34 protein-coding genes and 2 tRNA genes are annotated in these 43,713 nt (G+C 69.7%); 19 read left to right on the forward strand and 17 right to left on the reverse strand.

The genetic code is table 11. From position 1 onward, the window contains the following. Positions 1-41 precede the first annotated feature (41 nt). From JK364_RS50720 to JK364_RS50740, 5 genes are all read right to left on the reverse strand, one after another. Positions 42-722, reverse strand: coding sequence for a response regulator transcription factor (locus JK364_RS50720; RefSeq protein ID WP_201858272.1), 681 nt, complete (start codon positions 720-722; stop codon positions 42-44). Beyond that, positions 719-2,056, reverse strand: a complete 1,338-nt coding sequence (locus JK364_RS50725; RefSeq protein ID WP_201858273.1) for a sensor histidine kinase — start codon at positions 2,054-2,056, stop codon at positions 719-721. The genes JK364_RS50720 and JK364_RS50725 overlap by 4 nt, the downstream gene beginning before the upstream one ends. Before the next feature lie 236 nt (positions 2,057-2,292). Continuing rightward, complete coding sequence (locus JK364_RS50730; protein ID WP_201858274.1) at positions 2,293-4,551, reverse strand: MMPL family transporter; 2,259 nt, start codon at positions 4,549-4,551, stop codon at positions 2,293-2,295. A 379-nt stretch (positions 4,552-4,930) separates the two neighbouring features. Next, positions 4,931-5,533 carry a hypothetical protein gene (locus tag JK364_RS50735; RefSeq protein WP_201858275.1) on the reverse strand — a complete coding sequence of 201 codons (603 nt, stop codon included), beginning with the start codon at positions 5,531-5,533 and terminating at the stop codon, positions 4,931-4,933. A 150-nt stretch (positions 5,534-5,683) separates the two neighbouring features. Beyond that, positions 5,684-6,526 carry an SDR family oxidoreductase gene (locus JK364_RS50740; protein ID WP_307841672.1) on the reverse strand — a complete coding sequence of 281 codons (843 nt, stop codon included), beginning with the start codon at positions 6,524-6,526 and terminating at the stop codon, positions 5,684-5,686. A 127-nt stretch (positions 6,527-6,653) separates the two neighbouring features. Between JK364_RS50740 and JK364_RS50745 the strand changes: the two genes are divergently transcribed. The 5 genes from JK364_RS50745 to JK364_RS50765 all read left to right on the forward strand — a co-directional run bounded on the left by JK364_RS50745 (position 6,654) and on the right by JK364_RS50765 (position 13,576). Further along, positions 6,654-7,223, forward strand: a complete 570-nt coding sequence (locus JK364_RS50745) for a TetR/AcrR family transcriptional regulator (RefSeq protein ID WP_307841673.1) — start codon at positions 6,654-6,656, stop codon at positions 7,221-7,223. Between the two features lie 156 nt (positions 7,224-7,379). Continuing rightward, positions 7,380-8,831, forward strand: a complete 1,452-nt coding sequence (locus JK364_RS50750) for an amidase (RefSeq protein ID WP_201858278.1) — start codon at positions 7,380-7,382, stop codon at positions 8,829-8,831. Positions 8,832-9,001: 170 nt separating this feature from the next. Further along, positions 9,002-9,586: a hypothetical protein gene (locus JK364_RS50755; RefSeq protein WP_201858279.1), complete on the forward strand. Its 585-nt coding sequence runs from the start codon at positions 9,002-9,004 to the stop codon at positions 9,584-9,586. A 296-nt stretch (positions 9,587-9,882) separates the two neighbouring features. Further along, positions 9,883-10,989 (forward strand): class I SAM-dependent methyltransferase, encoded by a 1,107-nt coding sequence (locus JK364_RS57865; protein WP_201858280.1) that lies wholly within the window; start codon positions 9,883-9,885, stop codon positions 10,987-10,989. Positions 10,990-11,290: 301 nt separating this feature from the next. Continuing rightward, positions 11,291-13,576, forward strand: a complete 2,286-nt coding sequence (locus JK364_RS50765; RefSeq protein WP_201858281.1) for a CocE/NonD family hydrolase — start codon at positions 11,291-11,293, stop codon at positions 13,574-13,576. 173 nt (positions 13,577-13,749) lie between these two features. Here JK364_RS50765 and JK364_RS50770 read toward each other — a convergent pair. Together JK364_RS50770 and JK364_RS50775 are read right to left on the reverse strand one after the other, a co-directional pair. After that, positions 13,750-13,822: transfer RNA gene (locus JK364_RS50770), tRNA-Arg, on the reverse strand. Between the two features lie 764 nt (positions 13,823-14,586). Beyond that, the gene (locus tag JK364_RS50775) at positions 14,587-15,177 is read right to left on the reverse strand and encodes a hypothetical protein (RefSeq protein WP_201858282.1); all 591 of its coding nucleotides are present in this window, start codon (positions 15,175-15,177) and stop codon (positions 14,587-14,589) included. A 446-nt stretch (positions 15,178-15,623) separates the two neighbouring features. On the opposite strand from JK364_RS50775, the gene JK364_RS50780 reads away from it, so the two are divergent. Both JK364_RS50780 and JK364_RS50785 read left to right on the forward strand, forming a co-directional pair. Then, positions 15,624-16,442, forward strand: coding sequence for an NsdA family TPR-like regulatory protein (locus JK364_RS50780; protein ID WP_201858283.1), 819 nt, complete (start codon positions 15,624-15,626; stop codon positions 16,440-16,442). 15 nt (positions 16,443-16,457) lie between these two features. Beyond that, positions 16,458-16,772 (forward strand): 4a-hydroxytetrahydrobiopterin dehydratase, encoded by a 315-nt coding sequence (locus tag JK364_RS50785; protein WP_201858284.1) that lies wholly within the window; start codon positions 16,458-16,460, stop codon positions 16,770-16,772. Between the two features lie 440 nt (positions 16,773-17,212). Here the strand turns inward: JK364_RS50785 and JK364_RS50790 are convergent, their stop codons facing one another. Then, on the reverse strand, positions 17,213-18,766 hold the full coding sequence (locus JK364_RS50790; RefSeq protein ID WP_307841674.1) for a DnaB-like helicase N-terminal domain-containing protein: 1,554 nt from the start codon (positions 18,764-18,766) through the stop codon (positions 17,213-17,215). Positions 18,767-19,200: 434 nt separating this feature from the next. Further along, positions 19,201-19,434, reverse strand: a complete 234-nt coding sequence (locus tag JK364_RS50795) for a helix-turn-helix transcriptional regulator (RefSeq protein ID WP_201858286.1) — start codon at positions 19,432-19,434, stop codon at positions 19,201-19,203. A 91-nt stretch (positions 19,435-19,525) separates the two neighbouring features. On the opposite strand from JK364_RS50795, the gene JK364_RS50800 reads away from it, so the two are divergent. After that, on the forward strand, positions 19,526-20,344 hold the full coding sequence (locus JK364_RS50800) for a helix-turn-helix domain-containing protein (protein ID WP_201858287.1): 819 nt from the start codon (positions 19,526-19,528) through the stop codon (positions 20,342-20,344). Continuing rightward, positions 20,341-21,858 carry a tyrosine-type recombinase/integrase gene (locus JK364_RS50805; protein WP_201858288.1) on the forward strand — a complete coding sequence of 506 codons (1,518 nt, stop codon included), beginning with the start codon at positions 20,341-20,343 and terminating at the stop codon, positions 21,856-21,858. The genes JK364_RS50800 and JK364_RS50805 overlap by 4 nt, the downstream gene beginning before the upstream one ends. A 56-nt stretch (positions 21,859-21,914) precedes the next feature. Here the strand turns inward: JK364_RS50805 and JK364_RS50810 are convergent. Further along, a tRNA-Ser gene (locus JK364_RS50810) sits at positions 21,915-22,005 on the reverse strand. A gap of 288 nt (positions 22,006-22,293) precedes the next feature. Here JK364_RS50810 and JK364_RS50815 point away from each other — a divergent pair. Both JK364_RS50815 and JK364_RS50820 read left to right on the forward strand, forming a co-directional pair. Further along, complete coding sequence (locus tag JK364_RS50815; protein ID WP_201858289.1) at positions 22,294-22,743, forward strand: SSI family serine proteinase inhibitor; 450 nt, start codon at positions 22,294-22,296, stop codon at positions 22,741-22,743. Between the two features lie 213 nt (positions 22,744-22,956). Beyond that, the gene (locus JK364_RS50820) at positions 22,957-27,603 is read left to right on the forward strand and encodes a PAS domain-containing protein (RefSeq protein ID WP_201858290.1); all 4,647 of its coding nucleotides are present in this window, start codon (positions 22,957-22,959) and stop codon (positions 27,601-27,603) included. Between the two features lie 227 nt (positions 27,604-27,830). Here the strand turns inward: JK364_RS50820 and JK364_RS50825 are convergent, their stop codons facing one another. The 6 genes from JK364_RS50825 to JK364_RS50850 all read right to left on the reverse strand — a co-directional run bounded on the left by JK364_RS50825 (position 27,831) and on the right by JK364_RS50850 (position 34,034). Beyond that, complete coding sequence (locus JK364_RS50825) at positions 27,831-29,486, reverse strand: long-chain fatty acid--CoA ligase (protein ID WP_201858291.1); 1,656 nt, start codon at positions 29,484-29,486, stop codon at positions 27,831-27,833. 175 nt (positions 29,487-29,661) lie between these two features. Beyond that, positions 29,662-30,192, reverse strand: a complete 531-nt coding sequence (locus tag JK364_RS50830) for a SigE family RNA polymerase sigma factor (protein ID WP_201858292.1) — start codon at positions 30,190-30,192, stop codon at positions 29,662-29,664. Positions 30,193-30,413: 221 nt separating this feature from the next. Next, positions 30,414-31,265 carry a DUF1906 domain-containing protein gene (locus tag JK364_RS50835; RefSeq protein ID WP_201858293.1) on the reverse strand — a complete coding sequence of 284 codons (852 nt, stop codon included), beginning with the start codon at positions 31,263-31,265 and terminating at the stop codon, positions 30,414-30,416. A gap of 53 nt (positions 31,266-31,318) precedes the next feature. Next, positions 31,319-32,485 (reverse strand): lipid-transfer protein, encoded by a 1,167-nt coding sequence (locus JK364_RS50840; protein WP_201858294.1) that lies wholly within the window; start codon positions 32,483-32,485, stop codon positions 31,319-31,321. Then, complete coding sequence (locus JK364_RS50845; protein ID WP_201858295.1) at positions 32,482-32,952, reverse strand: MaoC family dehydratase; 471 nt, start codon at positions 32,950-32,952, stop codon at positions 32,482-32,484. Before JK364_RS50845 ends, JK364_RS50840 begins: the two co-directional genes overlap by 4 nt. A 65-nt stretch (positions 32,953-33,017) precedes the next feature. Next, positions 33,018-34,034: a bifunctional MaoC family dehydratase N-terminal/OB-fold nucleic acid binding domain-containing protein gene (locus JK364_RS50850; protein WP_201858296.1), complete on the reverse strand. Its 1,017-nt coding sequence runs from the start codon at positions 34,032-34,034 to the stop codon at positions 33,018-33,020. 723 nt (positions 34,035-34,757) lie between these two features. On the opposite strand from JK364_RS50850, the gene JK364_RS50855 reads away from it, so the two are divergent. Beyond that, on the forward strand, positions 34,758-35,819 hold the full coding sequence (locus JK364_RS50855) for a bifunctional DNA primase/polymerase (RefSeq protein ID WP_201858297.1): 1,062 nt from the start codon (positions 34,758-34,760) through the stop codon (positions 35,817-35,819). Positions 35,820-36,306: 487 nt separating this feature from the next. After that, the gene (locus JK364_RS50860) at positions 36,307-37,104 is read left to right on the forward strand and encodes a hypothetical protein (protein WP_201858298.1); all 798 of its coding nucleotides are present in this window, start codon (positions 36,307-36,309) and stop codon (positions 37,102-37,104) included. A 112-nt stretch (positions 37,105-37,216) separates the two neighbouring features. Here the strand turns inward: JK364_RS50860 and JK364_RS50865 are convergent, their stop codons facing one another. Next, complete coding sequence (locus tag JK364_RS50865) at positions 37,217-37,543, reverse strand: helix-turn-helix domain-containing protein (RefSeq protein WP_201858299.1); 327 nt, start codon at positions 37,541-37,543, stop codon at positions 37,217-37,219. 402 nt (positions 37,544-37,945) lie between these two features. Here JK364_RS50865 and JK364_RS50870 point away from each other — a divergent pair, with 402 nt between their 5' ends. From JK364_RS50870 to JK364_RS50895, 6 genes are all read left to right on the forward strand, one after another. Further along, a complete protein-coding gene (locus JK364_RS50870; protein ID WP_201858300.1) occupies positions 37,946-39,475 on the forward strand; it encodes an MFS transporter in 1,530 nt (509 codons plus the stop codon). 85 nt (positions 39,476-39,560) lie between these two features. After that, positions 39,561-39,851: a hypothetical protein gene (locus tag JK364_RS50875; RefSeq protein ID WP_201858301.1), complete on the forward strand. Its 291-nt coding sequence runs from the start codon at positions 39,561-39,563 to the stop codon at positions 39,849-39,851. Positions 39,852-39,991: 140 nt separating this feature from the next. Further along, positions 39,992-40,456 carry a VOC family protein gene (locus JK364_RS50880; RefSeq protein WP_201858302.1) on the forward strand — a complete coding sequence of 155 codons (465 nt, stop codon included), beginning with the start codon at positions 39,992-39,994 and terminating at the stop codon, positions 40,454-40,456. A 52-nt stretch (positions 40,457-40,508) separates the two neighbouring features. Beyond that, complete coding sequence (locus JK364_RS50885; protein WP_201858303.1) at positions 40,509-40,670, forward strand: hypothetical protein; 162 nt, start codon at positions 40,509-40,511, stop codon at positions 40,668-40,670. A gap of 753 nt (positions 40,671-41,423) precedes the next feature. Beyond that, positions 41,424-41,891, forward strand: a complete 468-nt coding sequence (locus JK364_RS50890) for a winged helix DNA-binding protein (RefSeq protein WP_201858304.1) — start codon at positions 41,424-41,426, stop codon at positions 41,889-41,891. A 1,188-nt stretch (positions 41,892-43,079) separates the two neighbouring features. Then, positions 43,080-43,490 (forward strand): hypothetical protein, encoded by a 411-nt coding sequence (locus tag JK364_RS50895; protein WP_201858305.1) that lies wholly within the window; start codon positions 43,080-43,082, stop codon positions 43,488-43,490. Positions 43,491-43,713 lie beyond the last annotated feature (223 nt).

Here is a 43,713-nt window from a genome sequence, read left to right on the forward strand (position 1 = left end):
TGAGCTCCTGCCGTGACGCCGGTCGGCGGCCACGGTCGCGGTCACGGTGCGGGCGGAGTCGCCCGTACCAGGCCCGTCTGGTAGGCGATGACCACCAGTTGGGCGCGGTCGCGGGCGCCCAGCTTCGTCATCGCGCGGTGGATGTGGGTACGCACGGTCAGCGGGCTGAGCGTGAGAACCTCGGCGATCTCGGTGTTGGACCGGCCCTCGGCGGCCAGGCCCATCACCTCGCGCTCGCGGACGGTGAGCTCCGACAGGCGCTGCGGGGGCGCGAGGTGGGCGTCGGGGGCCGGGGACATGAGGAAGTTCGTGATGAGGGTGCGGGTCGCGGCGGGTGACAGCAGCGCCTCGCCGGAGGCCACCGTGCGCAGACCGGCCAGCAGGGTGTCGGCGGTGACGTCCTTACCGAGGAAGCCACTGGCGCCGGCGCGCAGCGCCTGGGCGACGTAGTCCTCGGTCTCGAACGTCGTCAGGATGAGGACGCGGGTGGCGGCCAGCTCCGGGGCGGCGCAGATCGCGGAGGTGGCGGCGAGACCGTCCGTACCCGGCATCCGGATGTCCATGAGGACGATGTCGGGTTGGTGGGCGCGGGTCAGCTCCAGCGCCTCCGCACCGTCCGATGCCTCACCGACCACCGTCATGTCCTCGCAGGAGTCGATCAGGATCCGGAAGGTGGCCCGCAGCAAGGTCTGGTCGTCGGCGAGCAGCACCCTGATGGTCATGACTCTTCTCCTCCGGCTGGGGCGTCTGTGGCGCCTACGGCCGCTTCGGGTGCTTCGGGCACTTCGGCCGCTTCGGGCGCTTCCCGTACATCGGCTGCCGAGGGCTGGAGCGGCAGCGCGGTGGTGACCTCGAAGCCGCCCTCCGGACGGGGCCCCGCACAGAGTTCGCCGCCGATGGTGCGGGCGCGTTCACGCATGCCCATGACGCCGAAGCCCCGGCCCGGCACGGCCTTGGCGGAATCGGCGGAATCGGTGGTGCCGGTGGTGTCGGCGGCGTCCGGGCCGTCGTTGCTGACCGTGATCAGCAGGCGTGATCCGGAGTAGGCCAGACGTACCTGTGCGGAGTCCACGTCGGCGTGCTTGGAGACGTTGGTGAGCGCCTCCTGCACGATCCGGAACGCGGTCAGGTCCACCCCGGGGGAGAGCGGGCGGGGCTCCCCTGTCGTGCTGACCGTGACGGCGAGCCCCGCGGACGCGCACGCCGAGACCAGTTCGGGCAGTCGGGCGAGGCCTGGAGACGGCTCCAGCGACGCGGAGGCCGGGTCGTCGGTCTGGCGCAGGAGTCCCAGCGTGGCCTTCAGCTCGCGCAGCGCGGAGGACGTGGTGCCGGTCAGATCGGTGAGGATCTGCTTTGTCTGCTGCGGACTGGTGAGCGCGAGGTGGGCGGCCGTACCGGCCTGCGCGTTGGCCAGAGCCATGTGGTGGGCCACGACATCGTGCAGCTCGCGGGCGATGCGCATGCGCTCCTCGGTGACGCGCAGCCGTGCCTCCTCCTCCCGGGTGCGCTCGGCGTGTTCGGCACGGGCCTGCACCGATGCCAGGTAGGCGCGGCGCAGCCGGGTCATGTTGCCGGCGGCGAGCGGCAGCAGCAGCCAGAAGAAGGGGCCGATCGTCCGCAGCACCAGGGACAGACTGTCCATGGAGTCGGAGACCGCTGACGCGACCATCAGCGCCGCCATGACGGCGACACCGAAGACGCGTGTGGTCTTGCGGTCGGTGAGCGTGGCCAGCCAGTAGAGCGCCGCCATGACGGGTCCCAGCAGCAGCGGGGTCAGCAGATACCCCAGCGAGATCGCGATCACGGTGCAGACCGCGGTCACGACGACCGCGGTGCGCGGATGGCTGCGGTACTTCAGCAGGGCGAGGCAGGACACACCCATGAGGGCGGTGGCGGTCCTGTCCTGGTCGGGTGGCTCGGCGCCGGGCATGGTGAGGTTGCTGCCGAGGGCCGCACAGCCCATCAGCGACAGGACCAGCACCACGTCGATGACGTGGGGGTAGCGGTCGGAGTACTGCTCGAAACGGTCCGTGTAACGCTCAAGGCTGGTGCTCATCGGCTGGGCTCTCCGCTCGGTGCTGTGGGCCATCGTGACCGATTCGGCGCCCTGTGGGCCACCGTGCCGGATTCGGTGCCCCGTGGGCCACCATGACGGATTCGGTACTCCGTAAGCCACCGTGACCGTTTCGGTGCTCCGTGGGCCACCGTGACCGTTCCCCGCGCGGACGGCCGCCGGGGCCGCCCATGTCGTATGCCACGGGCGGCCCCGGTGGGGGCGGGTCGGGCCGTCGATCAGCTGCGGGCCACTTCCAGGCCGGTCGTCCCGGCCGGTTCCGGGTCGGATCCCGGTCCCGACCCGGGTCCCGGTCCCGGTCCCGAATCCGGTCCCGATTCGGGCCGGCGGCCGAGCGCCTCGCCCTCCACGTCGACCTTGGGCAGCAGCCGGTCCAGCCACTTCGGCAGCCACCAGGCCCTGTCGCCGAGCAGGGCGAGCACGGCGGGCACGATCGCCATCCGTACGACGAAGGCGTCGAACAGGACGGCGGAGGCGAGCCCGAACCCGATCATCTTGACCATGGAGTCGCTCTCGCCGACGAACCCGGCGAACACCGCGATCATGATCAGCGCGGCGGCCACCACCACACGCGCGCTGTGCCGGAAGCCGGATGTGATCGCCTGGCCGGGCCGCTCGCCGTGGACGTACGCCTCCCGCATCCGTGAGACGAGGAACACCTCGTAGTCCATGGCCAGGCCGAAGATGATGCCCACCAGGAAGATCGGCATCAGGCTCATGATCGGGCCGGTCTGCTCCACGCCCAGGAGTCCGGCGCCGTGGCCCTGCTGGAAGACGAGGACGACCACGCCGAGGGAGGCCAGCACCGACAGCAGGAAGCCGAGGGCCGCCTTCAGCGGGACGAACAGGGACCGGAAGACCACCAGCAGAAGCACGATCGCGAGGCCCACCACGACGACCAGGTAGGGGATCAGCGCGGACTGCACCTTGTCCGAGATGTCGATGTTCAGCGCGGTACTGCCGGTGACCTCGAAGGTCGCCCCGGTCTCGGACTCGACCCCGGGCCGCTCGCCCCGAATGGTCGTGACCAGGTCCTTGGTCCTTTCGTCGGTCGGCGCCGTGGACGGTACGACCTGGAAGACGGCCGTGTCACCGGCCGCGTTGAAACGGGCCGGGGAGACGGAGACGACACCCTCGGTGCCGCCGATCTCCTTCGCGACCGTGTCGGCGGCGCCCTTCGGGTCGGTGCCCCCCTTCGCGTCCACGACGACGGTCAGTGGCCCGTTGAAGCCCGGCCCGAAGCCCTCGGCGAGCGCGTCGTAGGCCCTGCGTTCGGTGGTGGAGGTCGACTTGGCCTCGTCCCCGGGCATGCCGAGCTGCAGGTCCGTCATCGGCACCGCGAGGGCCCCGAGGCCCACCACGCCGAGCAGCAGCACGGGCAGCGGACGCCGCAGCACGAACCGCGCCCACCGGGTGCCGCCGTTGTTCTCGCTGTTCTCCTCGATACGGCCGCTCTTGCGGGCGCGCCGCCGGAGCACGGCGTTCGGCCAGAAGCCGAGGAACGCCGGGACCAGCGTCAGCGCGACCAGTACGGCGACGACGACCGCGCCCGCCGCGGCCAGGCCCATCTTGGTGAGCATCGGGATGCCGACCACCGCGAGTCCGGCCAGCGCGATGACGACCGTAAGGCCGGCGAACACGACCGCGGAACCGGCCGTGCCGACCGCCAGACCGACCGCCTCTCGCGGCACCCGGCCCTTGGCCCGCTCCTCGCGGTAGCGGGAGACGACGAACAGGGCGTAGTCGATGCCGACGGCGAGACCCAGCATCATCGCCAGGGTGCCGGTCGTCGTGGACAGTCCCAGCGCCTCGGACAGGGTCAGGATGGTGGCCATGCTCACGCCGACACCGATGATGGCGGTCAGCAGCGGCAGTCCGGCGGCGGCCAGCGAACCGAAGGTGACCAGCAGCACGACGGCGGCTATCGCGACACCGATCACCTCGGCCGCACCGCCGGGCCCGCCACCGCCGTCCATCGCGCTTCCACCGGCCTCGACGGTCAGCCCGGAGCCCTGGGCCGTGTGGATGGCCCGCTCCAGCTGGTTCTTGCTGGCGTCGGTGAGGTCGTTGGCGCCGACCTTGTAGGTGACCGTCGCGTACGCCGTCGTGCCGTCCTTGCTGACGGCCTTCGCCTGGAACGGATCGACGGCGCTCGCGACCTGGGCCCCGTCGCCCAGATTGGCCACGGTCTCCTCGACGGCCCGCCGGTTCTCGGTGGCGGTGACCTTCTCGCCGCTCGGCGCGACGAAGACGACCCGGGCGGTCGCGCCGTCGGCGGAGGCTCCGGGGAAGCGCTGCTCCATCAGGTCGAACGCCTTCTGGGACTCGATGCCCGGCATCGAGAACTCCTCGTCGGAAGCGCCCGAAGCCTTGAGCGCGCCCAGCCCGACGGCGGCCAGGACGGCCGCCCAGACCAGGGCGACGTACCAGCGCCGCCGGAAGGCCAGACGGCCCACTTGGTAAAGGAATGTAGCCACGACAGGAGGTCTCCGCATCTGGTGCCGACTGTCCGCCCAGACTCTCCGGGAGCGGGCCGCCCTGTCGTCGTGCGCCTGCCGACATTTCGCGCTACTGAGAACGCAGTACACACCGGCCCATCGGGTCCGCCGCTGGTACGACGTACCCGCCCGGGACCTCGCTGAATTCCGTTTCCCGCGGCCCCTCCAGGGGAATGAGCAACGGCCGCGCCGCCGAGAACCGATACGGCATTTCCAGCGTGCGTGATTTCCAACGTTTTCCAACGTGGGTGATTTCCAGCGTGCGTGATCGCGCACGCCCGCACGTCCGCACGCCCGCACGCCCGCACACCCGGCGGGCGAAGGGCCCACCGGGCGCGGGAGCGCGGAGTTCCGTGGCTTACGGGTGGTACTTTTCCTCGACCGTCTCGGCAGCGCCGGACTTGGCGTTCATGGTGACGCGGACGGTCACGCTGTTGGTCTTCGCGGCCTTCTCCAGCTCCTCCACGGTGCACTTGGAGGTGCCGTAACCGTCGTCGCCGATGGACACGGTGCCGCCGTCGTCGGAGCAGATCGCGGCCGCGCCGAGGATCTGTGTGGCGTTGGAGATCAGGAACGCCTGCTCCATGCCGCCGCTCTCGGGCTTGATGGTCATCTTGCCGGGCGCGAGGTACTTCAGCGTGCCGACGTACATGCGGTGGTTCCCCGCGTTGGCGACGCCGCCCCCGGGGGAGGCGGACCCACCACCGTTGCCGCCACCCTTACCGCCACCGTTGCCGTTGCCGTCGCCCTTGCCGCCGCCCTGGCCCTGCGAACCGGAGTTGTCCGAGGAGGAGCCGCTGGTGGGCTGCGCCGAGGCCGAGGAGCCGGAGGAGTCGGCCTTGGAGTCGTCCGGCCCACAGGCCGTGGCCCCCAGGCTCAGCGCCGCGGCCGCGACAAGGGCGGCGGCGATACGGCGGCCGGCGCGGCCGCGGAAGCGGTTGGTGGTGGTGGCGGTGTTCATCGTGACCTCGCGTTGCTGTGTGCTGTCGTCTCGCTCCCGGACGACAATCAGCTTCGAAGATCGCGTTGGCGTTCCGCTAACGGACAACTAATACGGTTCGGCGGCAGCGCGACCCGTGGCCCCAAGGCCGGGTCCCGCCGAACCGGGGTCTCACACCGCGGCTGTCTTCGGGTAGTGCGGACGCAGGCTGGACATGAGGATGCGGTCGAGCAGCCGGTCGGGCAGCACCCGCGACAGGCGGGTGATCAGGGCCGCGTCACGGCCGACGGTGTAGCGGGTGCGAGGCCTCCCGGCGGTCACGGCCTTCGCGATCACCCGGGCCGCGTCGTCGGCGGGCCTGCCACGTTGTATGTGGGTGGCGGAATGCGTGTTGGCCGCCTGGATCAGCCGTCCGTAGCGGTCCCGCTGCTCCGGCGGCATGGCGGCGGCCAGCCGGTTCGCGGTGGCGACGACCCGGTCCGACATCTCCGTACGGACCGCGCCGGGCTGGACGACCACCACCCGCACGCCCAGCGGCGCCAGTTCCCGGCGCAGCGAGTCGCTGACCGCCTCGAGGGCGAACTTCGTGCCCGCGTAGGGGCCGTACGTGGCCATGGCGACCCGCCCGCCGACCGAGCTGATGTTGACCACCCGGCCCGAGTGGCGCAGCAGCGCGGGCAGCAGCGCCTGGGTGACGGCGATATGGCCGAAGAGGTTGACCTCGAACTGCCGGCGCCACTCGCTCAACGGCAGCGCCTCGACAGGGGCGTTGATCTGGATGGCGGCATTGTTCACCAGCGCCCGCAGCGCACCCGCCCGCGAGTCATCGTCGAGGCGCGAGGCCAGCCGCGCGATGTGGTCCGGCTGGGTGATGTCGAGGATGACCGGCTCGATGCCGTCCGCGCGCAGCGCGTCGGCGTCACTGTCGCGGCGGACTCCGGCGATGACGTGGAACCCACGGCGGGCCAGTTCGCGTGCGGACGCCGCGCCGATCCCGGTCGAGGCTCCCGTCACGACGACGCGTTCCCGAGGCTCCCGGGGCTCCCGAGGTTCCCGACCTTCAGATGACATTGTCACCTGAACGACGGTAGCCACGTCAGGTGACACTGTCAACAGTAAGATGGTCGGCATGATCTGTCGCGTGGAATCAGCAGCCGCGACCCGCCGCGCTCTGCTGGACGCGGCCGCTGAGCTGCTGGACATCGGTGGTCCGGACGCCGTGACGCTGCGCGCGGTCGGGGCGCGCGCGGGGGTCAGCCGCGGAGCGCCGTACCGGCACTTCGCCAACAAGGACAGCCTGCTGACCGCCGTCGCCGCCGAGGCATGGGACCGGCTCGGGGATCAGCTGCGGATCCTGCGCGCCGACCCCCAGTTGCCCCCGGCCGAGAAGCTGCGCCACGCGCTCGCCGCGCTGATGACGGTCGGCCGTCGTCAGCCGCACCTGTACCGCATGATGTTCAGCTCACCGGCCGGCGACCCGGCCGCGATCCACGCGGCGGAACGCACCCAGGACGAGTTCCTCGCCATCGTCGGTGACCTGGTCGGCGAAAAGCACGCCCGGCGATTCGCGGCGCTGCTGCTGACCAGCACGCACGGCATGACGGGCATGGAGGCCAGCGGGCACCTCCCCGCGGAGAAGTGGCACGTTTCGGCCGAGGAACTCGTCTCGACCCTGGTGTCCATGATCGGCAATCAGACCCGAAGCGAATAGCGGCGCATGAGAGCCGCCGGCTGACCGAAGGCGGCCAAGGGTCGGCCGAATTGTCTGTGGCGCGACGGAACTTAATGAGCTGAGCGTTGAGGCATCCCCCCCATTGTGCGAAGCGACATTTTATGGCCCCTTCCAGAGGCCGATACGGTCGGATTCATGGAGTGGAATTTTCTGACAGCCGAAAAACTCGCGGCCGCCTTGCGTGCCGGTGAAGTGACCTCGGCGGAACTGACCGACGAGGCGATCGCCCGTATTGAGCGGGACGACAAGGCGATCAACGCGATCTGTGTACCGGACTTCGACCGTGCGCGGGCCGCCGCGCGCGATGCCGACCAGGCGCGCGCCCGCGGTGAGGACCGGCCGCTGCTCGGCATTCCGGTGACGGTCAAGGAGTCCTACAACATCGCCGGGCTGCCCACGACCTGGGGCATGCCGCCACACCGGAACTACCTGCCGGCCGAGGACGCGGTGCAGGTCTCGCGCCTCAGGGCCGCGGGCGCGGTGGTGCTCGGTAAGACCAACGTGCCCATGGGGCTGCAAGACATACAGAGCTTCAACGAGATCCACGGCACCACCAACAACCCGTGGGATCACGGTCGTACGCCGGGTGGATCCTCCGGCGGATCAGCGGCGGCCCTGGCGTCCGGCTTCGGCGCGCTGTCCATCGGCTCCGACATCGCCGGTTCATTGCGCACCCCCGCGCATTTCTGCGGCATCTACGCACACAAGCCGACACTCGGGCTGGTGGCGAACCGCGGCATGGTCCCGCCGACCGCACCGGCCTTGCCGACCGAACTCGACCTCGCCGTCGTCGGCCCGATGGCGCGCACCGCCCGCGACCTCACGCTCCTGCTCGACGTCATGGCCGGACCTGACCCGCTGACCCTCGGCGTGGCGCACGACGTGACGCTGCCGCCCGCACGCCACGAGCGACTCCGCGACTTCCGGGTCCTGGTCCTCGACGATCACCCGCTCATCCCGACCGGCTCCGCTGTGCGGGCGGGCGTACACCGCGTGGCCGACGCGCTCGCCGACGGCGGCGCCCGCGTCGAACGCCACAGCCCGCTCCTGCCGGACCTGAGCGAAGCCGCGGTGCTCTACACGCAGTTGCTGTTTTCGGGCTTCAGCGGGAGTTTTCCCCTCGAAGCGTACGAGCGGCTGCGGACCCTCGCCGCCGGACTGGGCGCGGACGACCGGAGTCTCGACGCCGCGCTGCTGCGCGGCATGGCGTTCAGCCACCGCGACTGGATCGAGGCGGACAGCCGTCGCCAGCTCCACCGCCACGGCTGGCGGCGGCTCTTCGCCGAGTTCGACGCCGTGGTGTGTCCCATCACGCCCACTCCCGCGTTCCCGCACGACCACAACCCCGATCTGAGGGAACGCCGGATCGACATCGACGGCGTCGAGTACCCGTACCTCGACCAGCTCGTCTGGGCCGGCCTGGCCACCATGCCCGGCCTGCCCGCCACCGCCGTACCAGCGGGCCGGTCCCCCGCGGGCCTGCCGGTGGGAGTGCAGCTCATCGGCCCGATGTACGAGGACCGCACCCCGCTGCGACTGGCCGAACTGCTCGAGCAGAAGATCGGCGGCTTCCAGGCACCGAAGTAGAGCCGACCATGCCCAACCGTAGGCGGCCGGCGGCCGGTGGGGCAGTTGTCCGGTCCGACCGGGTGACGCCGCGCGCGAACGGGTGATTCAGGTGCTTTTCCTGTTTCCAGATGGAAAGGAAAAGGTGGCATTCATGCGCGAAGAGAACGCATGAACACCTGGGAGGAAATATGCCGATACAAGCGAGCGCGCTCGTGCGCGGCAGCTCGGTGCTGGTAACCGCCGCGGCGACCGTCGCCATGCTGGCTACCCCTGCCGAAACCACCGAAGCCGAAGCCCACGGCGGGCGGCCGAGCAACGGGCAGAGCGACGGGCGGGCGGCCGAGACCAGGCAGATCGCGTCCTCGGTCCTGGACGCGGACCAGAACGTCAAGTTCACCCTGACCGCGATCCGGTCCACCGTCGACCCGCTGAGGGCCTCCGTCCGCCTGAAGGCATTCGTCCGGCAGCACGGCCGGCTCCTGCTGTCGGATGAGGTACGGGTCGGTGAGGTGGACAGCTGGTTCTGGTTCCCGGTCACCGGCCGGGGCGCGATCTGCGAGTTCTCGACGGCGAGCACCAACCCCGCGCCCGTCACCACGAGCCTGCTGATCACCCCGGCGATCGGCTGCTCGCCACCCCAAAGCTTCGAGCTGCGGAACGGGAAGTTCAAGGCTGACGGCCACAGCACGCGGACCCCGCACGGCGGAGTGAGCACTGGCGGCGGCGGCATGGCCGAACGGACCGCCATCCGGGAAACGCCGACCGGCACGTAGGCCGTCACCCCCGTCGCCCCGTCACCCCCCGTCACCCCCCGTCACCCCGCGCGGCCTGCCGGTCGCCTTCGTAGTGACCGGAGCCAAGCCCGTTGAACCGAGGCATCCCATCGCATACGCCAGAGGCCCCTTCCGCTGACCGGAAGGGGCCTCTGAGCTGACGCGCGCTCGACAGGATCCGAACCCGCGACCTGTGCCGTCGTTGCCGTCATTGCCGTCGTTGCCGTCAATCTTCCCCCGCCATCTTTAGCAAGAGACAGGGTCCAGGGGTACCGCGCTGCCTAGTCTTCATGGTCATGCCCGACGAACCGTTTCTCGCCGCGACCAAAGCCTCTTATGACGTCATGGCCGCGGAGTACGCCGACATGGTGAGTTCCGACTTGGACGCCAAGCCTCTCGACCGGGCGTTGCTCGCCGCCTTCACGGAGTTGGTAAAGGCAGGCGGAAACGGTCCCGTTGCCGATGTAGGTTGTGGCCCCGGCCAGGCAACGGCGGTACTACGCCGACTGGGCGTGGATGCGTTCGGCATCGACCTTTCGCCCGGGATGATCGACCTGGCCCGCCGCACCTACCCGGATCTGCGGTTTGAGGTGGGATCGATGCTGGCCCTGGGCCTGCCGGAGGGCTCCATGGGCGGTTTGCTCGCCTACTACTCGATCATCCACGTCCCATGGGAGCGGCGGTCGGAAGTGTTCTCCGAGTTTCACCGGGTGCTCGCACCGGGTGGGCAGGTGATGCTTGTCTTCCAGGTCGGCGATGACCGGGGTCATCGCTCCGAGGCATTCGGCAAAGCCATCTGCCTCGACTGGTACCGGCAGCAACCGGACGAAATCGCCAACCTGCTGCGTCGCGCTGGATTCGAGGTCTGGGCCACAGTCACGCGGCAGCCCGACGCTGCCGAGAAGACACCGCAAGGCTACGTCTTGGCACGCAAGCCCCTATCCGAGCCAGTGGAGCTTGACGAAGCGAGAGGGCTTGCGGACGAAGGGCTATACGTACGCTTCCAAAGCACAGTCCGAAACGAGCGCGGATACTTCACCGGCGTGTTCGGACTGGTCAATGGACTGGCACGGAACGGGAAGCTGACCGCTGAGCAGGAGCGCCTCAGACGGGCCCACAATGACTGGTACAACGCGGCCTATCCTGACCCCTCCTCTGCCGATCCGACGGTCTACGACCGCGAGCTTCACCCCGGGGCGGCGGCCTGGTTCAAGTCCACGTCGCGGGACCTGATCAAGCGAGTAGACGGCTACTTGGAGATCCTTGCCGCTCACGAGATCGGGTGGCGCATGATGCGATCGTCGGATCCAGGGAGGATCGTCTACGAGGACGAATACCAAATCGTCGTCGTTCCACATGAGGCCGGACCGGGCCCGTCGGCCATACGCGACAGGGATGGGTAGCGAGAGCAATCGCCCCGAGAGCTGATGCCGGCGCATACGCCAGAGGTCCCTTCCGCTGACCGGAAGGGACCTCTGAGCTGCTGCGCGCTCGGCAGGACTGGGCAAGGTCTGTTCGAAGACGGACCCTGGCGTAAGGATCTTTATTGCCCACCCGGTCGGCCGTGTGCCATTGAGATCTGCCTCGTGTCTCGTGTGCCACGCTGGCCCTCGTCTCCAGCATCTTGCCCGCCGACGCAGTCACAGCTGCCGTGGACAGCGGCTCGGCGGCAGTCGACATCCTTCCGCCGAGAGGGACACATCCATGGCGAGCTCGATCAACCGGCGGGACTTCCTCGGTGCCGCCACCGGCGCGGCCCTCGTACCGCCCTGCCTCATGAGCCGGTTCTGGCTGCCACCGCGGTCGGTGCCGTCCGGAGGCGGCCAACCTTCCGACGGGTGCGACCAGCGTGTGGAGTACTTGCCGGTGACCCTGGACGAGGTTCCCTTTCCCAGGGACATCGCGTTCACCGTGCGCTACCCGAGCAGCCGACCGATCACCCTGCGCGCCCACTACTGGTACCCGGCGGACGCTCTGCGAAGCGGCCGGGCATGCCCGGCCATCGTCGAGTTCAACCCGTATCGACGGCGGGACGGGACGCTGTACGCCGACAGCATGATGTATCCCTGGTTCGCCCGGAATGGCTATCTCTGCTTCCGTGTCGACCTGCAGGGCAGCGGCGACTCGGAGGGAACCCTCACCGACGAGTACTCCGAGGAGGAACTCTCGTACTGCGTCCAGGTCATCGAGCAGATCGCCCGACTCCCCTTCTGTGACGGCAACGTAGGCATGATGGGCAAGTCCTGGAGTGCCATCAACTCCTTGATGGTCGCCGCCCGCGAGGACTGCCCCTCCGCGCTCAAAGCGATCGTCGTGTGCTGCGGCACCGACGACCGCTACAACGACGACGTCCACTACATGGGCGGAGCCATGATGCAGGACAACGTCGGCTGGCCATCGAGTATCTGGGGCTGGCTCCCGGCCCCGCCCGATCCGCGGACCGTCGGCCGGCAGTGGAAGGAGATTTGGCGGGAGCGCATCCGCGACATGAGCTTCTGGTTCGAGCAGTGGGGCAGCCACCAGACGCGCGACTCCTACTGGAGCGCGACCAGTGTGCGCGACCACTACGACAGGGTCCGCGTCCCGGTCTTCATCCTCTCCGGCTGGCAGGACGGCTACAAGAATCCCGTAGAGCGCGCGGTACGGGCTCTCGGCGAACTCGGTCGTCCCGTGAGCGGGCTGTTGGGCCCCTGGGGGCACAAGTACCCCTTCAACGGCTACCCGGGCCCCCGCATCGACTGGCTCCGCTACGTCGTCACACATTGGTGGGACCGCTGGCTCAAGGGCGAACACCCCGATCCGGACACCAGCTGGCCGCAGCTCACAGTGTGGCTCGGCGAATCCCGCGAGCCGGATCGGCTGCCCGACTATACGGAGAAGGGAAAGTGGGTAGCCGAGGACCACTGCTGGGCCGATCGCGTACGGGAACAGGCGTTCTTCCTCACGACGAACCAGCTCATGTCACCGCACCCCGCCTCCGTCAGCCATGCCTACATCAGCGCTTCGGATCTCACGCTGGGGACCACGCTCCTGGAAACCAGTTCCTTCGGCGAGTGCTCCAACGACGACCTGCCCGGCGACCAGAACCGGGACGACCACCGCTCGATTTTCTTCGACAGCGCGCCGCTCGACCGCGATCTGGAGTGCTTCGGCTATCCGCTGACAAGGCTCAACCTGGAGTGCGACAGACCGCTTGCGTCCGTCGCCATCCGCCTCTCGGAGATCAGCCCCCAAACCGGGGCGTCCCATCTGGTGACGTACAGGTTCTTCAACCTCTGCTACAACGACAACGACATGGCCCACCCCAGACCCGTCCCCTCGGGAGTCTTCTCGGTGGAAGTCCCCCTCAACATCATGGGCCATGTCTTCAAACGCGGCTGGAAAATCCGGTTGTCGGTCTCGCCCTCCTTCTTCCCCACCATGTGGCAGAGCCCCGAGATTCCGACGGTCAAGCTGCACACCGGGCCTGTGGACGATCTGCCGCCGAGCGCACTCGTCCTCCCCGTCCGCGCGCCGCGACCGCAGGACGCCCGTATTCAGGCATTGCTTGTGGGATCCCAGACCGCCTATGTGAACCCCGAGCTGTACGTGCCCACGCTGAAGACGATTCGGGAGGCATCGGACCAGCGGTCCGTGGAGCGGGTGGTCGTCCAAGGAAAGCCCGGAGTCCTCGTGCACAAGGTCTTCGACAGCGGGAGCGCGGTGTACGGCGGGGTGCTGGACGACCTGTTGGTCGACCAGACCGCCGAGGAGAATTTCCAGATCCTCGATTGCGATCCCCTGTCGGCCACCGGCTTCACCCGGTCCACCACCCAGCTGCAACGCGCCGACTGGAAAGTCCGAGTGGTCACCCACACCCGTGTGCACAGCGAGAAAACCGCGTCGGGCCGGTTCGTCTTTCGCTACGAAGCCGATCTGCACACCTTCATCGCGGACGAGCCCTTCGAGGAAAAACACATTCGAGGAACGATCCCACGTCGCTGGGTGTGAGCGGCCCCCGAGCCGACGAGCGCCGTCCGCCACCGCCGGCGCGATGGGACCGTGGCCGGCGTTCCCCTGCTCCCTGCGGCCATCGGCGCTGGGTGGACCGGTGATCCCACAGCCCCCGGCCCCACCGACCAGAGGCCCCTTCCGATCAATCGGAAGGGGCCTCTGGTCTGCTGCGCGCTCGGCAGGATTCGAACCTGCAACCTCTTGATCCGTAGTCAAGTGCTCTATCCGTTAAGCTACGAGCGCTTGGCTTCCCGGCGGTTTTTCTTGCCGGTCGGCGTTGCGGGGACAACATTACATGACCTGTGCCGTCAGGCGAAATCCGTTTCGCCCACCCACGCCGACCTGCGAAAACTCCATTTTCGAGGGGTCGCGGAGTTGCCCTCGCGAGGCCTCTGGGAGCTCGCCTTCGCGTCGCGAGGTGCTTGAGGAGCATGGGTGAATACTACGGAAGGTCACCGGAAAGTCACTGCGCGCTGCCCTCGCTAACGGCACGGTTGCGTGATCGTTCGGGGCGGGCCTGGAAACGACGCAGGGGGCCCGCGCCATAGGCGCGGGCCCCCTGTCGGAGAGCGGAGGCTGAGGGATTTGAACCCTCGATGGGCTTTAGGGCCCAAACCGCATTAGCAGTGTGATCGGCCCGGTAGGACGGCGGCGACTCCCGACCCCTGGCAGCGCTCCCTCGCAGGTCAGCGCGACCATGCCATCCGGCCTGGACAGTCGCCGTCCGACCGCGACCGGCCCTCTTGGTGCCATCCGTGTGCCATCACTCTGCCAGCGTCTCGACGTCTCCAACAGCAATGATCGCCACTCGCTGTGCCGCTGTCGCAACCATCTGATCAAGCCGCTGCGCTGCTCGCTCTCTCCGCAGCGGCGCAGCGGTCATTCTCGGTCCCCCGCCGTCGTCACCCATCGGAGCGTCCTGTGCGCGCCGTACCACCGCTCCGGTGCTCAGCGTCGTCAGAGCCTTCACCATGGCTCGCAAGCGTTCACCGCTTCCGATCCTCGCGCTACTCCGGCTCTCCCTCGGGATGCGCTTCAAGCTTCCCGTGTTCATCAAGGTGCCAGCGCACGCCAGCGTCGTCGGTAAACCATGCGGACGGACGGTGGTCATCGACGCCTGCTGCATTCCAGCCGGGCGAGATGAATGTGAACAAGCGGTCAGGCCCGACCAACCGGGCCGGAAAGCCTTGGCTGGTCCCGTCCGCACCAATCACCTCTGCCGCCCGGTGCCGACCTCCAGCGCTCCCCAGAAAGCGGACCGCAACGTTGTGAAGGGGAGCGTCGCTCGTGTTCGTGATCCGCACCACCCAGTGGTCGTATCCACTCAATGCAGTAGCGACAGGATCGGTGCCGTTAGGACCCACACGATCGCAGGCCATCCTCACCCGTCGAGCCTGCGCCACCCTCCGATCGTCAGCTACCGCGCGCAGCTCCGCCCGCTCCAGTTCCATGGTCGCGGACTGCTCAGCGATGAACTCCCGCTGCTCCCGAATCTGCTGGCGCTGACTGGTCAACGTCCAGACCGCTGCTGTAGCCGCAGCAGCGGCGAAGATGGCACCCAACCACGTCGGGGCATCGCCCCAGTTAATTGCTCCCACGCGCGCCAGGCTAAGAGATGCGGAACGGCCCCGGGAGCGGCCTGGACGCATCCCGGGGTCGTCTGCTAGCCCCGCGTCCCTGCCATGCACGCGCGGGCAGATCTCGCGGGACTGGATGACGGACGCGGCCCCGTGGCCCACTCCGGCCCTCAGGAGAAGAGCCAAGAGGGTCCACCAACGGCTACGCGTTCTGGAGGGGTGGGCCTACGGGTCTATGCGGTGCCGTGCCGCTCGTGCTTGGAAGTGACCATCAGCTCAGCGGTAGCACGCTCAGGGGCGCGGCCGGCTACAGGCTGGGGCGCGCATCCCCGGCAGACGTAGCGCGTCCGTCCGGGCCCGGTCAGGGTGGACTCGTGGACCGCCGAGAGTTCCTGGTCCCTGCCGCAGCAGTCGCAGCGCCCGGGCGTTCCCGAGTGCAGGGCGTCTGCATCGGGGCGGCCGGCGTTGTGGATGCGCAGCAGTTCCTGACCGGTGTCGCACAGGCGGTCGCTGGTGCGGCAGGTAGGGCAATCCATCCCGGCGGCCTCCGCAGGCGGCTATGGCAGACGGCGGCGGCTTTCACCGGGCTGATCACCTGGCTCTACCAGGACGCGGGTCAGCTCGATCAGGCATCAGCCTGGGGCACCCGCACGCTGGAGTTGGCCCACCGCGCTCACGACAAACAGCTCGTGGCCCATGCGCTGACCAACCGCGCCATGGTGGACATGGACCTCGGCGACGGCCCCACAACCGTCGAGATGGCCAGTGCGGCCCTGGCTGACGAGAAACGGCTGTGCGCCAAGGTCAAGGTCCAGGCGCTTCAGCAGGCAGCACACGGACACGCCCTGGTCGGCGACCGCAGAGCCTGCGACCAGCTACTCGACCGAGCCGGCCGACTCATTGATCGCATCGATGACGATCACCCGTGGGGCGTCGCGACCAAGACCCCGCTGTACCTGGAGATCCAGCGGGCCACCTGCTACAGCCGAATGCAGCTCGGCGCGGAAGCCGTTCGGCTATGGGAACAGGTCATGCCCTCCGCGGAGTGGCGGAACTCCGGTGTCTTCGCGGCCCGTCAGGCGTCCGCGCTGGCAGACAGCAGGCGTCCGGACGAGGCGGTCGCAGCCCTGGAGGCCGCGGTACACGTAGCGGAAGAGGTCGAGTCCGCACGGCTGCGCAGGGAATTGACGACCGCCTGGGAACGCCTGGCGCCGTGGCACCTCGCAGCGCAGGGCCAAGAGGTGCGGGCGCTCTTCGACGGCATCGGGCTGCCGACCGCTCGGTGAGGGTAGAGGCACCACATGGCAGAACGAGACCCGCTGGCAGCAGAGGAAGTCCAGGCGCATCTGGAACGCTGGGAAGGCTGGTCCGGGGACACGAGCCGGATCGGAAAGACCTACCAGCTCGATTACTACACGAGCATCAAGGTCATCAATGAGGTGGCCGAGGCCGCGCAGAAACTTCAGCACCACCCGGACATCGACATCCGGTGGGAGCGGCTGCACTTCAGCATCACGACGTACAGCGCCGGCGCGGTCATCACCCCGCTGGACTTCAAACTCGTGGCAGAGATCGAGCGCGTCGCTGCCGCGCACGGGGCGAAGACTGCCCCCTAGCGCGCGTCAGTGTTGGTCCCGCTTGACGTTGGGACCGGCTTGGTTGGCGGTGGGGGCGTTGGTGGAGCATCCCTGCGCGAGAGGGGTGGGAACCGGGTGCTCGGCGCTGCGTTGTGACGGTCGGGCGTTGGCTCGGTGGGCTCGGAAGAGCTGACTGAGCAGTCACGTGAGAGCGTCCGCGTCCCCCAGAGAACGGGGACGCGGGACGCACTCGCTTGACCACGTCCTGAGTGCGTCCGGGGCGCACTGGGACGCACTGCTCGGCCGAGGTTTTACGCAGGCCAGAGGTGGTGTGAGTACTTCCCGTGATGACCCATCAGGTCGGGACGCACTGACACCAAGATCGGGGACGCACTCCGCTCGCCTGCGACCTGCGTAAACGGTGAATGGGGGTGTCGCTGGCATCGCCGTATGGGACGCACCGGGACGCGCTCGCCTGCTCACGCCTTGGCCTGTCGCTTGTCCGGGAGGCTGTGCATCATCGCGCGTTTCGGACCGGGCTCGGCCACCACCTCGCCGCTGTCCACCAACCGGCCGAGCGCAGCCCGGGTCACGGGCGTCCGGCCGGGGACGCGGCTGGTGATGCCGTTGGTGGTCAGCGGACTGCCGGCTTTTTCGAGCACGGCGAGGATCTTGCCCTTGCGCCTCACGAACTCCACTTCGGACTTGGCGTCCTTCTCCCTCTCGGCCGCGATCTCGGCGGTGTCGTCGGTCCGCTCGATGGGCGGGTAGATGTGGGCATCGGCGAACGTCTCCCCCTCCGACTTCACCACCACGTCGGCGAACCAGTGCAGAGGATTCTTGCCGCTAGGGAGCGCGTGCTTACGGACCTGCGCGGGGCGATCCTTGGCGACCCGGAGCCGTGAACGCCCCTCAGCGTTGATGCCGAAGGGATGGACGGCCTCAAGCATGTACTGGACACCGTCCACTCCGTTGAGCTTGTGGACACCGCCGAGGGCATATCGGCCTCGGCTCTCGCTGTTCTTGACCACGTGGTCGAGGGAGACGACAGCGGCGCCGGTGTCCGCAAGCGGGCGCAGCAGCATGCGGCGGAACTTGGCGATCTCGGTGTTGTCCTTGAGTTCCAAGCCGAGCATGGACATCGCTTCGGTGACACCATCGACCACCACGAGGGTGGGCTGCACCTCAGCGACTCGGCAGACGAAAGCTCGAAGATCGCCCGGAGCAGGCGTGATGTGAGGTCGAACGTAGTGAAACCGCTCCTGGAGGTCCCGGGGCAACGCGCCGATCAGGAGCAGGCGGCCGACCACTCCGGCCTCGCTGTCCTCGAAGTCGATGTAGACGACATGGTTCCCTCGATTGATCTCGATGAGGGCGGTTATGAGAGCGACCCACGATTTCCCAGCCTCTGACTCGCCTTGAACGCCGTTGACGTGCCCGGGGTAGAAAAGGCCGTGCCCGTCGTCGCGGGCGCCTACAACGGGCGTGACGGGCTTGTGGGAGCCGTTGAGAACGGCGGACAGGTCGCTGAACTCCCAACCGGTGTCGCTGCGCTGGCGAAGGCTGCTGGCTTCCGCGGCGGTGGTGATCTGCTCGCGGAGCGCGTCGAGGATCGCATCGAGATCGCCATCCCCCGACCGTGCCAGGTGCGCCGCGCTCTCGACGGCCTCCAGCACCTTCCGCCGCGTCGCCGCCTTGCGGACGATCTCGGCGTAGTACTCGGCGTTGGCGGCGGTGGGAGTCTGGTCCACGAGGTTGTGGAGGTACGACGCTCCCCCGACTCGTGCGATCTCGCCCCGCTCGGTCAACTCCGCGGCGACCGTGATCGGGTCAATCGGCGTTCCCTGCACCGTCATGGTCGTGATCACACGGAAGATCGTCTCGTGAGCAGGTCGATAGAAGTCCGGGCCCTCGATGATCTCGATGACGGCCTTGATCGCCTGTTCCGAAAGGAGCATGCCGCCGAGGACGGCTTGTTCGGCCTCAACGTCGTGAGGAGGAACGCGGCTCAGCCCGTCACCGACGTCGGTCACCTCCGGCGCTCCAGTGCGCAGCTCCCGCATGCGCGGAGGAGCGCCCGAGCCATCTTCGCCGGCCTCGCAGATGCCGCCATGTCATGCACTCCGGGGAGCACGAGACACCGCCGTTGCTCCTGGCCTACAACCGCATTGAGACTGCGGTACTGAACTCATGACCTGCTCAGATGCATGGTGATGGCACGGTGATGGTGCATCCTGGCCCGCTCCGGGAGCCGACGCGGAAAGTGCCTCGGGCGCGTACAGGGCCCTGATCAAGTCGAGCGTGGGGATCTTGATGCACCGGCCGATGCGAAGGACTCGGGTCACGGTCCAGCCCTGGCCACGGATCGCCGTATAGATGGTCTCCGGGTCCACTCCGAGAATCGCGGCCGTCGTCGGCACATCGGTCGTCGGCCCCAACGCCTCGATCGCCGTACGGGTCCATGCGCTCATGACACCGGCCCCCGCTGCTCGCCGATGCCGAGAAACTCCAGCACCTCGGCTCGGTCGTACCGCACGAGGCGGGGGCCCACACGACGCGGGCGCGGACCAATGCCGAGGCGAGCCCAGCGCTTCACGGTGTCGAGGTGGACGCGGGCCAGTGCCGCGTACTCCTGCCGCGTGATCCCGCTGTCAGCCACTTGTTCGCTGAGATGTCTCTTACCAGCAGATTCGTTGGCCATGCGAACAAGAGTGCATAGCGGTGTTGTAGGTGTCAATCATTCCGAGTATTGTCATCTGAGCAAACGGTCATGATGACGAAAGTAGGTGCATATGGGGGAAGCAGAGTGGAGAGCACGGCTCGTTTCAGCCGTCGCTCAGCAGGTTCGGAGATACCGGCAAGAGCGAGGACTCAGCGTCCAGCGGCTCGCGGACATCTGCACCGAGGAGTACGGGCTCCCGATCAAGCGTTCCGTCCTCGCGAACTTCGAGGGTGGCCGACGTCCCGCGCTGAGCGTGGTCGAGCTGCTGGCCCTGGCTCGCATCCTCAAGGTGCCCCCGATCTTGCTCCTGTTTCCGCTCGGGCGGGAGGAAACCACCGAGGTCCTTCCGGACGAGAATGTCGGCACCTGGACAGCGTTCAAGTGGTTCGTCGGGGAGAGCCGGTTTCCCTCCGAGCGCATCCCACGCGGTGAGGTTGACGCTGCTACGGGTCTCCCCGAGTGGTACGACGACCCCGAGGAGGGATGGGAAGAATCCGCCGCGCCGGTCACCCTCTACCGCCGGCATGAGGACTTGGTCAGCGAGTGGTTCGCCACACGCAGGAAGCTGCAACTCCTCCTCAGCTCAAAGGGGGATTTCAAGGAGTTCCGCTCTGAGCCGGACCCCGAGGCGTTCGACAACCAACTGATCGAACTGACGACCTCGACGCTGCACCGAATCGAGGTGTCAGTTCAGAGCGTGCGCCGCTACATGACCGATCGCGGCATCACACCGCCGCCGTCGCCGTTCGAGGGCATCAGCCTGCGCCCCGGGCTCGGCCAGGAGGACCGCAGTGCGCTTGAAGCCTCGATTCCCATGGAGACCTTGCCTACGGACAACGACGGCCCCAGCGGGCAGCAGGAAAAGGACGAGGCTCGGGGGGACCGATGAAGCCGTACAGGGCGTGCTCGTGCCGTGATCCGCGGAGCAAGCGTCTACTCGGGAAGAAGTGCCCAGACCTCGGCAAGAAGGGCCACGGCGGGTGGTACGCCCGGTACGAGGCACCGCGGAACGCTGACGGTAAGCGCCGTCAGCCGCGTATCGGCCCGTACTCCACCGAACGCGAGTGCAAGGTCGAGTTGGCCCGCGTGCTCGGCCAGGCCGGGACCGCGACCAAGGCGCTGGACGAACGGAAGACCACCCTCGGCGAGTACCTGGAGCGTCGCCACGCCTGGCGTGAGTCCGAGGTGAAGACCGGCGCTCTGAAGAAGACCACCGTGGACAGCGACCGGGAAGCCATTGGCCTCTACCTGAAACCCGGGCTGGGGCACTTCAAGGTGGCCGATCTGAGTGATCAACCGATCCGCGATCTGTATGCCGCCATGCGGTTACTCAACCGGCCGGAGGAGAAGGAGCAGCCCTCGGAGCTGCTGCGCCGGCTTCAAGAGGCCCGGGCAACCCGGGACGGGAAGCGCATCCATTCCCGGCCGATCTCGGAGTCTCGCATCCGGCGAGTGCACGCGGTACTGACAGGCGCGTTGAACGACGCTGTGAAGGTCTCCAAGATCCGCACGGACAATCCCGCCGAGGGGGCTCTCCGCACCAAGAAGGGCGGCACCAAGCGCAAGGCCCGCATCAAACCCCTGCTGTGGACGCCCGAGCGGGTCGAGCGGTGGGAGCAGACCGGCCATGTCCCGGCCAAGGTCATGGTGTGGACCTCGGCGCAGTGCGGCGCGTTCCTCGACTTCGCCGAGGCGTCCGAGGAGCGGCTCTATCCGCTGTTCCACCTGGACGCCTACTGGGGGCCGCGCCGAGGGGAACTGGTCGGGTTGGAGACCTCAGACCTCAGCATCGAGTCACGGCGCCTCCACGTTCGCCAGTCGCAGGCGGAGGACGAGCTTGACGACACCAAGACGGAGAGCGGTGATCGCCAGATCACCCTTGATCACGAGACGGCGAAAGTTCTCAAGGCGTGGCGTAAGCGGCAGTTGGAGGAGCGGCTGCACTGGGGTGAGGCATACCAAGACTCGGGCCGCGTCTTTACGTACGAGGACGGGGCCGCGCTGAAGCCGCCGTACGTCTCGCAGCGCTTCAAGCTGCTGGTCGAGAGGTACGGGAAGCTGCGGCAGCGACACTCCGAGGGCTGGACCGTCGAGCGGATCGCACGGCAGCACCAGACAACGCTGGAGGCGGTGCACGTCGCGTTGACCATGCCGCTCCCACCGATCCGCTTCCATGATCTTCGTCACGGTGCGGCGACGATGCTGATCGCGGCGGGGGTGGACGACAAGCTCGTGAGCGAGGCCCTCGGCCACGCCTCGGTGAGCTTCACGAAGGATGTGTACGCGGTTGTAGCCGAGGAGCTGGCTGAGGACGCTGCCCGCAAGATCTCGGCGTTCATCCCCCGCCAGAAGCGCTCCGCAGCGGGTGGTGCCATCACTGCGCCATCCGGCCGTGAATCCTGACCGCGGAAACAACTCAGGGAGCCCGTGCCGTAGGCACAGACTCCCTGGTCAGAGAGCGGAGGCTGAGGGATTTGAACCCTCGATGGGCTTTAGGGCCCAAACCGCATTAGCAGTGCGGCGCCATAGACCAGACTAGGCGAAGCCTCCAACACACCGGTCGCTCGCGTGAGCGCGAGGTGGCGTGTGCAGATGATGTCACAGCCCAGTGGGATGTCACCAATCGCGGACTACGGTACTCGGCGGGCGGGGCCCATCGCAAAGCCCTAATGGGGGGTGGGGGGAGCGCGGCCCGTACGGCGGAGCGCATTCCTTACGGCCGAGGGGAGCCCCTTACGGCGAGCGCGGCCCCTTACGGCGGAGCAACGCGCGCGGCGGCGGCGCGTTAGACGGGGCGGGGGCAGCGCGCCCCCGACCGATCACACCAGGAGTGCCTCCATGCCCCTGCTGCACCGCCTCGCCGTCACCGCCGCGCTGACGACCGCCGCCGCCGCGGGCGCGCTGGCCCCCGCCGCGGCCACGCCGCTGCCGCTGCCCCTGCCGTTCGACGGGGAGAGCGCCGACCGGCTTGTGATCACCGTGAGTGAGACCGGTGAGGCCGACGACGCCTCGACCTTTCTGCTGAGCTGCCACCCGACCGGCGGTACGCACCCCCGGGCGCGGGCCGCGTGTGGGCAGCTGGACTCGCAGACCGTGTGGGGCCGGGATCCGTTCGCGCCGGTGTCGCCGGACGCGATGTGCACCGGGCAGTACGGCGGGCCGGCCACGGCTCGGGTGACGGGCCAATGGGCCGGGCGTCCCGTCAACGCCTGGTTCAACCGCACCAACGGGTGTGAAATCGCCCGATGGAATCGGTTCTCCGTGGTTTTGCGCACGCCTGGGAGCTGACCTGGGGATTGGGCCGGGAGTGAGAGGAGAAGAGCTCGGTGAAGTTTGTCCGGGCGTGCGCCGAGACGCGCACGTCGCACTGCGACCTCCCTCTCATCCACGGTCGCGTCCGGCGCTGGTGCCCGTAGACTCCCCTAGAGACACTCCGCAGATGGGACGGCAGAATGACCGCGGGTGTCAGCAAGGTGCGGTAGTCAGGGAGGAAGCGTCGTCGTGAGCAGCAGGCCATCCCGAGGCGCTGCTCGCCTCGCGGCGATACTCGACGCCCTCCCGGACGCGCTGTTGCTGGTCAACTGCAACGGCACGATCGTCAACGCCAACCACCACGCGCTGGAGTCCTTCGAGGCTCCGGGCACCGCCCTGGTCGGCCGTGGTCTGCTCGATCTGCTCCCCTCCTTCGATCCCAATCGCATTCCCGGGTCGATGCGGCGCCCCGACGAGACACAGGGGGACGGCAGCAAGCCGACCCGGATGATGGCCCGGCGCACCGACGGGGCGCAGTTCCCCGTCCAGGTGACCAGCGCGAATCTGGAGGACGGGCGGACTCCTTACGCCGATCAGTACAGCTACACCGGCGATGAGCTGCTGATGCTCATCGTGCGCGACCTGACCGGGACGCTCGACACCGAGGCCGAACTCGCCCGTCAGCAGCGCCAGACCGAGATGATCCTGCGCGCGGCGGCGGAGGGCGTGGTCGGCGTGGACACCGAGGGCAAGGTGGTCCTCGTCAACCCGTCCGCCGCGCAGATCCTCGGCTACCGGGCCAGCGACATGGGCGGTCAGGAGCTTCACTCTCTTGTACACCACTCGCGCCCGGACGGTTCCCCCTTCCCGTACGAGGAATCGCCCCTCGCCGACACGCTGCGCTCCGGCCGCAAGCACCGGGTGCGCGGCCAGGTGCTGTGGGCGAAGGACGGAAGCCAGGTCCCGGTCGATCTGACCACCGCGCCCGTCCGCGACGGTGACCAATTCGTGGGCGCCGTGCTGACCTTCACCGACCGGCGGGCCGAGAAGGCCATGGCGGCCAAGCACGCCGAGGAGGTCGAGAGCCTCACCTCCCGGCACACGGAGAAGGTGGAGGGCCTCACCACCCGGCACGCCGAGAAGGTGGAGAGCCTCACCACCCAGCACGCCGAGGAGCTGGAGGGGCTCACCACCCGGCACACGAAGGCCCTGGAGGAGCTGCGGACGCGGCTCACCGAGGAGCGCGCGCGGTACGCGGCACAGCTGGAGTCCGTCACCGCCCGGAACAGCCAGCTGCTCGCCGTGCTGGACGAGTCCCTGCGCGGACCGCTGCTGCAACTGCGCCATGAGCTCGGCGTGCTCGCCGACGACCCGGCCGGGCAGCTGTGGCCCGAGGCCAACCAGATCCTGCACCACCTGGCCGCCGGCTACACCCGGATGACCACGCTCGTCGACAACGTCCTGAGCTATCAGCGGCTCGACTCGAGCGGCGAGGAGCTGGCCCGCCGTACGGTCTCGATGGACGAGGTCGTATCGGCCAGTGTCGAGGGCGCGGTCGAGCTGATCGGGCCGGGGCGCGCGCAGTTCGCCGTGCACGCCCCGCCGATCGACGCCGAGGTGGACGCGGAGCGGCTCGCCCAGGCACTCGCCCATCTGATCGCGGACGTGGCCGGGGTCGACTCCACCGGCAACGCCGCCTCGGGCGTCGCGGCGAGCGACTCGACGATCGTGGTCGCGGCGGCGCAGCGCGGCGATGTCGTACGGATCGAGGTCCGCGGACCGTACGCGGGCGGCGACCCGGTGCACGAGCCGATCGTGCGCGGGATCGTGCGCCTGCACGGGGGCGTGCTCCAGACCCATGAGATGCCGGGCATGGGCGGGCACGCGTATGTCCTGGAGGTGCCGATCTCGGCGGCGGCCGCCGCCGAGCAGGGGCGCATGGACGGGGACGCCGCCGGGCAGGGCGACGGTACGCAGGGGCAGGGCACCTCGGGCACGGGTGCCGGTACAGGTGCCGATACGGGTACGGGCGCGGGCACGGGTACGGGCGCGGGCACGGCGGGCGGCAACGCCTCCGGCCAGACCCCGACCGGACGCCGCGCCCGGCACGGGGCGGCCTCCAGCGACACGCCGGGCGACACCAGCGGCGGCGGTACGCAGGGGAACGGCACCCAGGGCGACGGCATCCACGGCAACGGCACCCAGGGCGGCGGCACCCAGGGCGGTACGCCTCCGCCCAACCTCCGTAAGGCCGATCCGCGTACGGCCGACCCCCGTAAGGTCGACCCGCGCACCGCCGCTCAGCAGGGCGCCCCGGGGACGGCCCCTGGCGCGCCCGCGCCCGCGCCCGCCGCGCTGCCCGCGGTCGTCGGCGAGAACGCTGCGGCCCAGCAGCAGAACGCGGCCGAGCCCGAGAACCCGCCGCGGCCCACCGGGCGGCGCAGAGCGCGCCCCCACCCCGACGAGGACCCGGCGGCGGCCGCGGCCGCGAACCCCGGCCAGAACGCCGAGGGCGCCGCGACCGGCAGCCATCGCCACGCTCGTGGCGGCGCACCGGAAGCGGCCGGTCCGCAGTCGACGGGCCCCGCCGCCATGGGCGTTGTGCCGCCTCAGGGCATTCCCGCCCAGCAGCAGCCCCAGGGCCGCCGGGCCCGGCGCGGCGCCCCGGCGCAGGAGCAGGGCGGCCCTCAGACCGCCGGTGCCCCCGCCCCCGCGCGGGGTGCGGGCGGCCGGCCCGCCCTCGCCCTGCCCGCGGCCCCCTCCGACACGCCCCAGCCGCAGGCCCAAGGCCCGCAGCCGGCCGCGTCGGGCATGCCCGCGCTGCCCGCCGCGCGCACCCCCGAGGAACAGCAGCCCAACTGGGGCCAGGACACCAACGGCGGCCAACCGCAGGAGGTCCCGCCCACCGGACGGCGCCGCGCCCGCCGCGCACTGGGCGAGGCACCGGAGCAGCCAACACCCGACCAGGCCCAGGCCCCTGGCCGGCCGCAACCTCAGCAGTCCCCGCCGCAGCCCGCGGGGGATCCCGGCCTCGTCCGCTCCCCCTTCGCGCTGCCCCCGGCCGCCGCCGACCGGGCGCAGCCCGGCGCGCTGCCGCCCGAGCTCGGCCCGGCCGGGCTCGTCCCCGCGCAGCACGGCCCCCGCGAGGCGCGGGGCGGCGGGCCCCAGCCGCAGCAGGGCGGGGGCCTGGCCGTACGAGGCGAGCCCGTACCGCCCAACGGCGCGGCGCGGCCCGGTGGCTGGCCGTCCGACCCGGCTCAAGGCCAAGGCCAGGGCCAAGACCCGCGTCGGCCCCAGCCGCAGGCCCAAGGCCCCCAGCCGGCCGCGTCGGGCATGCCCGCGCTGCCCGCCGCCCGCACCCCCGAGGAACAGCAGCCCAACTGGGGCCAGGACACCAACGGCGGCCAACCACAGGAGGTCCCGCCCACCGGACGGCGCCGCGCCCGCCGCGCACTGGGCGAGGCACCGGAGCAGCCAACACCCGACGAAGCCCAGGCCCAGGGTGGCCCGCAGCCCGCGGAGACCAGCGGGCGCCCACCGGCCCAGCAGCCGGCCCAGCCCCCCGCCCAGTGGCCGGACGCCCCCGCGCAGCCCCGTCCGCAGCCGCTGCCCGCCGAGACCCCGCCGAGCGCCGACACCACCCAGGGGCGCGCGATCAGCGTGCGCACCCTGGGCCAAGGGGTGCCGTTCGCCCAGCAGGTGGGGGAGCAGCCCCAGGGCCAGCCCGCACAAGGCCAGCCGCAGGGACGCCCGCCGCAGGGTCAGCCGCAGACGCCCTCCGGAGGCACCAGCACGAGCGGCGGCAGGCGGCGCAAGCTGGCCGCCCGGCCCGAGATGACGGACCAGGGCGCCTCGGCCGAACTTCAGCCGGCCGGCAACCGGGCGCATCCGCACACCGGACCGCAGCCCCACACCGGGCAGTCCACGCAGGGCGGTCAGCAGCCCCACACCGGGCCGCAGCCGCACCCCGGTCCGCAGACCGGCACGCAGCCCCGTCCCCAGCCCGGTCCGGGGGCGCAGCCGCAGCGTGCGGTGGGCCCGTCGCAGGGGTCCGGCCGTACGTTCGCCATCGGTGCGCCGGACGAGGGCGCCGAGGGGCCGGAGCCGCTGGACGGGCCGAACGGCGCCGTCGAGATCGTCGACGACCGCACTCCACCGCCCGACGACGAGCTGCCGCCGGAGCCGCTGGACAACCCGCGCCGCCTCCTGGTGTGGCCCGCGCCGGACATGTCCACCCAGCAGGCGCTGAGCGACCGCGGCTACCGTCCGGTGATCGTGAACTCCCGTGAGGAGGTGGACGCGCAGATCGCCGCGTACCCGGCGGCGCTGTTCGTCGACCCGCTGACCGGGCCGATCACCCGGACCGCGCTGCAGTCGCTGCGTACGGCGGCGGTCGCCGCCGAGGTGCCGGTGCTGGTGACCGCGGGGCTCGGCCAGGCGACCCGCGAGGCGGCGTACGGCGCCGACCCGGCCGTCCTGCTCAAGGCGCTCGCGCCGCGCGACAGCGAGCAGCATCCGTCGCGCGTGCTGCTGATCGAGGAGCACGAGCCGATCGCGATGGCGCTGACGGCGACGCTCGAGCGGCGCGGGATGCAGGTCGCCCGTGCGGCGACGGACGCGGACGCGGTCTCGCTCGCGGCCCAGATGCGGCCGAACCTGGTGGTGATGGACCTGATGCAGGTACGCCGCCGCCGGGCCGGGATCGTCGACTGGCTGCGCGGCAACGGACTGCTGAACCGCACCCCGCTGGTCGTGTACACCTCCGCGGACATCGACCCGGCGAATCTGTCGCGGCTGGCCTCGGGCGAGACGGTGCTGTTCCTCGCGGAGCGCTCGACGAGCGCGGAGGTGCAGTCGCGGATCGTGGACCTGCTGGCGAAGATCGGCACGAACTGACGCCCGCGGCCCGCGCCGATTACGTCTGACACCCGCGGCCCGCACCCGGTTGCGCACGGCAGCCGTAAGGAGACACCCGCCTCCTTACGGCGGCCGCATTGCCTACGGGGACTCCCTTACGGCGACCGTGTTGCCCACAGGGGGCTCTCTTACCGCGGCCGCGTTGCCCACAGGGGCTCTCTTACGGCGGCCATGTTGCCGACGCGCGCCCCCGGGCCCCGGCGTCCTCAGCCCAGCGTGGTCACATCCAGGTCCCCGTCCGCGTACTTCTTTCGGATGACCTTCTTGTCGAACTTCCCCACGCTCGTCTTCGGCACCGCCGGAATCAGCGCCCAGTGTTCCGGCAGCTGCCAGCGCGCGACCCGTTCGGCGAGGAACGCCCGCAGGTCCTCGTAGCCGATCGTGGCGCCGTCCGTCAGGACCACCGTGGCCAGCGGCCGCTCGCCCCACTTCTCGTCCGGCACGGCCACCACCGCCGCCTCGGCGACCTCGGGATGGCCCATCAGCTGGTTCTCCAGCTCGACCGAGGAGATCCACTCGCCGCCGGACTTGATGACGTCCTTGGCCCGGTCCGTCAGCGTCAGATAGCAGTCGGGGCTGATGGTGCCGACGTCGCCGGTCTTCAGCCAGCCGTCCTCGGTGAACTTGTCCTCGGGGCGGAACGGCTCGCCGTCCGCCCCTCCGTAGTACGCGCCCGCGATCCACGGCCCGCGTACCTCCAGCTCACCCGGCGTCTTCCCGTCCCACGGCACGAGCTCGCCGTCCGCCGAGATCAACCGGCACTCGACGGAGGCCGGGAAGCGGCCCTGCGTCAGCCGGTACGGCCAGGCGTCCTCCGCCGGGAGACCGCCCGGCGGATGGGCCACGGAGCCGAGCGGAGAGGTCTCCGTCATGCCCCACGCGTGGACGACATGGATGCCGTGGCGCTCCCCGTACGCCTTCATCAGGGAGGGCGGGCAGGCCGCGCCGCCGATGAAGACGTTCCGCAGACAGCTCACCTCACGCGGCCTCGCGTCGAGCTCGGCGAGCAGCCCCTGCCAGACGGTGGGGACGGCGGCGGCGATGGTGGGACGCTCGCGTTCGATCATCTCGGCGAGCGGTTCGGGCTGGAGGAAGCGGTCGGGCATGAGTATCGAGGCGCCCGCCATGAAGGCGGCGTGCGGGGTGCCCCACGCGTTGGCGTGGAACATGGGCACCACCGGCAGCAGGATGTCACCCCCGGACATCCCGAATGACTCGGCGGTGTTGACCTGCATCGAGTGCAGATAGATGGAGCGGTGGCTGTAGGCCACGCCCTTGGGGTGCCCGGTCGTCCCCGAGGTGTAGCAGAGGGCCGCGGCCTGGCGCTCGTCGATCTCCGGCCAGGCGTAGCGCTGCGGCCGCCCCTCGATCAGCTCCTCGTACTCATGGACCCGGGCGGCGCAGCCGTCCAGGACGGAACGGTCGCCGGGGCCCGCGACCACGATGTGCTTCACGGTGGTGAGGGTGGGGAGGAGCGGGGCGAGCAACGGCAGCACGGAGCCGTTGACGATGATCACGCGGTCGGCGGCGTGGTTCACGATCCAGCCGAGCTGATCGGCGGGCAGCCGGAGGTTGAGGGTGTGCAGCACGGCGCCCATGGAGGGGACCGCGAGGTACGCCTCCAGATGCTCGCAGTTGTTCCACATCAAGGTGGCCACGGCCTGCCCCGGCTCGACCCCGAGCTCATCGCGCAGCGCGTTCGCCAACTGGGTCGACCGCACCCCCACCTCGTGGAAGCTGCGTCGCCGGGGCTCGCCCTCCCCGGTCCAGGTGGTCACATGGGCCGTGCGGCCGTGCACGAGGGTCCCGTGCACGAGGATGCGGGTCACGGTCAGCGGTACGTCCTGCATCGTGCTGAGCACCGGGGCGCCTCCAGGGTTCCGGTTACGCGCGGGTTGAGGTTCCGCCGATTCTGCAGCCGACCACCTGGTATGTCACTACCCCCGGACCCGTCGGTCCCCCTGCCGTTTCGCCCGCCGTCTCGCCCGCCGTTTCGCCGGTCAGCCCCCGTAGGCCGCCATCGCGCCGATCAGGCGATCATGCCGTGTGGCCGAGTTCCGGGTCCTCGCGAAGCTTGCCGAGGGCGCGCGAGACCGCGCTCTTGACGGTGCCGACGGACACTCCGAGCACCTCCGCCGTCTGCGCCTCGCTCAGGTCCTCGTAGTACCTGAGGACGACCATCGCCCGCTGACGGTCCGGCAGCCGCAGTACGGCGCGCCACAGCGCGTCGCGGAGTACCTGCCGTTCGGCGGGGTCCGGGGCGGGCACCGTCTCGGGCTCGGGCAGCTCCTCGCAGACGAATTCGTCGATCTTGCGCTTGCGCCACTGCGAGGTCCGGGTGTTGACCAGGGCGCGCCGCACATAGCCGTCCAGCGCGTTGTGGTCCTCGATGCGCTCCCAGGCCAGGTACGTCTTGGTCAGCGCGGTCTGCAGCAGATCCTCCGCGTCGCACGCGTTGGAGGTCAGCGAGCGGGCGGTGCGCAGCAGCACAGGCCCCCGCGCCCGTACGTACGAGGTGAACGACGGGAACGCGGCGGCGGATACGCCTGTGCACACGGTCGTGGTCATGGCTCAACGCTAGGAGCGAGCAGGTCGGAGCGGATCGGCCATAAGTGCCGAAGGGCAATCAGCCTCAGGTTGTACGGGTGGTGCTGGCACCACCTCCTGCGGGGGGAGGGGGCGCTCAGACGGTCGGGGTTCTTCCCGGGGGCGACCCTCGTTCCTCCCGGGGCGGCCCTCGTCCTTCCCGAGGGCGGCCCCCGTCCTTCCCGAGGGCGGTCCACAGGCGCTCACTTGATGATCGCGACCGGTGCGTCCACCTTGTTGCGGTCGATGCGCAGCGTCCGGCCGCCGTGCGTCACATCGACGTTGCCCCGGTACTGGTGGATGCGCCGGTGCGGATTCCACGCGCTCTTGGCCAGCGTCGACTCCCCGTACAGCGAGGGCTTCCCGTTCCAGCGCGCGAACCACATCACCGAGGGCAGGTCATGGACCCCGGCCCGGCGGGCCTGCTCCACATGGCGCACCCCGGACTCGGCGCTGCTGTAGAAGCCGGGGAAGAAGCCGCGCGAGCGGACCTCGCGGTTCCAGCCGCGGATGAAGGAGAGCGTCTTGGCCGCGCAGCTCGTCCGCTTCACGTCGTACGCCTCCATGTCGAGGTAGAGCGCGCTGCGCTTCTTCAGGGAGAGCGCCTTGGCGCGCGCCACCGCGTCCTTGCCCTCCGCCTGCCCCTGGGAGAACGGCTTGCCGCCGATGGGCACGTGCTTCTTGTTGGTGTTGCGGACACAAGGGGACTGGGATCCGACGAAGATGGGCAGCACCTGCCACTCCATGCTCTTGACGCCGCGCATCCAGGAGACGGTGAGGTTGGGCTGGCTGGCGCAGGCCCGGCCGCGGCCCGCGTAGTAGACGCCGACGGCGCGGTAGCGGGAGCTGTTCCACGCGCGCAGGGTGGCGAGGGACGGCGCATGGCAGGTGTCGAAGGCCCAGCCCTGGAAGACCTTGGCGCCCAGGGGGCGGGGGTCGGGCAGGACCTCCGCCGAGGCGGCGGGGGTGGCACCGGCGATCGCGGTGGCCAGGGCCGCGGCCAGACCGGTGGCCCAGCCCGTAATCTGCCATCTGCTCTGCTTACTTCGGGTCATATGACGAGTGAAGGTGGACCTCGGCGGCCCGATACCGCCGACACGCGCGCGAGTCAGCCGTCTGCGCCGAGGAGAAGCCCGGATGTCGGTACCCCGGTGCCCGCGGTGACCAGGGTGCGGGCGGTCCCCGGCACCTGGTTGACGGAGCTGCCGCGGATCTGGCGGACGGCCTCGGCGATCCCGTTCATCCCGTGCAGATACGCCTCACCGAGCTGACCGCCGTGGGTATTGAGCGGCAGCGCGTCCTCGGCGACGAATCCCGCCGCCTCGCCGCGTCCGCAGAAGCCGAACTCCTCCAGCTGCATCAGCACGAACGGCGTGAAGTGGTCGTAGAGGATGGCCACGTCGATGTCGGCCGGGGTCAGGCCGCTGCCGCGCCACAGCTGCCGGGCGACCACCCCCATCTCGGGGAGGCCCGTCAGATCGTCGCGGTAGAAGCTCGTCATCTGCTCCTGGCCGCGGCCCGCGCCCTGCGCCGCGGCTGTGATCACGGCGGGCGGACGCGGCAGGTCACGCGCCCGCTCCACACTGGTCACCACGATCGCCTGGCCGCCGTCCGTCTCCTGACAGCAGTCGAGCAGCCGCAGCGGCTCGACGATCCAGCGGGAGGCGGCGTGCTCGGCGAGGGTGATCGGCTTGCCGTGGAAGTACGCGGCCGGATTGGTGGCCGCGTGGCGGCGGTCGGTGACGGCCACATGGCCGAAAACCTCGGGTGTCAGCCCATAGGTGTAGAGATAGCGCTGGGCGGCCATGGCCACCCACGAGGCCGGGGTCAGCAGCCCGAACGGCAGCGACCAGCCGAGCGCGGCGCCCTCGGCGGACGGCTCGCGGTGCTGAACGCCGGAGCCGAAGCGGCGCCCGGAGCGCTCGTTGAACGCGCGGTAGCAGACGACGACCTCGGCGACGCCGGTCGCGACGGCGAGCGCGGCCTGCTGCACGGTGGCGCAGGCCGCGCCGCCGCCGTAGTGGACGCGCGAGAAGAAGGTGAGATCGCCGATGCCGCATGCCTGCGCCACGGTGATCTCGGGGCTGGTGTCCATCGTGAAGGTGACCAGCCCGTCCACGTCGGCCGGGGCGAGCCCGGCGTCGTCCAGGGCCGCCTGGACGGCCTCGACGGCCAGCTTCAGCTCGCTGCGGCCCGAGTCCTTGGAGAACTCGGTGGCGCCGATGCCGACGATGGCGGCCCGGCCGCCCAGGGTGTCCGGCTTGCGGGCGCTCATCGGGGGGTGCCCGGGGTGGTGGTGATGGGGGTGGTGGTGATGGGGGTAGTCCTCGGGGTGTCGCCGGTTCCCGGGGCGTCGCTGGGGAGCTGCACCGTGACCGTGCCGGTCACATGGTGGCCGATGCCGTTTTTACCGATGACGGCGACCTCCGCCGTACCCTCCGCGACCGAGGTGACCTGGCCGGTCAGCACCATCTCGTCACCGGGGTAGTTGGGCGCCCCGAGCCGGATCGCGACCTTACGGAGCCGGGCCCGCGGCCCGAAGTGATCGGTGATGTACCGGCCGACCAGCCCATTGGTGGTGAGGATGTTCATGAAGATGTCCGGGGAGCCCTTCTCCTTGGCCGCCTCGGCGTCGTGGTGCACATCCTGGTAGTCCCGGGACGCGAGGGCACCGGCGACGATCAGCGTCCGGGTGATCGGGATGCGCAGTGGGGGCAGCTCATCGCCCGTACACACCGTCATACGACCGCCTCCTCGTCCGTACGGTCCGCGCTGCCAAGGCCACCGGGGGTTCCCTCATCCATCCGTTACGCCTCCGCGCCCCGGAACACCGGCAGCTCCAGTTCCTCGTCCACGCGCAGGAACTCCAGCTCGACGGGCATGCCGATGCGCACCTTGTCGTAGGGCACCCCGGTGATGTCGCTGACCATCCGCACGCCCTCCGCGAGCTCGATCAGGGCGACCGCGTAGGGCGGGTCGAAGGCCGGGAAGGGCGGATGGTGCATGACCACATAGCTGAACACCGTGCCGGCGCCGGACGCCTCGAACGTCTCCCACCGCTGGGAGCCACACGCCCCACACCCCGGCAGCCAGGGAAAGCGCGGGGTGGCGCAGTCCAGGCAGCGCTGGATGAGCAGCTGATGCCGGGCGACGCCCTCCCAGAAACCGGCGTTGTCGCGGTTGATGACGGGGCGAGGGCGGCGCGGACGGTCGGCCGTCGGCTCCGGCTTTCGTGTCGGCTCCGGCTCTCGCTTCGGCTCCGGCTCTCGCGTGGGTTTCGGCTTTCGCGTCGGCTCCGGCTTCGCCGCGTTCTTGGGCCGCGCGGGTGCGTACTTGAGGATGCGGAAGCGGTGGGTGCCGACCAGCTCCCCGTCCCCGGCGCGGACGTTCATGCGGGTGGTGACGAAGTACCCGGTGCCCAGCTTGGTGGTCTTGCGCGGTGACACCGACTCGATGACCGCGTCGAAGGTGACCCGGTCGCCGGGGCGCAGCGCTCGCAGGTACTCCTGCTCGCAGTCGGTGGCGACCACCGAGGTGCAGCCCGCGTCGTCGAGCAGCGCCAGCAGCTCGTCGTACGCCTCGGAGCGGGCCGAACCGCCAGGGTGCCCGGCCAGCCCGCCCATGGTCCACGCCTGGAGCATCGTGGGCGGTGCGGTAGCCGGATAGGCGGGGTTGGTGTCGCCCATCGCCTCGCACCAGTGCCTGATCATGGGCTCGTTGACGGGGTCCCTGCCCGCGCCGCCGCTCGCGGCCGTCCGTCCCTCGTACGCCTTCAGCCGTCCGTACAGCTCTTCCGGGTCAACGTCCAGGTCATCACGCGTCATCGCTTCCCCTGCCGCATGTCTGCCGTAGAAAGCGATCTGACTATCCGTCAGATAAATCGACGCTGTCAAGAACGAACACCGAAGCACGGCACACGCACGGTCGCGCGATGGCGTTGATACGCCACCGCGCGACCGTACGACCTCACCCGTCCCGTTTCGCTCAATGAATCACCACAGCTCACTCAGATCGTTCGGACACCGTGCCGCTTCCGCGCTTCCCCGCGTGTTCCGCGTCTCCCTTACGGGCGCTCGCGGGTGCCCGCGATGGCGGCGACCTGCCCCCGTGCGAGCGGGTCACATCCCAGGAGCCGCGCCCCACCCTGGACGCGGTGAACGGCGACGCGGCGAACGGCGACGCGGCGAAGGTGCGACCGGGGCCCGTCCGGATGTCCGTCATCTCGATTCCTCCGATCCTCCGGCTCCCACGACTCCCATGAGTCCCGCGACCTCCCCGAGGCTCGGAAGGGTCGCGGAAGCAGAGTTGCCCACCGATTCCCGGACGATGCGTGCGGGCCGCTGGAATTACCACGCAAGCATGATGAACCTGTTTTAAACACCCCATGCACCCCCACTCCCCGCGTCACGCCGGTACGCCCGGCTCGCCGCCTCACCCGGCCATAGGGCGAGCCTTACGAGAGATTCCGTTCCGCATAATTTCGGCCATCCTCGGCGACTTGCCGGGCCCTCTTCCCCTTACCGAACACTTGTCCGAAAATGGGTGACATGGCGAATCCCGCACTCGCCCATGTCCTTGCCCACGCCCTGACCGCCGCGGCCCACGGTTTCCGCGTGATCCCGCTGACCCGCGCGAAGCTGCCCGCCGTGCGCTCCCCTCACCACCACGAGCCCGCGCCGCTGCCGTGCCACGGCGAATGCGGTCGGCTGGGCCACGGAGTCCATGACGCCTCGGCGGACCCGGATGCGATCCGCGCCCTGTTCGCCGCCGCCCCCTGGGCCACCGGCTACGGCATCGCCTGCGGATGTGCCCCGTACCACCTCATCGGCATCGACCTCGACCTCAGGGGCGTGCGGCCCGGTAAGCGCGAAGAGCCCGGCAGGCCCCAGGAATCCGGGGGAGCGGACAACCCGAACGGTCGGGCCGAAGGGACCGGGACGGCCGAGCGAACCGAGAGGCCCAGGGCCGGAACGGCCGGGGCGGCCACGAGTCCCGACGCAAGCCGTAAGGGCCGCGCGGACGGTCTGGCCGCCCTCGCCCGGCTGGCCCGCGAGCACGCCTTCACCATCCCCCGTACGGTCACCGTGCTCACCCCGAGCGGCGGCCGCCATCTGTGGCTGTGCGGCCCACCCGGCCTCGCCGTCCCCAACTCCGCCGGCCGTCTGGCCCACGGCATCGACATCCGGGGACTGGGCGGCTATCTGGTCGGCCCCGGTTCCTACGCCTCGCACGGCAGCTATCGCCTCGCGCCCGGCTCCCCCGCCTGGGCCCCGGCCCCCGTACCGTCCGCCCTGTTGCGCCTGCTCACGCCACCGCGCCCGGCCCCGCCCCGCTCGTACCGCCTCGGCCCGCCGCTCCCCGAGCCGCATCCCGCGGCCCTGGAGGGGCTCGTACGGTTCGTCCGCGCCTCGCGGGAGGGGCAGCGCAACGACCGGCTGTTCTGGGCCGCCTGCCGCGCCTACGAGACGGGTGCGGGGCCGGAGTTGGCCCCCGCCCTGATCGAGGCCGCGCTCGACACCGGCCTGCCCCCGCGCGAAGCCCACGCCACCGTAGCCTCCGCGGCCCGCAGCGCCGCCCGCCACCTCCAGCCCCCGGACGCGTTCGCCTGACGCCGGGCCTGATGCCCGGCCTGACACCCGGCCTGATGCCCGGCCTGATGCCCCGCCTGACACCCGGCCTGATGCCCGGTGTGCCCCCTGGGCGGGATGAACGGAACAGAGGCGGGAGACGTATCGCAGGACGCCAGAGGCGGCGCGATCCAGCGGTATACGGACGGTGACCCGTGCGCTACGGGAACGAAGAGCACTATCGTGACCACGCGACGAGGCGCTCCGTACAGGAGCCGGAAGGCGCAGCAACCGGAAGGCGCAGGGACCGAAACGCGTAGGAACCAGGCGGCGCGGGGACCGAACGGCGCAGGAACCACGCCCACTCGCCGGTGCTTCCGCCCCCGAGGCGGACAGTGAAGGGATTCCCGCTCCCCCGTGATCGGTGCCCGTGACCGATGCTTCGGCACCGGGTGCTCCGTGACCGGCGCCCGGTGACCGGCCGACCGCCTCCGGCGCACCGGTACCAAGGCGCGATCAGGGGGGAGCCTTGCACGAGCTCTACGCACAGGGGTGGTTCACGGACGCCGCGTTACCCATAGCCGTCTGCGCGCTGGTCACCTGGATCTCGTTGGTCCACCGTTTCGCCGACAAGGGCCGCCTGCTGGGGACCGTAAGGTCCGCGTCGCTGTGCTGCGGAATCATCGCCTGCACCTGCGCGGCCGCGCTGCTCACCATCGCCCTGCTGTTGCCGCACGCCGCCGATGTGCCACCCGCCGTGGCCGCCGCCGCCGCGGGCGGGGCCCTGGCGCCTCGCGTCCGCCAGCAGCAGAACCAGCAGTCCACGCCGCCCTTCGTGGCCGTGATCACGCTGGGCATCGCGGTGCTGCTGAGCGAGCTGGAGCGGCGGCTGGTCCACGACATGTACCTCCACTGCCACCGCCTGGTCAGGGACTTCGAAAACGTGGCCCAGCTGCGCCTGTTCGCCTTCGAGGCCCGCCTCCATCTGCGCGGCTGCACCCCCGCGACCAAGGACAGGACGACGATCAACACCCTGTACGAGGAGGTGGACCAGCTCCTGGACGACGCGGCCAAGGTCGAGGCCGACATCGAGGCGAAGTGCCGGCAGCGCGAGGTCCAGGAGTTCCCGCCGGAGCTGCACGCCCCGACCCGGGAGGAGGCGGAGGACCGCCGTCAGACCCTGGCGATGGCCATGGACGCCTGCGTACGCATGCTGGAGTTCGGCTACCGCACCGGGAAGCGGAGCGGCGACCGCGAGCTCACGCGACTGCGGGACGAGGCGCTGGCGGTACGCCCCCTCGCCACGACGGGCGCCTCGCACCCCTGACGTGGCTCGGCCCCCTGACGTGGCGCCGCACACCGCACACCGCGACGACGCCCGTCAGGGACGCACCCCGAGCGCACCGCGCACCCCGCGTACCCCGCGCACCCCGATGCCTTCAAGGAGCGTAGACAAAGGCATCCGACCCATCGCCCAGCCCACGCGGCCGCCGAGCCCCGTCCTCCTTGGGCTCCACAAAACTGATCTTGATGTCCAGCTCCAGCGCATCGGCCACGGCAGCGAGGCTGCGCAGCGTCAGATTCTCGTCGCCGGAGAGGATTTGACTCACCCGTCCCGGGCTGACGTCCATGAGTCGGGCGAGGTCAGTGCGGCTCATGCCACGCTTGCCCAGCAACCCGGCGACCTCCACAGTGGCCTGACGCGCCAACCGCGCCCCCCCGTGGTCGGCAGCCTCCGCCTTCGCACCTTTGCTCTTCCACGGCACGCTCAATCAACCTCCTCGCGCATGGTGCCGACCTCGGGCTTCGAACGCCCTCAGTCAGAGCTTCCCACCTTTAGCTACAACTAAAAGCCCTCTTCCCGCCTTCCCGCCCACCGCCCACCCCCCAAACAGCCGATCCCCCGCCCCTGACCTGCGCCAACACCCCACCCATACCTTTTCGGCCAGATCTGCCCGCCGCTTCCACACCAAGAGCGGCGACCGGATCGAATACGAGCGGACCCCCGCTGAGTGCGGCACGACGCCACAGCCCTCACCTCATCTCACCTCACCGCACCGCACCGGGCTTCAACCGGCGACTTGAGGGATATCCGCTCATCAGCGCTGGTCCGGCTGCCAGAGGCGGTGAAAAGTCTCCGGGATCACTTCAACGAAACACTTGAAGTCATGAATCCCCGAGACACCGATCCGCCCGGGGCGGAGCCTGCCCTCGAGACCCGCGACGACACAGGAGGAGCCGCCCCCGCGCGGCGGCGGTGGTCGACGCTGCTGGCGGTGAGCGCGGCCCAGCTCCTCGTCGTCCTGGACGGCACCATCGTGAACATCGCGCTGCCCTCCGCGCAGAGCGCGCTCGGTATGTCCGACGCGAGCCGGCAATGGGCGATCACCGCGTACGCCCTGGCCTTCGGCGGACTGCTGCTGATCGGCGGCAGGGTCAGCGGCGCACTCGGCCATCGCCGTACGTTCGTCATCGGCCTGGCCGGCTTCGCCGCCTCGTCCGCGCTGGGCGGTGCCGCCGTGAACCCCGAGACCCTCTTCGGGGCCCGTGCCCTGCAAGGCGTCTTCGCCGCCGTACTCGCGCCCGCCGGGCTGTCGTTGCTCAGTACGACGTTCACCGAGCCGCGCGAACGCGGCCGGGCGTTCGGTGTGTTCGCCGCCGTCGGCGCCTCCGGTTCCGCCCTCGGCCTGGTCGCCGGGGGACTGCTGACCGAGTACGTCAGCTGGCGGGGATGCCTGTACATCAACGTCCCTGTCGCGCTGCTCGCCTTGCTCGGCGCGACACGCGTCCCACCGGACCACCCCGTCCGCGGCGACGGGCGGCTTGACGTCGCGGGCGCCCTCCTCAGCGCCGCGGGCTTCGCCGCCATGGTCTACGCCTTCAACGAGGCCGAACCCCTCGGTTGGGGCTCACCGAAGGTACTGACCCTGCTGACCGGCAGCGGCCTGCTGCTGACCGCGTTCGCCGCCGTCGAGGCGCGAGCCCCCCGCCCGCTGCTGCCGATGCGCATGCTCCTGCACCGCGCCCGCGCCGGCGCGCTCATCTCGATCGGCCTGATGTTCGTCGCCATGTTCGGCTTCTACCTGTTCATGAGCTACTACACCCAGACCGTCCTCGGCTACTCACCGGTCCAGGCGGGCCTGACGCTGATGATCAACGCCCTGGCCGCCCTGATCGGCTCCACACTCATCGCCGGGAAGCTCCACGGACGCCTCACGCCCGCGGCGCTGATCCTGCCGGGCCTGATCACCGCGGCCTCCGGGATGCTCATCCTCGCCCGCCTGACCCCGCAGAGCACACACGTCCTGCCGTTCTACCTGGCACCCGCCCTGGTACTCACCGGACTCGGCCTCGGCTGCGTCATCCCCCCGACCGCCGCCCTGGCCACCGCCGGCATACGCCGAGACGACATCGGGGCCGCATCGGCCGCCTACAACGCCTCCCAGCAACTCGGAGCCGCCCTCGGCACCGCACTCCTCAACACCATCGCGGCCGGCGCAACGGCGTCCTCCCTGGCCTCAGCACGCCACACCACGCCGGGCTCGGCATCCGTCCACGGCTACACCACAGCCCTGACCGTCGCCTTCGGCATCCTCCTCGCCGCCGTGTGCATCGCCGCGCCACTGACCACGACCCGCCGCACCCTACGAGACCACGCGAACGGCCACGGCCACGGCCGCGGCTCACGCGAGCCGTGAGCGCGCGTCAAGCGACGCCCGCTAGCAATGAGTGAGGAGGGGCGGTCGGCGTCTCCTCCGGATCGTGTCTGAGCAGGAGGCAACGATGCGTCGTATCGGGCTTGTGGCGGCGTCGGTGACGGGTGCGGTGTCCCTCGCCCTGTCGCCGACGGGATCGGCCATGGCCGCCGAGGGCACCCTGACCGTCGGCCTGGCCACCCACACCAACCCCAGTGGCTGCTACACGACGAACGTCTGGCCCATGTTCGTGACCAACAACACCAACCAGGTCGCCACCGTCTTCGACCTCCCCAACTGCCAGGGCCAGGCGATCAGCCAGGTCAGGCCGAACGAGTCCGGCGTCTTCGAGTTCGGCACCAGCGTCTCCATCTCCTGACGCCCGGAGCACGACACGCGGACGGGGTGCCCCCGAACCAGGGGGCACCCCTTCTGACCAGTTACGCCGCTGACCTCGCCGAAGCCTGAGGGATTTGCGGGTTCGCCCTCGGTGTCAGCGGCGCACAGTACGGTCCTGACATGGCAGCGAGAATCGATCTGACCTTTGATTGCACAAACGCGAAGCTCCTCGCCGAGTTCTGGAAGACGGCCCTGGGGTATATCGACGAGCCGCCGCCCGCTCCCTTCAAGACCCGCGAGGAGTGGCTCGCCCAGTTCGATCTCCCAGAGGACGATTCCGCGGACGACGGCGCGTGGCTCTGCGATCCCGACGGCGTCGGCCCCAGGCTCTCCATCCTCAAGGTCCCCGAGCCGAAAACAGCGAAGAACCGGTTCCATCTCGACATCCGGATGCCAGGACACGGCAGCCCTGACGAGCGGTGGGCGCGGATACGAGCAGAGTCCGAGCGGCTGATGAAGGCAGGAGGGAAGGTCCTCGAGGAGTTCGACGGGCACCACATTCTGATGGCTGACCCGGAGGGCAACGAGTTCTGCGTCGGCGCGGCCTCCTCCGAGACCCCGTCCGACTCCGTGCGCCCTCGTTGATGCCGACCTTGCCCACGCGGACGAGGCGTCCCGGATCCGTACGGCCCTGGAGATGCTAGCCCTGAGGCTGGACGGGAAGCGGGCGGCTGAGAACACCATCCACCCCAAGGAGACCGTCGGGCTGCTGACGTCGCTGCCGCCGGGCAAGGTGGATTGGAAGGCCCCGGAGACGGACGACGAGGTGGACTTCCGCCACGTTCCCGGCCGGAGCTGATGCGGAAGCCGCTGGAGGCCGTGAGGGCCCAGGGGTCGTGCGGGGAGCACCTCCACGCGTTCTCCGGGTGCCCGTACTACGCGGGGATGCGCCTCTCCGAGGCAGCAGCGCTGACCGAGCGGGACTACAAGCTGCCGGAGTCCGGCCGGTGCGAGCCGGCCCTCGGGGGAGTCGGCCGGAGGTGGGGTCCGGGTGAACGGACGACGACGAGCCCTACGAGGTGCCGGGACTGAAGCGACAGGCCCGGAAGGCCACCCGGCCGGTACCCATTCCGCCGGTGGTCGTGCAACTGCTTCGGCGGCACCTGGACGAGTACGGGACCGTACGGGACCGCTCCGGACGGGCGGCTCTTCCGTTCCGTGCGCGGTGGTCGGGTGCGCTCGATGGAGTACACGTGATCTGACAGGACGCTCGACGCGAGGCTCTTCCCCACACCGAGTTCGACTCGCTGCTCGCCGAGGTGCCATACTCCGCGCGGCACGCGGTCGTCTCACTGTGGACCAAAGCGGGCGTCGACCCGGTGAAGGTCGCCCGCCGCCCCGGGCACAGCATCGCCGTGCTCTGGAACAGAGTGCTGGAGCCCTCAGGAACTTCTTCTGGGCCAGCGCCGAGGCTCGGATGGCACTCTCGAAGGTCTCCGGCACTGCCACCGCCCGCGGGCTCCCGAGGCAGGCCCGGCTCCACTCCTTGACTTCAACATAACTTCAAGTTCTACGGTGCCCGCACCAGCGATCATCCATAGGAGCACCGCATATGACGCCCCAGCAGATCTCCGATGCCAACCTCGCCGGACAGCCGGCCGCGTACTGGACCGGATTGGCCTACGAGGCCCTCATCGCGTTCACCCGAGCTCAGATCGCCGAGCTCGGCTTCACCCAGCCCCAGTACTGGTTACTGCGCAATCTGTCGAAGAACGACATCTCCCCCGACGGCCACGGCATGACCATCCCCGAGCTGCAGCACGCCATGAGTTCCTACATCCGGACTGAGGACGACCTGGAGACCGAGGCGGGCGGGCTGTTGGAGGGCGGCTGGCTCGTCCGCGACGACGAGGGACGGCTGTGGATCACCGAGTCGGGGGAGGAAGCTCGCATCAGCCTCAACCAGCACGCGCCAGCAATCCGCGGACTCATCCATCAGGGCATCGACGACGCCGACTACGTCACAGCCCTGAAGGTGCTCCAGCAGATGATGCGGAACACCGGCAGCGCCCTGGTCTAGCCATCCACATCGGATGTCGGCCTGGCCACAGCTTGGCCACACGCGCTGGTCAACGCTGGGATTCAGGTGGGACAACCTGAGACACAAAGCGAGTGGGAGGGAGCTCCGGATTCCCCCGGAACCCCCTCCCACCTGCACTTTTGCTACCTCGGCGGAGGCTGAGGGATTTGAACCCTCGGTGACATCGCTGCCACGACGGTTTTCAAGAGGGCTGTAGCCAGAACAGCGACTACCGCCCTGACATGCGCGAACGTCCCCTCTCACTGCCCCATGAAGGCTCGGTGGTCCACCAGAGGTCCGCAGCGTCAACCGAACGGCTCAACGGACAACGGCTCCGTCCTCTGATCTCTTGGTCCCGAACTACGCGCGGGGCGGTCGCTGAGGTCGGCTGGGCTGGTCAGCCGGTCGGCTGGGGCTGGTGGCAGTGGGCTGCGGTCGGGGTGGTTGCTGTACTTCCCCGCTGTACAGCAGGCTGTCAGTTTGGGGAGGTGCACGATGGAGCGCAGCTCGCTCATTCGACTGCTTGCGGGCGATGACGAGGCAACCGCTGGGGCTCGTGCTGCGCTAGTCCATGGAGGCGCTTACGTGGTCTGGGGCGATGTGGCATGCGCTCGCTCGCTCACTCGCGTCTACGACCGCCGACTTCGGCGGACCCGCAGAACCGGGCAGGAAACTGTGGGCCTTGAGCAAGCGGTACAGCTGCTCAGCCAGCATGATCAGCCGATTCACCTCGGCCAGGTCAACAGCCCCGATGGCTCGTGGATCTTCATGCTCTTCCTCACAGAAGACGGCGGCAAGCTAGTTGCGTGCACGGGCGTAAAGCAACGGTCGCAGCGAGCATCGCTTTAGGAGTTCGTCACGCTCATGCAGTGATCAGCCAGTCGATGCTTTTCCCTGGCCTGCCCGGTCCGCGCACAAGTCTCGAGATACGGCGATGTGCACCCTGTTGCCGTCAACGACTGCCGTCAGGCCACCAGCTCGGCAGCAACGGCCCCGGCTTCAGACCTATTGATCCGTGCCGGTGGCCGTGTCACTCGTCTGCATCGTCGGGGGCGACGGCGAGCAGCGGTCCGCTGAGACTGGGGCCTGACACAGGTGCGGCGCGCTGCCTGTTCAGGAGCCAACCGGGCAGATGGGATCGCGGCGCGGCAGGCACACGCTGCTGAAAGAAGGGGCAGATACCTCCGCATGTCACACCACACCGCGACGGTGCCGGGGGCTACCTGGGTGGCCAGGTGGGCGGGAGCTCTGCTGTGTCTCGCGGTGGCCGCCATTCATGTCGTGGACCAAGGCGGCATCGTGGTAACGAGGGATCCCTACTACATCGGCGTTGCCTACCACGTCCTGGAGATCGCGGCCGTGGTCACCGCCGCGCTGCTCCTCATCGGCCTCGTTCGACTGGGATGGTTGCTGGCGGCCATGGTCGCCGTCGGCCCCTTGCTGGGCTACATCCTCTCCAGGGGTCCGGGGCTGCCCTACTACAGCGACGACGTCGGCAATTGGACGGAACCGCTCGGGCTGGTCAGCCTGGCTGTCGAAGGCGCCCTGCTCCTGCTGTCGGTGCCGCTCTTCGTGCGGAGCCTGCGCCGCAGAACCTGAGGGCTGACCCGTAATGCCTGGCGGGTCAGCGTGCGGCGTCAGATGCGGTGCATCGCAAGGCGGAGGGGCGTCCGGATACTGGGTGTATATGGACGTTCCGACAACGCGGCGAGGTGCCGTAGCTGTCGTCGCACGCCCGCCAGGTGTTACGGGACAGCCCCTAAAGCGTGTTACAGAAGGCCGTGATCAGGGCATTTCCCTTGTATGCGTGGGGTGTTGAGGA

It is taken from the genome of Streptomyces endocoffeicus (assembly GCF_016741935.1).
Taxonomy (GTDB): domain Bacteria; phylum Actinomycetota; class Actinomycetes; order Streptomycetales; family Streptomycetaceae; genus Streptomyces; species Streptomyces endocoffeicus.

Bases quoted from the DNA above. Each gene is read 5' to 3' on its own strand.
- JK364_RS50720 (WP_201858272.1), bottom strand. From the start codon at position 722: ATGACCATCAGGGTGCTGCTCGCCGACGACCAGACCTTGCTGCGGGCC.
- JK364_RS50725 (WP_201858273.1), bottom strand. From the start codon at position 2,056: ATGAGCACCAGCCTTGAGCGTTACACGGACCGTTTCGAGCAGTACTCC.
- JK364_RS50735 (WP_201858275.1), bottom strand. From the start codon at position 5,533: ATGAACACCGCCACCACCACCAACCGCTTCCGCGGCCGCGCCGGCCGC.
- JK364_RS50750 (WP_201858278.1), top strand. From the start codon at position 7,380: ATGGAGTGGAATTTTCTGACAGCCGAAAAACTCGCGGCCGCCTTGCGT.
- JK364_RS50755 (WP_201858279.1), top strand. From the start codon at position 9,002: ATGCCGATACAAGCGAGCGCGCTCGTGCGCGGCAGCTCGGTGCTGGTA.
- JK364_RS57865 (WP_201858280.1), top strand. From the start codon at position 9,883: ATGCCCGACGAACCGTTTCTCGCCGCGACCAAAGCCTCTTATGACGTC.
- JK364_RS50765 (WP_201858281.1), top strand. From the start codon at position 11,291: ATGGCGAGCTCGATCAACCGGCGGGACTTCCTCGGTGCCGCCACCGGC.
- JK364_RS50785 (WP_201858284.1), top strand. From the start codon at position 16,458: ATGGCAGAACGAGACCCGCTGGCAGCAGAGGAAGTCCAGGCGCATCTG.
- JK364_RS50795 (WP_201858286.1), bottom strand. From the start codon at position 19,434: ATGGCCAACGAATCTGCTGGTAAGAGACATCTCAGCGAACAAGTGGCT.
- JK364_RS50800 (WP_201858287.1), top strand. From the start codon at position 19,526: ATGGGGGAAGCAGAGTGGAGAGCACGGCTCGTTTCAGCCGTCGCTCAG.
- JK364_RS50805 (WP_201858288.1), top strand. From the start codon at position 20,341: ATGAAGCCGTACAGGGCGTGCTCGTGCCGTGATCCGCGGAGCAAGCGT.
- JK364_RS50815 (WP_201858289.1), top strand. From the start codon at position 22,294: ATGCCCCTGCTGCACCGCCTCGCCGTCACCGCCGCGCTGACGACCGCC.
- JK364_RS50830 (WP_201858292.1), bottom strand. From the start codon at position 30,192: ATGACCACGACCGTGTGCACAGGCGTATCCGCCGCCGCGTTCCCGTCG.
- JK364_RS50835 (WP_201858293.1), bottom strand. From the start codon at position 31,265: ATGACCCGAAGTAAGCAGAGCAGATGGCAGATTACGGGCTGGGCCACC.
- JK364_RS50840 (WP_201858294.1), bottom strand. From the start codon at position 32,485: ATGAGCGCCCGCAAGCCGGACACCCTGGGCGGCCGGGCCGCCATCGTC.
- JK364_RS50845 (WP_201858295.1), bottom strand. From the start codon at position 32,952: ATGACGGTGTGTACGGGCGATGAGCTGCCCCCACTGCGCATCCCGATC.
- JK364_RS50850 (WP_201858296.1), bottom strand. From the start codon at position 34,034: ATGACGCGTGATGACCTGGACGTTGACCCGGAAGAGCTGTACGGACGG.
- JK364_RS50855 (WP_201858297.1), top strand. From the start codon at position 34,758: ATGGCGAATCCCGCACTCGCCCATGTCCTTGCCCACGCCCTGACCGCC.
- JK364_RS50870 (WP_201858300.1), top strand. From the start codon at position 37,946: ATGAATCCCCGAGACACCGATCCGCCCGGGGCGGAGCCTGCCCTCGAG.
- JK364_RS50875 (WP_201858301.1), top strand. From the start codon at position 39,561: ATGCGTCGTATCGGGCTTGTGGCGGCGTCGGTGACGGGTGCGGTGTCC.
- JK364_RS50880 (WP_201858302.1), top strand. From the start codon at position 39,992: ATGGCAGCGAGAATCGATCTGACCTTTGATTGCACAAACGCGAAGCTC.
- JK364_RS50885 (WP_201858303.1), top strand. From the start codon at position 40,509: ATGCTAGCCCTGAGGCTGGACGGGAAGCGGGCGGCTGAGAACACCATC.
- JK364_RS50890 (WP_201858304.1), top strand. From the start codon at position 41,424: ATGACGCCCCAGCAGATCTCCGATGCCAACCTCGCCGGACAGCCGGCC.
- JK364_RS50895 (WP_201858305.1), top strand. From the start codon at position 43,080: ATGTCACACCACACCGCGACGGTGCCGGGGGCTACCTGGGTGGCCAGG.